Raw genomic sequence first — 46,609 nt, 5'->3', positions numbered from 1 at the left:
CCATTACTTAATGATCCTAAAACAGAATAATTAGTTCCAGCTCCACTTCTTACATTTAATGAATTACTTACTTTTACAGTACCTGTTTGTACAGTTTCTGTCGTTGTAGAATCTCCTGGCTTTTGTGTTCCTGAATTATTTAATATAACATTATTATTTAAATAATCCATTATTCCATTAACAATTCCTTCAGCAACCTTATCTTGATAACTACTAGAACTTAAATTTTGCGCTTCAGTAGGATTAGAGATAAATCCACATTCTACAAGACTTGAAGACATTGATGCAGTTTTAATAACCGCATAATTTGCTGTTTTTACCCCTCTATCAGTTGCATTTGTAGCTTGGATTAAATCATTTTGTATATCTGTAGCTAACTCCTTACTATCTTGTCTCGTTGAATAATAATAAGTTTCGATTCCTTTTGCGCTAGAATTTGTAGCAGAATTTTGATGTATAGAAACAAATACATCTGAACCTTCTTTGTTAGCCATATAAGTTCTATCAGTTAAAGATAAATATGTATCATCATACCTACTCATCTTAACTTCTACACCTTTAGCTTTTAACTTAGCTTCTATTTTTTTAGATATTTGCAAGTTAATTTCATCTTCAAGAACTCCATTTTGTACAGCTCCATTATCAACTCCACCATGTCCTGGATCAATAAATACCTTGTAGTAATCTCTATCTACATTTTTAACATTACTTCTAGCATAACTAGCTGTACTTATACCCTCTTCAGTTATACATACTTCTAGTATGTATACGGTATCCTCTGTTTGTTGAGATACAAAAGTACTACCTACTGATTTTCCAACAAGCTCACCATCTACTATTTCAGCCACATTTTCATTATATATAGTCCAGCCTTCATCTATTGGTAAATTAATAGCTTGTCCTACAGTTAAAACTAATCCATCTTCTAATACAATTTCTTCATCTTTATATTTTTCTAATAATTTAATTAGATCACTTTCAGATACATTATAAATTCCTTCTGCTTTTGCTATATGAGATGGAGTAATTAATATTCCCGAAAGTACTAATAAGCTTAATATCTTTAATTTATTAATGGTAACCACCTTGCTTTCTATTTACATATACATTTATTATACATATTTTTACGGCAAAATAAACCAACTTTTATTAATATTTTGCTATTATCCAATTTTTAATTGAAATTCTCTTATTTTTAATTTATAAATAATAAAAAATTACAATATATTTTTATCTATATTGTAATTTTATATAAAATATTATTTAATTTTTTCCCATGCTATCATCACAAACTCTTTACCTGTTTCAGACTTAATTAAATTTTCAGCTCTTTTAATTGCTTCAACTTCTTCTTTAGTTACATCTGCAACTTTATAATCCATAAACTCATCTCCTTTAAATGATATATTATAGTTTTTGAAATTTTAACTATAGGTATTCATTTAAATTTAAGAATTTATTTTTTACTACTTTATTACTTTTACTAACTCTTCCTCTATCCCAATCACAGTTTTATTATTTCTGATATATCCAAGCATGATTTCAACAGCTTCTTTTGATATTACTTCACCGCCACAAATTAATGGAATTCCTGGTGGATAAGGAATTAATGCTTCTTTTGAAATTTTCCCTATACTCTTCTTAATATCAACATACTCAAAATCTTTATCAAATACTTCATATGGCTCTAATACTTTTTCAGGAATTATACTATAATAATTTTGATATTGATTATCTACTATTAATGATAAATCTAATTTTTCAATTGAATTATAAATCTTTTCAAAATCTTTTTCTAAATTAAAAGGTGATAAAATTAATACTACTCCACATGCAAAACTCATTTCACATTGTATTTTCATCTTTCGTAAATAGTCTAACAATTTATGTCCACTATATCCTTTTGGCAAAGTTAATATATACCTACTTAAATCTAAATTATAACCCTGTGGTAAGTCTTCTTCTTTTAAAATACTTACTTTATTTAACGTATTAATTTTAATACTCCACTTATTTGCCAAACCTATTAATTTATCATAATCTTTTTCTCCATAATTATCTAAATAATATCTTGAATAATCTAATGATGACATTATTAAATATGATGGTGATGTTGTCATAAAAGCTTTTAAATAAAAACCAACATTCTTATCATTATTTACTAAAAGATATGAACCTTGAGTTAAGCTAGGCAAAGTCTTATGTGCACTTAAAACAATATAATCCGCATATGAAACTATAGATTTAGGCAACCTTTCACTTATTCCATAATGAGCTCCATGTGCTCCATCTATAATTATAGTCAATCCTCTTTCCTTCAAATCTTTTAATGTGTCAAAAATATCATATCCTATCCCAAAGTAATTAGGATAAGTTAATATTATTCCTCTTGCATTATTACATCTATCTAATGCTTTATATATTTCCTTTTCTGTTGGTGGTAAAAATAACCCTTTATCTTCATGAATTACAGGTTCTATATACTTTACCTTTAATTTTCTTAAAATAAGTCCGTTATAAACTGACTTATGACAATTTCTTTCTACTAAAACTTCATCCCCTTCATTAAAGGCATCAAAAATAGAAGCTAAATTTCCTGCTGTGCTGCCATTAACAACAAAATATGCTTTTTTAACCCCATATGTTTCTGCTAATAATTCTTGAGCTTCTTTTATTATCCCTTCTGGTGCATGAAGATTATCTAATGGATCAACTTCTGTAATATCCAAGAATCCCATATTTAATGCAAATTCTTTTCCTATATCATCTCTTAAAAATCCAATACCACTTTTATTTCCTGGCATTGAAAGAATAAGATTATTCTCTTTTTTATATTTTAATACTTCTTCTAATAAAGGTACTTTTTTACTCATATTTTCCTCTTCTTACTTAATTACTTGAACTGTCATATTATTCAATACTTTATTAGCTGTATCAATAATATAATCTATAGGCATCTTATCTAAATCTTCAGTTTCATCAATATATAACATACCATCTCCAAACATAGTATCATATGTTGATATTCCCATAGCTAATCTCACACTTTGCTCATTTGCAAATAATCTTTTTAGCCTAAAGCTCTTTATTAATTTCTCAATATCTTCTTTTTTTAATTTTTCTCTATAAGAATCAACATCTTTTATTAACTCTTTCACAATTTCTATTGATTTATCCACATTTTCATGTGCAGTACTATAAGTTATTTTATAAACTTTTATATATTCTTCGTTTGCTACTCTAGTTAATACATCATAAACTAATCCATGCTTTGTTCTTAATGTATCAAACAAAATTGAGTTTACACCTTCTCCAAAGTATTGATTAAAAACTCTTAATGCTTTTATTTCCCATTGATTTAATTCATTAATTGGAAATATAATTTGTACCTTTGCACTATTTATATCTTCCTTTTTATTTATAAATACTCCAGTCTTAGGATAATTAATTACTTCTTCATCTTCAGGAAGCTTTTCACTTCTCCAGTCAATAAAGCAATCTTCTACCATATCTCTAATATCTTCAAATTCTAAATCTGAAATAATAGTAATTGTTGCATTATTTGCACAATAATAATCATTAAAGAAGTCTATTGTATCATCTATTGTCATGTTATTTAATGATTCTTCAGTTCCTATAATAGGATACTTAAGTCTTCTATTATCCATACAATTATAATAAAGCTTATCCTCTGTGTATTGCTCTAAATCTTCATCCCATTCCTTAAGTTCTTGCTTTATTACTTCCATTTCTTCTTTAAAACCTTCTTCAGTAAATACTGGTTGTAAAAGAATATCTGAAAATAAATCTAATCCTTTTTTTAAATCTTCACTTAATAATGTTCCATAAAACACAACATAAGGATAATTAGTCATAGCATTTTGGAATCCAAATATATTGCTTAATTCTGTGTTTATTTGTTTTTCACTTCTTGTTTCTGTTCCTTTATAAACCATATGCTCAGTTACATGTGCTACTCCAAGCTTTTCACCATCTCTTGAAGCTCCTGCATCTAATGATATGCATATAGAACTTAACTCACTATTACTTTTTTTATAAATCAACTTTAATCCGTTATCAAAAATATACTCTTCCATTTATGTATCACCTCTTATTTTTTGCTTAAACACAAGCTATAAACTCTACGGCTTTATTCAATAATATTTATTAATATTATAAACCAATATATTTTAATAATAAACAATAAGGACAAGCAAATGCCTGTCCTTATTCGTTATCTTATTCAGCTTTAAGTGCTATTGCACATTCAATTCTCTTCTTTTGCATTTTACATCCTATTTCATAAGGAATATTCATATCTCCATTAAATGCAAAGTTATTTGATTGACATCCACCACTACAGTAGAATCTTGCCCAACATTCTCTACATTTTGGCTTGTTATAGATGTGAGCCTTCTTAAATTTCTTACCTAATTCAGCATCATAAGTATCATCATAAATGCTTCCTAGCTTAAATTCTTCCTTACCTACAAATTGGTGACATGGATAAACTTCTCCTTGTGGAGTTATTGCAACATATTCAAATCCTGCACCGCATCCTGAAATTCTTTTATAAACACATGGTCCACCATTTAAATCAATGTTAAAGTGATAGAAGTTGAATTCATCTCCTTCTTTCTTTCTTCTAGCCATTTCATTATATAGTTTATCATAGTTTTCAAATATTTCTGGTAAGTGCTCTTCTTTAAGCTCTAAGAAATGTCCTTTTTCTAAAACTACTGGTTCAATTGAAATTTCTCTAAATCCTTCATTTACCATAGCCTTAACATCTTCATAGAAGTCAGTATTAGCTCCTGTAAATGTTCCTCTTACATAGTAATGCTTAGATTTATCTCTCTTTTCAATCATTCTCTTAATATTTGGAAGTATATCATCATAAGAACCACTTCCATCAACTTTAATTCTTACATTATCATTAACTTCTTTTCTACCATCTAATGAAAGGATTATGTTACCCATTTCTTTATCCATGAAATCCATCATTTCTTCAGTTAAAAGAGTTGCATTTGTAGTCATAGTAAATCTGATATTCTTGTTCCAAGCCTTTTCATTTTCTCTAGCATAAGCTATTATTTCTTTAACTTTGTCCATGATCATTGTTGGTTCTCCACCAAATAAATCAATTTCAATGTTTCTTCTTGGACCACTTCTCTTTACTACGTAATCTATCGCCTTTTTTGCTGTTTCAACAGACATTACACCTTTATGTCCATTATACTCACCTTCATCAGCAAAACAATATTTACATCTTAAATTACATCCATGAATTATATTTAAACATACTGCTTTAATATAATCTCTATCATCCATTGATGAATGTGCTATATCTTCATATTGATCTCTTGAATATAATATATCTTCATCTATAAGCTCTAATAATTCTTCATAAGCTTCTGATATAGTTTCTTCACCATATTTAGCTCCAAATTCTTTTATAAGTTCTTCTTTATCTCTTAGTTTATTATCATCTACTAAATCGTAAACTAATTCGTCTACAATATGTACAGCCCCTGTATTAACGTCTAAAACAAAGAAGTTATCTCCTTGTTTAAATTTGTGTATTAAAGCCATTTCACAATTCCTCCTAGTATTCTTTTTTATTAATACGCTCTTTCTCGCGATTACAACCTAATAATTCATTTAATCCTAATATCAATTAGATAAACTCAACTTCCACATAATTATAATAAAACTCCTTATCCTCTTAACTAGATAAGTACATCTTGTGTAATTTCTACTAAACTAAATCACAGATTCCTTTTAAAAGAAACTCCTTCTCCCTCCAGTCGAATGAGTAAATTCGGTTAACTAAATCACAGATTCCAATTCAAAGGAAACTCCTGCTCCCTACGGTCGAATGAGTAAATTCGGTTAACTAAATCACAGATTTAGAACCTCATTTATAAAGTTAAGCAGTAACTAGTAAATAGTTACTGCTTGTCCTTAATTAGTTTTCACACTCTAAGTTAGCAACTGTGCAAGAAGTTTTGCAAGCTGATTGGCATGAGTTTGCACATTCTTTGCAACCTGGTTTGCAAAGACTGTTTTTGATGTTTGTCTTATTGATTGTTTTTATGTGTTTCATGTCGAATCCTCCAATAAAAAAATATACCGTTGTAATTATAGCACAATTTTCTATGGTAATAAAGCTATTATTTTCCCATTCAAAAATGCAACTATCTCACTTTCTTATTATAATATAGCAACTTTAAAAAAATACCAAATAATATTTTTTATTAAATTTAAATAATAAAAAAGCATTTACTATTAATTTACTTACATTATAATAAACAAAAGTAAATTAATAGTAAACACTCTTTTATTTTCTATAATGATGTTTCTTTTTTTATTTCTTCTATCATATCATCTTCTGACATAGTTTTATCATCATATGGATTATAAATATCATTTAAATATACTGTGTAATATACATTTTTACTTTTCTTTTCTTTCTTCTTTTCGCCTTGATTACTAGCTTTTTTATCAATATTATTTTTAACTAATACCCCAGCTGCAACTGATGCCACAACTGCTGATAGTGCTCCAAAAATAATCTTCTTATTGTTTCTTATACTCATACTCTCCACCTCACTATTATAAAAGATTATATCCATATTAATTATCCAAGTCAATTTATAAATTAGTTAATTTTTCGTTACATAATTAAAACTGCAAAAATACATTTTTTATCTAATATCTACTTATTATTTTGCCCAAACTTCTCTCTTTCTATATCTATATTATCCTTTAAATCATTAAAATTATTTTTATTATTAGACTTAACTATACTTTCAACATTTACAATGGAAGTATTGCTACTTTCACTTTCTACAAATATATCCTCTTCATTTAATTTATCCTTAAATCCATTCATGTTACCATCTCCTTTCCTTATAATAATTCTATATCACTATAAATATAACTTTGTTTCAATCCTTCTATCATATTCTGACCAACTTCCAGCTTCTGTTTTTTCCTTTATTTGTTCTATCTTATTCATAGTTGCATCAATAGAATCGGCAGAATTAAGAATAAAAGATTCCTCCATTCTCATTTCCCTAGGTGATCCATACTCAAGTTTTCCATGATGCTGTACTATACATCCTTTTATTCTTGTAATAAAATCCTCACTATAAAAACCAGGATTATCATTAAATGCTTTTTCTATCATCTGTATTCCTATTACTATATGACCTTCCATTTCACCTCTTAATGTATACTTAAATGGTCCATCATAATATAATTCATATATTTTCCCTATATCATGTAACTTTGCTGCCAAAATTGCAATTTCTTTATTTCTACAATTATACCTTTCACAAAGCATAATTGTTAAATACATTACTCCTAATGTATGCTCTGCTAATCCCCCTATATAGTTATGATGCATTGAAACTCCTCCAATGGCTCTTTTAAATTTTTCTAAGAAACTTTCATCTTTAAAGAAATAATCATTTAAAGCCTTTCCTTCTCTTGAAATTATATATTCATCTGTATACAATTCAATTTCAGTCATTATATCCTCTATATCCCTTTTTACTGTAGGCAAGTAATCTATAGCATTATACTCTTTTACCAATGCATATTTTTTAACTTCTAAGTTAACATCTCTCTTACCCTCTATTTCTATAACCTTTCCTTCAATAATATCTCCTGTTTTATTTGGTATAGTTGCTTTTATTTCACCTGTTTTATCTGCTAAAATACATACTACTTTACTTGTATCCCTAAATATTACCCTCATTACCATCAATGATATTTTTATTTCTGTACCATTTTTGATATCTTTCAAAAATACTTCCTTCTTCATTTGTTAATTCCTCCAAAGACTATACTCATCCTATAACTTAGTTTAACCTAAAAAATACTAAAATATTTTCCTAACTTATCATCTAATATTCATAAAGTTATTTTTTTATATAATAGAAACCCATATAGATTAGACACTCCTATTTGCCTAATCTATATGGGTAATTTTATTTTTATATTCATCTAAAGTAGTTATTTCATTCCAAGTAATATTCCTATATATCTTGTTCTTTTAATTATTTCATATAATCCAAATGTTATTAAAACCGATAACAAGTTTATTATAATTATAGAAAACCATTGTGGAAACATTAATGGTAATATAAAAAATGCTAATGTTAATAAAATAGTTTGATGCATAATATATACTGGAAATGAAGCTTTATTTAAATACCTTAATAATTTATTTTCTTTATTCATATATTTTATTCCATAACCAACTATAGTTATGATAGCCGTAATTATCATAGAACATTTAATTCCATTTTCAGCTATATTCTTTAAGATACCTATTTCCATGTTTCTTAAGCTTAAAAAATATCCAAGTCCTAATATAATAATAATTCCATTTGATATTGCAAATGTTCTTCTATATTTAAAAATAGCATTTATATAATCAATATCACTATAAGTAATATATCCAAATAAGAACATTAAAAGATTTAAAATTAATCCCTTTCCACCAACCCCTGGTACCATTTCTGCAATAAAAGTTAATGCAATAACTATAAATAAACCGTATTTACTTAAAATAACATTTTTAATTTTGTTCATTACTTTCTTTCCACCAATAAGCTTAAAGCATTTAATAATACTAACACCAATTAATGAAATCACAAATAAAAATAATATGAACCAAAGGTGTGCAGGTGTGAAACCTCCATCAAACCCCATGAAATCACTTACATTCGTAAAGAACATTTTCATATGACTAAAATAGTTTATATTACTTTCACCTCTCCAAAGTCTAGCTAAATAAGTTTGAGGAGGTACTATTACTATTATTCCAAATATAAATGGAAGTAATAGCTTTTTAGTTCTTTCTTTTATGTATTCAAATTCACTTCTTCTTTTAAGAGCAAAATATGTTGATGCCCCAGCTAAAAAGAATAATAAAGGCATATACCAAGAAAAAGTTAATAGTATAAATATGTTAGAAAAAATATTACTTTTTTCTGTTTTAATATAAAAATCTCCAAAGTCTGTAAATATTGCTGATGTATGATAAATAAACAACATTAATATGCATATGTTTCTTATCCAATCGATTTCTTTTCTTCTCATAAATTCTCCTTAATTTTATGAATATTTTGTAAACGTAATATATACTACTTTTATCATACTTTTTAACTATTTACTACTAATTTTTTTTGCTTACTTTGTACTTATATAATAATAGGCAATGTATTAAAATCAAATACATCGCCCATTATTATATAAAATACTTATTAACTTATTCTCCAATACCGCTCTTTTCAATACTTTCAGCAAATCCATGTAATAATTTATTAATTGGTTTCTTTAAGAATAATGAAATTAATATAAAGATTGCTCCAAATATTAACAGAACAACTATATCCTTAACCAATACACTTTGAACTACTCCACCTATAGATTCTCTTGCAAGTGAAATCGCATAAGTGAAAGGTAAAAATGGATTAATTGCTTGGAAGAACTTTGGTGTTAATTGAATTGGGAATGTTCCTCCTGAACCACCTATTTGTAAAACTAATAGTACAATTCCTAATACTTTACCTACATTTCCAAGCACTGAGCATAGTGAATATAATATAAATGTAAATATAATGCTAGTAAATACACTACTTAATACAAATAAAGCCGGATTTACACAATATATTTTTAAAACATATAAATCCCCTAATGATACTATTATCGCTTGAATTATTGCTATTGTCATAAATAACAACATTTTTCCAAAATATTGTGATGCTGCAGAGTATTCACCCTCTGCTTCAACAGTTAGCATAGATGCCAATAATAATAATCCTACCCATAATGATAATACTGTATAGAAAGGTGTCATTCCTGTTCCATAGTTACCCATTGGGAATAATTTATTTTCTATAATATTAACAGGATTTGATAAAAAGTCACTTCTTGTATCTACATCACTCTTTAAATAATTTATAAGCTCTTTAATATCTGTACTATCATTAACACTTCCTATTTTACTTATTAAATCATTAAGCAAATTTTCAGCTTCTGGAAGTTTTGATTTTACAAAATCAATCCCCTCGATACCCTTATCAGCACCTTCATAAACAGTATTCATAATATCTGTTACTTGTGGTAATTTATCTTGTGCTTCTTTTAATACTGATACTACATTATCTGCTACAGTATATGCATCATCAAAAATAGTATTAATTTTATTAGTAATATTTGAATCAAAGTTATTATATAAATCATTTGTAATATTACTTACATCATTAGTAAATGATATAACGTTATTTAATAAACTTAAATCTGGTGTTCCACCATTAGCTATACTATCTTTAACTGTATTTAACGCAGTAATTGATTTATTTATTGCTCCTTGAACGTTTGTTAAGGTATTAATAATATCATCAAATTTTCCTGGATTAAATTTATTCATAGTTTCTAATATTCCAATTAATGATTCAGCACTCTTATTTATGCTATTTAACTTTTCTAAAATACTATCAACTATTTCTGGTGCATATGCTGATCCTGAATTAATTGCATCAACTAATGCACTTGTATTTGTAGAAATTTCATTTGCAATTTCATTTAATATTTTTATATCATTCTTTATTACAGGTGCAATATTATTTAAATTACTTTTTGAAGTACTTAAAAATTCTTCTAAATTTGTACCTAACTTTTGTGAATTTTCTAATGTTTCAGTTATTAAAGGAATATCATTTTGAATATCTGAAATTAATGTTTTTAATTTATCAGCTCCATCTCCAGCTAAATTTACAACATCATTTATATTAGAAAACTGACTTTGAACCTCTAATAATTGATTATAAATATTATTTAATCTAGGAAGCTGATTTTCTAATTCAGTTCCTAAATCTTTTCCTACTCCAAAGATTGCATCACTTGCAGTTTCTACAACTGCTTTACTTACCTTTTCTTGTATAGCACTTGCTCCCTTATCTGTAAGCTTAGGCGCAATTGCATTTATCTTCTCATTTACTGTATATATTATATTTCCTTTTTCAATATCTTGTGTAATTATAGATGTAAGACTCTTTGAAAAATCCTCTGGAATTGTAATCATGGCATAATATTTGCCTTCTTCAACATTTTTAGTTGCTTCTTCTTCACTTACAAACTGCCATCCCATCTGCTTATTATTTTTCAATTCATCTACAACATCATTTCCCAAATTAACTTCTTTACCATTTAAAGTTGCCCCTAAATCTTTGTTTACAACTCCTATCTTAATTCCACTAGTAGCCGATTCAGCATATGGATCCCAAGATGCTTTGATATTAAACCAAGCATATAAAGATGGTAGTATACATAATGCTATAACAACAATTAGTGCACCATAATTTTTAAAGATATTTTTCATATCATTCTTATAAATTTTAAATGCATCCTTCATCTCTTTTTTCTCCTTTGTATTTGACTTTCACTTACTTTATTATTATATTATCACTTTGGTACTAAAATTCAAGTTTTAGTTTTCTAAATATATTAATACTGTTTTTTAATTAAAAATGGCTATATAGTTGTAAGTATACGTATACTCCCAAAAATCTTTTTAATTTTTTTAACAAAAATTAAACATTATCTTAACATTTTATTCATTTTTCCTCCATTTTTTACCTTGTTAATTTTAATATATTATTATTATGTACTAATTATTTAAAAATCATTTTATATTAAAAAAAATAAATTTCTATACTTAAATTATTTTTAGTGTATACTAAAATAGATAATTATTAATAACCGAGGAGAATAAAATGAATATGTCATTTAATGAACTTAATTTAAATACAAACATAATAGAAGGATTAAAGCTTCAAGGGATAACTTCACCTACAGAGGTTCAAAAGCTTACTATTCCAAAAGCTTTAGAAAATATAGATATAATAGCAGAATCTCATACTGGAAGTGGTAAGACATTAGCTTATTTATGCCCTATTTTTCAAAAAATAAATACTGATAAAAAAGAAATGCAAGCTATAGTTTTAGCTCCTACTCATGAATTAGTTATGCAAATAGATTCACAAATTAAATTACTTGCAAAAAACTCCAATATGAATATAACTTCATTAACAATAATGGGTGAATCAAATATTGAAAAACAAATAAAAAAACTTAAAGAAGTAAAGCCACATATAATAGTAGGTTCTGCAGGAAGAGTCTTAGACTTAATTAAAAAGAAAAAAATAACTGCACATACTATTAAAACTATAGTTATGGATGAAGCTGACAGTCTTTTAGCCAAAAATAAATCTACAATAATTAAAGATATTATTAAAGCTACTATGAGAGATAGACAACTTATGTTCTTCTCTGCAAGCATAAATCCTACATCTTTAGATATAGCTAAATCACTAGTTAAGGATGTTGAGATTGTTAAATCAGCAGGAACTTCTGTATTAAATCCTAATATTTCACATATGTATATAGCTTGTGAATTTAGGGATAGATTTGAAACACTAAGAAAATTCTTAGCTGCTGAAAACCCAGAAAGAGCTATAGTATTTGTAAATAATAGTACTGAACTTCAAAATATAAATGAAAAATTAGATTATCATAAGGTTAAATCTACTGGAATTTATGGAAATGCTTCTAAAGAAGAAAGACAAAGATCTATCGAAGCTTTTAGAAATGGTAAATTCAATGTTTTAGTTTCATCTGATGTATCAGCTCGTGGTCTTGATATTCCAGAGGTTACTCATATTATAAGCATGGATTTCCCTGCAAATCCAGATGAATATTTACATAGAGCTGGAAGAACTGCACGTGGTACACTTTCAGGAAATTCAGTATGTATTGGTACTAGACGTGACTTAGAAGCTATCAAAGCTTACCAAAAAGCCTTTAAAATAAAATTTAAAGAAATGAGACTATATGGTGGTAACTTAATTCCTGTAAAATAATACAAATTTATTTTTACTGTAATTAATATTACTTTCTTTAATCATAAAAAAATAGATATTATATTAAACAAAATATAATATCTATTTTTTTAATTTTTATTCCTTGTAAATAAATTTCATTTTAAAAATTACTGAATTTTCTCCACTTTCTATAGTATAATCAATATTTTCATGTTTATCTAAAATAGTTTTTACTATATAAAGCCCTAATCCAGTTCCACCAGTTTTTCTATTTCTAGATTTATCAACTCTATAAAATGCATTAAAAATTTCATTAATTTGATTCTTTGGTATTGAAACACCTGTATTTTCAACACTTAGTTCCTCTTTAGATAAATTTATTTTTATACATTCATTGGTTGGGGAGTATATTATTGCATTTTTAATAATATTCATTATTACCTTTTTAATAAGCTTTTCATCAGCAATTATAAAAATGTCTTCATCTATTTTAGTAATCAAGTTTAATTTCTTTTCATCAATAAAATATCTTAACTCTCTTAATATACTTTTGATAACATTACTTAAATTAACATTTGAAAAGTTATATTTAAATTCACCATTTTCCCTTTCACTTAAATGTAAAATTTCTTGAACTAATTCACTCATTTTTTGTGTAACTTCATATGATTCTTTTAAATATTTATCTCTATCTTTATATTTTCCAATATTATAAAGCATTCCTTCTAATTGCCCACTTATTATAGTTATAGGCGATTTTAACTCATGAGAAATAGTAGCAACGAATTCTCTTCTTTCTTTTTCTAGTTTTCTTTCTATCTCAATTTCCTCAGTAAGCTTAGAGTTCATTCTTTCTAACTCTTCAAAGGATTCTTTTAAATTCTTATTCATTAAATTTAAACTATTTGAAAGCTCTCCTATTTCATCCTCACCATTAACTTCTATAATATTATCAAAATCTAAATTAGCCATTTTTTTAGCAACTTTATTAATCTTTATCAAAGGTCTACTTATTAATATTGAATAAAAACTTGAAATAGTAAATGCTATGATCACTATTGCAAAAATAGCAAATGGTAAAAATAGCGCAATACTATCACTTGCTTCATTTTCTGGACTAACTGGGAAATGTACAATCATATGATATGCATTATTTAAACTTTTAACATAAACAATCTCATCAATATTCAAACTTTCATTCTTACTAATTAATCCATACACAAATTTATCTGTTGCAATACTACCACCCAAATTAATATCATTACTATATTTCTGAAAACTTTTAAATCGTTCATATTGTACATGACTATATAAAAATGGAATTTTATTGGGTTCATTTGCTCCTTCTCTAAATGATGAATAAATAATTTTATTTATTAAATTATTCTCATCTTTACTTACAAGCAAAATATCCAAATTATTTTTATAAGAAAACTCATCAAGAAGCTCATTAATATCTATATTTTCATCTTTTTCTAATTGAGATTTTAGTTCTCTTATTTTTTCATTTATATTATTTACTTTATAAACCTCATAAACTCTCGGCATAAAAAAATACATACATATGTATAGTAAAGTAAATGAAATTATTATAATAAGACTACTCCATAAAAATATCTTTTTCTTTATGCTTAAATTTCTCCATTTACTTTTCAAGAACATATCCTACACCCTTGATAGTTTTTATATAATCCTTCTTTATTTTCTTTCTAATATTTTTCATGTGAGCATCAATAACTCTAGTATCACCAAAATATTCATAACCCCATATTTTTTCAATTAATTTTTCTCTTGAAACTACCGTCGGATAACTATTTATCATTAGCTTTAATATATTAAACTCCTTTAAAGTAAGTTCAATTTCTTCATTATCAATATAAGATTTAAAAGTTTGTAAATCTAATTTTAATCCCTCGAACTCTAATATTGTATCCTCTTTTTCTTCTTTTTGTTTTCTTCGTAAAACAGCTTCTACTCTTTTAATCAATATATTAAATGAAAAAGGCTTGCTAATATAATCATCAGCTTTTAAATCAAATCCTTTTATCTCACTTTCTTCATCCCCTAATGCTGTTAAAAAAATTATTGATACTTCTTTATCTAAATTTCTTATCATTTTACATAATGCATGCCCATCAAGTCTTGGCATCATCACATCTAAAATTACTAAATCATATTTATTTTCTTTGAACTTTTCATAACCTTCAACACCATCATTTGCTACATCAACATCATAATCTTGTGAAGATAAAAACTCTACTATTAATTCCTGTATTTGATTATCGTCTTCTACAACTAATATTTTACAACTCATATTTTCCTCCATAATCTTTTTCACTTATTCTTTATAATTTTAGCATACTACCCTTAAAATCTTCTTAAATTCATTCAAATTTCAATTATTAATCCATATATTTCAGGTTATTTTAAGGTTCGAGATTTAATATAAATATATATAATAGCAATTAAGGAGATATCTATTTATGTTTCACAAAAGAAAACCTAAAAAAACATTTTTCATATTTAAATATAAATTTATATTATTAAGCATATTATTATCTTCTTTATGTTTTTTAAGCATTATTACAATAGAATTTGATTTTACTGATTTTGATAATGAAGAAACTACCTTTGCCTTGTCTACGTCAGAAAATTTAACTAAAAGTAACTCATACTCATTTTTAATACCTTCTGAATGTCTTGTTAGCTATTCATGATGTTGGAATAATCCTTAGTGATACCCCTTATATTTTAGTTATTTATACTAATGAACTTACTGACGCTGAGGAAAAAATAGCTCAAATTTCAAAAGCAATTTATTATAATTATAATTAGCTTTATTACAAAATAATAAAAGTAGCTTATACATAATAAAATTTCTCTGTTAATATAATTATCTTTATTATATAATTTTCCTATAAGTTAATTTCCAAATTTTGTTTTAAGTAAATTAACTTATTTCTATGAACGAAAGTGAATAGTGAGTTTCACTTAATATAAATATTTTAATTTTATGAGGTGATTATAAAATGAGTAATAAAAAGAAGGTTAAAATTAGCCCAGCTCAAAAGAGAGCAGATAAATTTTTATACTGGGGTACTATCATAGGTTTAATATTAGGAGTATTAATAGGTAGTATTATATTTTTCATAACAGATAACATGTTCTGGATTGCATTATGTCCTATAATATTTTTATTTTTAGGATTAGGCCTAGGCTCATTTCTTGGTAAAAATAAAAAAGCAATAAAAAAACACTCATAATTAGATATAATAAAAGGTGCTTACATAACTTACTTAAGCACCTTTTACTTATCATTTATTCGCTTCATTTTTATCTTCTATCTGTTTTTGTTCTTCATTGCTTGTATTACTTTTGTTTTTCTCATTATCATTAGCTTCACTTATTAAATTACCTGTAATATCTTTTATAGACTTAAACTTTTCCATAATTGTATCATATCCACCACATAATATTAACACTACTACCAATGCATTTATAAATAGCCTATAATAACATTCAACACTCATTTCTATACTTCCTGTAGTTGTTTTTACAATTACTAAATGAGCTACTGCTAATATAAATGTATACAGCTTAGTAGGCATCTTTTTTATTAATGGAAAATCTTTTGTGGTAAATACTATTAATTCAACTGCTACTAATGTTCCTGTAAAAGATGAAAGGAAATTCTGCGTCAAAAAATCAGTTATTTCCATACTAAATATACTCCTCTTGAATTATACTTTCTATATAATAGTAAAAGATAACTTTTAGGAATTATCTAATTTATTATTTATTTCCCTTGTGATATTAATTTTTTAATAACACTTTTAGGTCTAAAACCTGTTAATCGATGTATAAATTGTCCATCTTTTAATAATACTAATGTTGGAATTGACTTAATATCAAAATAATTAGCTAAAAACTGTGAATTATCCACATTAACCTTTACAATCTTTATATTTTCATCTTCACTATTAATTTCTTCTAATAATGGTGAAAGCATTTTACATGGTCCACACCAATCTGCATAAAAATCTACTAATACTAGTCCATCTTTAACCTCATTTGCAAACTCTGCTTCATTTATAACCTTCATTTAAACTCGCCCCTATTGCTATTTCATTATTTGTCTTTAATTAATTATATTCAAGTCACTAAATAATGTTAATTTTAATATACTAATTCTTTTATAATTTAAAGCTACTATCTAAAATATAAAAATATGCTATAATCATAATAATTATATACTTACTAAAGAAGAGGTGCTTATTAATGAAAGATTTAAAAATTTATTTTACATCTGACCTTCACGGATATGTTTATCCAACGGATTATGTAAATACAACCGAAAAAAATATTGGAATATTAAACATAATTAATTCTTTCGAAAAAGATGACAATACTTTAATAATTGATGGTGGCGATACTATTCAAGGTTCTCCATTCACTAACTATTTAAGCAATACTGATTTTGATGTACATCCTATTGCAACAATTTTTAATGAAGGACAATATGACTTTGTAACTTTAGGAAATCATGATTTTAATTATGGTAAAAAATATTTAAAAAAATATTTAGATAATTTAAATGCAAAATGCGTTTGTGCAAATGTTATAGATAATACTGGCGAACTACCTATCCAACCTTATCAAATAAAAACTATGGCAAATGGTTTAGAAGTTGGAATTTTAGGAATTACTACAGATTTTATAAATAGATGGGAACGTCCAGAAAACATTGAAAATATTAATATTACAGATACCTTTGATGCTGTAGCAAAATACTTTGATGAAGTAAAAACTAAGTGTGATTTAATTATTGGTGTTTACCATGGTGGCTTTGAAAATGATTTAGAATCTCATGAGTTATTAAGCACTACTAAAGAAAATATTGCATTTAAACTTTGTAAAGAATTTGATTTTGATATTTTACTTACAGGTCATCAACATATTCCAATAAGTAACAAAACTATTTTTGGTACTCATATAGTCCAAACTCCTCACAATGGAAGCAAGTTTGTAAAACTTAATCTTACAATTGATGATAATGGTTCAATAAATATTACATCTTCATTAGAGGAAATTAAGCTTAACCCAAATAAAGAAATGTTTAATAAATTCTTACCTTTAGAAAATAAGGTTCAAGAATGGTTAGATACACCTGTTGGTTTTTTAAGTACAGAACTTCAACCTGGTGATCGCCTTGAAATGGCATTAAATGGTTCACATTTAGCTAACTTTATAAATCAAATTCAACTAGAAACAAGTGATGCTGATATTTCTTGTACTGCTTTTGCCAATGTTATACATGGATTTAATAAAAATATATCAGTTAGAAACATTTTATCTACTTACCCATACCCTAACACATTAGTTGTTTTAGAGGTTAATAGAGAAATATTAAAATTAGCACTTGAAAGAAGTGCAAGCTATTTTAACAATGATAATGGCAACATTTCAATATCACAAAGTTTCTTAAAACCAAAACTAGAACATTATAATTATGACTATTTTGCTAATATTGAATATACTTTCGATTTAAATAAAGAAGTTGGAAATAGAGTTGTTTCTATAAAATATAAAGGTGAAGAACTTAACTATACTAAAAAATTAACTTTAGTTATGAATAACTATAGAGCAAGTGGTGCTGGTGGATATGAGTGCTACGACAAATGTAAAGTAGTGAAAGAAATAGTGCTTGAAATGCCTGAAATTATTATTAATTACTTTAAAAATAATCCTAATGTAACTGTTGATACTACTAAATATATCACTGTTAAATACTAATAATAAATTTTCTTAAATACAATAAAAACTACTACATATATATCTGTAGTAGTTTTTATTATATTCTTATAATGTTTTAATCCATTGACATGCCAAATTAAACCAACTTGCTATATGACTATTTATATGTTCACTTCTACCATTCATAGCTGTAATTTCTTCACAAAGACCTAACCCATGTACTCCACTTGGATAAATATGAAGTTCAAATTGAACTTTATTAGATGCTAAAGCATTTGAAAATAATAATGAGTTTTGAACTGGAACTGTTCCATCATCAAATGTATGCCATAAGAATGTTTTTGGAGTTTCAATAGATACTAACTTCTCTAAAGAAAGGTTTTCTCTACTTATTTCAGCTTCTTTTTCCCCTAATAAACTATCAAATGAACCCTTATGAGCAAATTCACCACTTGATATAACTGGATAACATAAGATCATTGCATTAGGTTTAACCTCTTCATTTTTTATATCTAAATATTTTTCAATAATTTCATTATTCCACAATACTCCTAAACTACCTGCTAAATGTCCTCCTGCCGAAAAACCACAAACTATAACTTTTTCAGTATCTACATTCCACTCTTTTTCTTTTTCACGCACATATCTAACTGTTTCTGCTAATTCTAATAATGCAGTAGGATATCTTACTGGTGCTATACTATATCTTATTACTACAGCATTGAAGCCTTGTGCTACAAATTTTAATGCAATTGGCTCTGCTTCTCTATCTGAAGTAAATTCATATCCCCCACCAGGACAAATTATAATTGTTTCCCTTTTTTTATTTATATTTATTTCTTCACTATTTTCAGGTATATATGCACTTATAATAGCTTCACTATTTTTTAATTTTCTACTAATATCCTTTATTCTTAACTTCTCATATATCATTTCTCTTCTCCTTAAAAATATAATTTCTCTATATTATTCTACTAGTAATAATTTACATATACAACATTCTATATTAGTGATAAAATACCTTTATTTATCTACTTACCTCTTCAATAATATAATAAAAAGGAATAGTATAATCACTATTCCTTTTTTATGTATTACCAATAAACAACTATATTTTTCCCTAAATTTTTTGCTTTATATAAAGACTTATCTGCTAGCGCTATATTTTCTTCTAAAGTCATGTTTTTAACATCAAACTTTGCAACCCCAATACTAACAGTTATATTAATGTATTCATCATTATTAATTTCAATACTCAACTGCTCTATTCCTCTTCTAATCCTTTCTAGAGTATCTTTGAAATTATTGTTTCTATTTTTAAGAATAATAATAAACTCTTCCCCTCCATATCTTCCAACAATATCTTCAGGTCCAATTAGATTTCTTATTAAACTTGCACTCTCAACTAAAACTTTATCTCCTATGATATGTCCATAAACATCATTTATCTTTTTAAAATTATCAATATCCATCATAGCAATGTAATAATTTTCACATTCATAATCTGATCTTTCTTTTAACTTATTTATATTTTCTATAATCTTACGTCTATTATAAATACCTGTTAGTGAATCATAATTTGCATTATAATGAACTTTCTTATATAAAGAAGAATTATCTAAAGCTATTGCAATATATGTAGATAATATTTTAAAAGTACTTAAGTCACTTAAATCAAATGCATTTTTTTCATACTTTTGAATACATAAATCACCAACAACTTTATCTTTTATTATCATTGGAACAAACATCAATGATTTTGTAAATTTTTCAGCTCTCCAATTAAATTTTTCTTTAAGATATTTGTCATGATCATCTATATATCTATAATATTGATTTTCTACATCATTAATAAGTATATCTTCTTTACGTTTAATACTATAACTTGCAAATCCACCATCACATATATCAACACTATTAAGGTTAATTATTTCATCTTCTTCTATTACTAATTGATATTGATATGTTTTTGTTTCTTCATTATAAACTATAATTTGAATAATATCATAATTTAAAATATTTTTTATTTCCTCGGCAATAACCTTAAATATATCTTTTTTATTAAGATTTGATATTATATTTTGTCCTATTTTATAAATAAGCTGATTTTGTTCATATAACATTTTATAATTTTTATCTAGCATATTTTTTTTCTGTTCATCTAAAACAGTAAAAATTGCTTTTTCTTGAATTTTCCTTAATTGCTTTTCAATTTCAATCCACTTTTCTAAATAGCAATATGCTTTTTCATATTCTTTTAATCCTTTATAAGCTAAATTATAAATATTATACATAATTTTAATATTAGTTAATTCTCTATCTTCTAATACCTTTGTTTCAATGTTATTTAATCTTTCTATTGCTGATTGATATTTTTCATTAATTACATCTATTTTGCTTAAATAAATTAATGATTCACTATCAAACTCAACATCTTCAATCTCTTGACGTTTTTTGCTAACCTCTAATAACATTTCTTCAGCTTTTTTAGTTAAACCCTTCTTTATGTAAATCTTAGCTTTTTCTAATAGCCAATTTAAACTATAATGAGGATGTTGTAATGCTAATTTTTCAATATGATCAATATAGTATAAGGCGTTGTCTAAATTATTGATACTTTGCTCACAAATTGCTCTATTTAAATATATGGCTACTTTATTTATATCAGTTCCAATCCATGGAAGCTGCTCTATTTGCTCTAAAATTTCAATTGCTTTTTCGTATTCTTCTATTACAATATATACACCTGCTAAATTACCTTTAATGGTAATTAATAATTCAATATTATTAGCTTCTTCAGCTAATTCCATTGCCTTAACTCCCCATTGTATTGCCTCTGCATATTTATGTTGCATACACTTACTACCTATGAATCCAGTAATTACTGATATCATTCCATTTATATTATTATTCTTCGCAAAAATTTCATATGCTTCATTAAATAACTCATCAGCATTTTGATATAAATCTTCTACAACATATATTTTTCCTAATTTATATAAAGTCCATGAATAAACATCTTCAAGATTGTTTTTTTTAGAAAATATAATTAATTCATTTAATACCTCTTTAGCTACTTTATTATTAAAAAAGTTTATCTTATTAATTATAACTTTTACATAACTCTGATCATTTCTTAACCTTTCAAACTCTTCCTTAGATACCCTATTATCAGTAATCATATACGTTAATACTCCCTTACTAGTTATTGATTTCTTGTAAGTTTATAATAATATTTATTTACTCCAATTAGTTATTCATCTTCTAATTATACTATAAATGGATTATTAAAAAAATATTTTACTAATACTAAATTAATTATTTGTATTTAAAACAATACTTAAATAAAAATATTAAATATAAAAAAACAACAATTATTGTATTTAATCAATAGTTGTTGTTTTCATTTGATACTATTTTTTATTAAATTGTAATTTATACACTATACTATTATCATAAAAAAATGTAAACCATAAATAATTTATAAATAAAATGAACCATAAATAATTATGTGTTACAAATCCTTTAAGACCTATTAAAGATAATAGCCCCAAAAATCCTAAATATTTATATTTTTCGTAACTCATGCTATACCCCCTAATATAATTTATTTAAATTATACCATATAATTACGGATATATTTAGCATTTATGAGTTATTTTTTTACAAAATACTTATATTCTGGTCTACCCACATTTCCAAAATTCATTTCTAAATCAACTTTCCCTATACTTTCTAAATAGTCCATATATTTTTTAATAGTTACATTACTAATTTTTATCTCATATGCAATTTCCCTTAATGTCCAAACCTCATTAGATTTTTCATTTAAAAAATCTATTATTCTATCTAATGTTCTTGCATTTAATCCTTTAGGTAACTTAACTTCATTTTCTGATGAATTATTCATTATCAAGCTATCTATATCACTTTGGCTCACTACCTCTTCATTAAGCAATACTTTCTTTCTAGCTTTATATTTATTTATAGCTTCCTTAAATCTCTCAAATTCAAATGGTTTAACTAAATAATCTACTACTCCATATGCAAATGCTCTTTTTATTTCATTTGTACTATTTGCAGCTGTTATCATTATTACATCTGTAAAAAAGTTTTTTTCTCTAATAGCCTTTAAAATATCTATTCCACTTTTTTCTGGTAAAAATACGTCCATTAATATCAAATCAATATCATTTTCTTTTAAACTTTTAATAATATCATTTTCATACATTACTGGACCAAATGTTTTTATATCTGTAATTTGCTCTAAGTATCGCTTATTTATTAAAGCCACCATTGGATCATCTTCAACTATTAATACATTCACTTTTATATACCACCTTTTAAAATTGTTACAACAAATATTTTTTCATCATCAAACTCTTCAATATCTATACTTCCATTATAAATTTCAACTCTATTTTTAACTAAGTATAAGCCTGTTCCTCTATCTTCTCCTTTTGATGATATACCTTCCGTAAACATTATATCTCTTATTTTATTATCAATACTTTTTCCATTATCTCTTACTTGCATTTCTATTACTAAATCATCTTCATATAATGATACCTCAACCTTCTTTTTTATATCACCACATAAAGCACATGCTTCAAATGCATTTTCAATTAAATTTCCTAGTATTGTTACTATATCATTTGAATCTATAATTCCATGTTCTTCTTCTAAAAACGATTCTTCTGTTAATAAAAACTCTATTTTTCTTTCTTTAGCAACTGACTCCCTACTAATTAATAATCCTCTAACATATTTATCTTCAATACTAACAAACTTACTTATTACTTCTTCATGAATCTCTTGTGTTTTTAAAATATATTTTTTTGCATCATCATAAGCCTTTATTTCAAGCAACCCTAAAATTACATATAAACTATTTTTAAATTCATGAACATTTGCTCTTAAATTTTTAATTATTTCATCTACACCAGTTATCTCTTTTGCTATTTTATTAATAGGATTTTTATCAACTAAAGTAATTATTGTTCTAAGACAATTATCACCTAATTTAATATTTTTAATTGTTACAAATATTTTTTTACCTTGAATTATAAATTCCTTCATTTCAAATTCTTCTCTATTATCTATGTAAACATTAAGCTTATCTAGTATGTCTTCTACTTCAAAATTTTCAAACAACTCATAACAACTTTTGTTTATTTCTATAATTTCTTTATTTTTATTTAATGATATTATTCCATCTTTAACACTATCTATAATTATATTTTTCTCTCTATATAAAGTTGCAATTTCAACTGGTTCCATATCCAATATTAATTTTTTTAAGTTATCTGCTAATATTTTTGCACCTATTATTGATAATATTATAGAAAAAAGAAACAATAAGGTATATGTAGTTTTAGTCTTTGAATTAATTACAGTAATATCTTTTTCATATTTACCTACCATAATAAACCCAACTTGTTTATTATTATAAAATATTGGTTCGAACCACCTCAATGTTGTTCCCATTGAACCTTCCATTATTGAATAATAACTTATTCCTTTTTGAAGAACATCTTTATTATCTTCATTTACATATATTTCTCCTATTTGTGATTCATCTAAATGTGAATATTTCTCACCTGTCATATCCCCAACAACTATAATATCAACATCATTAAAACTTTCTATAAATTCTTTTGTATATTCTTGAATACTTTTATCACTTTCTCTTTTGTAAAGCTTTTCTCTAACTAAATCACTTTGACTTATAACATTCCCTACATTCTTCAAGGTTACTTTTATACTATCCTCTGTATCTGATATCTTTGCTGTTATAAAAATAATATAAGATAACAGTAATGGAATAAATGTGATTGTAACAGCCCAAAGAATTATTTTATTTTTAAACTTCATCTTCATATTATATCACCAATATTGTTTTTTTCTTTATAAAGTATTTTAATACATAAAAATGGGGTGTTTATTAAACACCCCTATATAATATTAAATTTAATATTAACTATGCTATACTGTTCTTGCAAGTTCCTTCATTTAAGAAATCTCTTAAATTTTCATAAGAAAACTCTATCATGTTTATTAATGCTTCATCTGTGTAAGATCCTATATGAGGAGTTACTAATACTCTTGGATAAAGATCTACTAATCTTTGATGTAAATCATTTTCCAATTCTTTTTCTCTTAAATCTTTAAAGAATGTTACAGATTCCCCTTCTAAAACATCAGTACCAAATCCACCTAATTTACCACTTTCGATACCTCTTATTATAGCTTCAATATCTTGAACTTCACCTCTAGCAGTATTAACTAATATAGCTCCATCTTTCATTTTTGATATAAATTCATCGTTTATCATATGATAATTTACATCTTTTATATATGGCATATGTACTGATATTATATCTGCTTGTGCTAATACTTCATCTAATTCCATAAATTCAACTATTTCTTTAGCTGCATCACTTTGGAATACATCATAAGCTATTACTCTAGCCCCTAGTCCTTTGAATAACTTAGCTGTAGTTAATCCAATTTTACCTGCACCTAAAACTGCAACTGTACAATTTCTTACTTCTTTGCTGAACATAAATGGGTCAACAACAAAATTCTTTTCTCTTGTTCTATTTACAGTATAAGCAGTGTGTCTTAATAACATCATTGATAAAGAAAGTGCTAATTCACCTATTGCATTTGGAGAATATCCTGGAACTCTAGCACATTTTAAATCTAAATCTTTAACTGCTTGTAAATCAACGTGATCAAATCCAACTGTTCTAGTTAAAAGATATTTTAATCCATTAGCTTTTAATAGTTCTAAGTTTTGTCTATCAGCTTTACAGTTTCCTCTAACCATTACTGCTTCTGCTCCAATTGCTTCTTTTACATTTTCGTGATTAAGACCTAAAGTTACTAACTTAATATCATATCCAAATTTTTTATTTATTTCTTCAAAATATTTAACTTCTGTTTCTCTAACACCATAACAAACTAATTTTATCATAATTTTTATCTCCTCTAAATAACACTAAATAATATGATTAAGAACAATAACCACTCTATTTTTAGAATGGCTTGTCCTAATCTTTTGCTGTATTTATATTTTCTATTGATTATTCTATGCAAATAATCCTATGTTTCTTATTACTTCTAATATAACTATAAGTATTGGCATTGCTGCTACTGCTACAACTGTTGATAATAAAGAACAGTTTGATGTAAATAATGATTCTCTATCATAACTAATTGCATATGCTGCTGCAACTGTTGCTGTTGGTGCAGCCATCATTATTACTGTTGTTGCCATTCCTTCAAAAGAAACTGGTAATATTCCTAATTTACTAACAGCTAATAATAAAACAAAGTTTATAGCTGGAACACATAATACTTTAATTAAGCTATATCCCCAAGCATCTTTTTGTGATACTGCTTTTTTAAATGGAACTTCCGCTAATGTTGCACCAATTGAAATCCAAGCAAGTGGTGAAGCTAAACTACTTAAATAAGTAAGTGGTTTATAGAACCAAGGTAATGTTTGGTCAATTCTTAAAAATGCATAGTTAGTAGTACCATCTGCTGTAGCTACTGCTATTTGAGGTAATTTTTCTTGGAATAACCATATAAATAATCCTAAGAATGTGGCTATTATTATTGGATTTAAGAAAATTTCTTTCATATTCTTTTTAAAATTATCTTTATCCATTTTTGTGCCTGACATTTTTACAAAGGCATATGAATATAAAAATACTCTATATGCAATGTTAAATATGTTTGAGTACATAGTACCTACTGCACCATATACTGCAGTAACTATCGGTGTACCAAAGAATGTAGTTGAACCAAATATAGTAAGTACTCTATAAACATCTTGTTTATCGCCTTTTACTTTTGCATACATTATTTTAGTTATTGGTATTAATACAATATAAATTGCAAATCCCCAAACTAATATACTCATACCTTGTTTTAACTGCTCTCCGTTTATATCTTTCATAAATGATGTAAATGCTAATGCAGGTAATGAAATTGTAAGAACAAGCTTTGTTAACATTTTAGAAGCATTTGAATTTAAAATTTCCTTTTTTCTTAAATAAAATCCTAAAAGAATTATTGCTACTGATGAAAATATAGCTCCTAAAATCGCATTGTCTGTTAATGTGTTTTTAATTATTTCTAACATATAACTTTTCTCCTTGTATATTTTTTAACATTCATTTTTATGTTTAATCTCTTTCACAAGAATTATTGTACAAGCTTCGACTTTTTCCTACAATTTATTTAACTTTTTAAATAATTATTTAAGTTATTTAAGTTATAAATTTAACAATTAATTTATTTAAACATTAAAAAGTCCAGTTAATTATACATTTTTGTATAAATTAACTAGACTTTCACCTATAACTACTTACTTTATTTAATTTATTTAGCTTCAAATACTACAAAATAATTTTTATCAGTAATATCTTCATTAGTAAATGTATCTATTTTCAATGTGGCTTCATCATAAATATATTCTCTTATAGGATCTTCTAAATATGCTAGCTCTTGCAATCCAATCTCGTCTTTTGAATATAGATATAAATTATATTCTTTATTATTTTGAATATAATTAAACTGTTCTAATAAAGATAATACTACTTTGCCAATACTTTCATTGCTATCTATTAAAATAGTACTTCTTTGTTTCTCAATACTTGATTTGTTAAATATTTCTTTGTTTTTAAGAATTAAACTTAATAATTTTAAATCTATTTTATTTTCTTTTTTTAATTCAGCTACAATTAATACATTATTTAATTTATTAAATTCATCTCTTGTATATTTATCTGATAAATTTACATCACCAATTGCAACTATAATATTATATTTGCTTTTTATTTTTTTTATAATTTCTATATTTTTACCTTCAAAACTTTTTGCTACTATTAAAATTATATCTGAATTATTTTTCAAATTATATTTTTCAATATTTACATCCTTTTCTAGTAAATAAGAAATTTCAACTATATCTTGTTCGACTTTATAATATTTACTATTATTATCTACTATTTCGAATCCTAATGAAGAATTCTTAAAACTAATACTTTTTTCATCTTCTAGACTAATTATCTTAATTTTCATTACTAATACCCCAATTTTGATTTATATGTTAATTATATCACAAATAGGTATATCATTAGTAAATTTTTAATAAAGTAGTAGTTTACTTATTTTCACCTGGATCTGGTTCTTCAAATGCTGGTGCTTTTGGATCTTTTAAATCACCAAAATACTGACCTGGTGTAGATAAATTTAGATAAATCTTAGCATCTTTTGTATCTCCCCAATCCTTTAATGAACCTGTTCCAAGCATTTTATTAAATGCTTCTCTAAACATTGTGTTATGTGCTTCTTCACGTTGTAATAAATATTGAATAGTTTCTCTAACATACTTATCTTTTATTTGTCTATAAAGATTTTCATAAGTTGTTTTAGTTCTTTGCTCATTACCTATATTAGTCAATAAATCTGCTGCTAAGTCACCTGTTTCATTTACATATGCAGCTGTCCATAAATATCCTGAAGAATTAGCAAGCATTGGTGTTAATCTTGAAGTAGTAGTTGCTTCAACTGCTCCAACTTGTGCTGGTGGTGCTGTTACATCTTTACCATTTAATAAATTAATAGTTTCTGCTACCATTTCTGCATGACCAAATTCTTCAGCAGCAATATCTAAAAATAAATCCTTTATTTCTTTATTATCAACTCTAAAGCTTTGAATAAAATAAGTTAATGCTGCTGTTAACTCTCCATTAGCTCCACCTAATTGCTCCTACATTAAATTAGCATATGTTTAATTAGGCTTCTCAACCTTTACTTCACGTATTAAATGTTTCTCATGCTTAAACATATTCTCTCCTTCTTTCACTAATATTAAACTTATTTTAAATGTTCTTTATTAGTTTTTCTTAGTTCATTAATCTTATGCTAATTTATTAATTTTTTTATTCAAATACCTTAGGTATCATTTAATTAATTTATATTTTGTTATGTATACTCTTATTTCAATAAACTTTAATTTAAATCTATTTTTTCAATTCTTATATCATCTAAATTTACTTCGACTATTGCCATAGATAAAGGTAGTGAAAATCTTTTTCTTCCACATGAACCCGGATTTAGATATATAATATTATCAATCTTTTCATTGCTAAACTTATGTGAATGACCATAAATAACTAAATCTACTTCCCTTAAATCTTTTGGAATATCTGCTTTATCATGAACAAGATAAATTAATATTTCATCCATTTCTATTTCTCTATATTCTGGAAGAGTAAGACCCCACTCATCGTCATCATTATTTCCTCTTACAACAAAAGTTTTTGTTATACCCTCTAATTTATCGATTATATCCTTATTCCCTATATCTCCTGCATGAATTATGTAATCACATTCTTGAAGACGTTCAACTACTTCTTCTCTTAATACTCCATGTGTATCTGAAATAACTCCTAATTTCATATAACTTCTCCTCTCTATAATTAATTATTTATAATCTTATCTATTATTGCTCCAATTACAATTCCTACTGTATAACAAATTAAATCACTCCATAGGAATCCAAATCCTAATATTAGCCCACCTAAAGTTGTAGCTCTTATTGAATCAATCCAAGGTGCATGATAAAGCTGACTTATTTCTATTCCATAGGAAAATATTATTGATATTACTAAAATGAATATAGTAGATTTTTTGTTAAATAAAAAAGAAAATAAGAAAAATACCATAAGTGCCCATAAAGCATCTCCTGAATAAGATGATATTATTTGTGGTAATCCCTGAACCTTTCTTGATAACAAACCTAGTATTATTGTAATTATCGTTAAAATTAAATATAAAATTCTATTTCTTCTCATAATCTTTCCTCTCTTATACCAATATTATACTAAAATAAATAAGAGCTTAATAGAAATTTCTACCAAACTCTCACTTATTTAATCTATTTTATTAATTTTAAAATCATTTAGTATCTTTTCAACTACTTCAACATCTGCTGGTACCCATTTTTGTGTTGATAGTTCTTCTAAGGAAACCCATTTAGCATCATTATGGGCATTTAACACTAACTCTCCACCACATATTTCACAAATAAAACAATGCATTGTTAAGTGAAAGTTTGGATAATCGTAATCTACTGTTGTTAGATATTCTAAATTATTTATATCTAGTTCAAGTTCTTCTTTTACTTCTCGAATTAATGCCTCTTCTCTACTTTCTCCTAATTCTATTTTTCCACCTGGAAATTCCCACATATCTGCAAATTCTCCATAGCTTCTTCTTGTAATGAATATTTTATCTTGTTTTTTTATTATTGCTGCAACTACTTCTATTGTCTTCATATGTTTTTCTCCTAAATAATTATTGTCTTGTTTGCCTTATTAATCATACTTGGTGGAATTTCTTCATTAAGTTCCCATATAAAACTAATAGGTTTATTTCCACTATGACTTCTATACTCACAAGTTCCTAAATAAGTAAATGGTGATGTAAGTCCATCTCTAGTTTTATATTCTCTAACAAAAAGAGCAATCTTATTTCCTGTTTTTAAATGATTAATATATCTTTTCCCCGTTGCACTTTCTGTTGAAGTTTTACTTTGAGTTTGCCAGTGAAATAACCTTTCATTGATTGCATAATCTTCATATAAAGTTGATGGTGAAAAATCCTTATCACTTTTATTTAATGTAATAAAAAATATATCAATTCCTTTATCCTCAAAGTACTTAACTCCTTCCCTAAAGGCTGGTTTCTTTTCTTCATTATAATATCCAAAGGCAGCCATAATAACATCTGTTGAATAATCACAATGTAAATCTAAAGGGCAATCAAATCCTAAGTTTACTTTCTTATCTACAAAGTTAAGATGATCAAAGTTATATTTTAATATTTCACAAGCTTCATTCATCATTACTTTATTATTTAATAGCTTATTAATACCTTCTTTTATTGAAGTTAATCCTATCTTTTCTGGTGCATCATTATAGAATATATAATACATCATATTTAGCATTAAAGACTCTTCATTTGTAAATTCTACATTAGAAATATCATCATTATTTTTTATTAATCCTATAACAAATTCAATAAACCTTCTTGAATTTACAAACAACAAGTTGTATAACTTTTTAGTTATTTCTACTTCATTTTCTTCTGTAAAATCATCTCTTTGCTCTGCTATTACACACATTCTTGAAAAACTTCTATCTTTAGTTTTACCATAGAAATCTACTAATGATAAGTTATGATATTTTAAGAAATTTTCTAATGTTAACTCTAAATCTGTATCATTTTTAAAACTTCTTAACTTACTTAACAAATTTGCTTTTGTATTACTAGCTGATTTAATATTTCTTAATATATATTCCTTTGCTTCCTTTTCTAGTTGAATATAACATCCTTTTGGTAGTGTTAAAAATCCATTTTCAATATAATCTTTTACAGGCTTATTTGTTTTTCCTATTAACGCCCTAAACTTATCCTCAAAATTATAGTTTTTATGTGCTTGACCTACAAAATCAAGAACCGTTAAGCATTCTTTTTTATCATGTAATCTTAATCCTCTTCCTAATTGCTGCAAGAACACTGTTAAACTTTCAGTTGGTCTTAAAAATAATATTGTATTAATCTCAGGAATGTCCACACCCTCATTATAAATATCAACTACAAAAATAAACTTTATTTCTCCTTTAACAAGCCTTTCTTTAGCATTATCTCTTTCTTCCTTTTTACTTTCAGAAGTTAATGCTATTGATTCTATTCCTGCCTCATTAAATTTGTTTGCCATAAATTTAGCATGCTCTTTACTAACACAAAATCCTAAACCTACTACTTCATCTATATCAGTAACATATTTATTTAAAGCAACTAAAATATCACTAACTCTTTTATCATTACCAGTATAAACATTATTTAAGTCACTTATGCTATATCCTCTTCTTTGCCATTTTAGCTTTGATAAGTCAACTGTATCTGATACTGCAAAGTATTGGAATGGACTTAATAACTTTCTATCTATAGCTTCTGGTAATCTTATTTCTCCTGATATTCTATCTTCAAAAAATTTAAATATATCTTGATTATCATTTCTTTCTGGTGTTGCTGTTAATCCTAATAATACCTTAGGCTTATAATAACTTAATAACCTTTGATAAGATGGTGCCGCAGCATGGTGGAATTCATCTATTATTATGAAGTCATAATAATCTTCTGATGTTATTTCACATAAATCTTTACTATTTAAACTTTGAATAGAAACAAATAAATGATCTAAGCTTTCTGGTTTTCTTCCACCAACCATTAATTCTCCAAAGTTATTATTTTTTAATATCGCTCTAAATGTTGATCTAGCTTGCTTTAATATTTCTTCTCTATGAACCACAAATAAAAGTCTATTGGCTTTTCCCCTATTTTCTATACAAAAATCTCTATAATCAAATGCTGAAATAACTGTTTTACCTACACCAGTAGCTGCAACTACTAAATTTCTATATTTATTATGTATCTTTCTTTCAACTTTAAGAGTTTCTAATATTTCCTTTTGATATGCATAAGGTCTAATATCAAATCCAAATGACGTATCTTCATCATTATAATTTTTCTCTAATTTTAAAGAAATTCTTAATTGCTTTTTATCTTCTTCTGTTCCAGTATAAGATACAAATTCTGAATCATTCCAATAACTTTCAAAAGTAGCTTCAAACTTTTTAATAATATCAAATGAATCTTGCTCTGTAACCTTTAAGTTCCATTCTAACCCTGAAGTTAATGCTGCATTTGATAAATTTGATGATCCTATGTATGCAGTAGTAAATCCTGTATCTCTTTTAAACATATAAGCCTTTGCATGAAGTCTTGTCCTTTTTGTATCATATGAAATCTTTATTTCAGTGTTAGGCAACTTACTTAATTCTTGTATAGCCTTTTCATCCGTTGCTCCCATGTAAGATGTTGTAATTATTCTTAACTTTTTATTCTGCTCTCTAGTTGCTTCTGTAAGACTGTCCATTATACATCTAATACCACTCCATTTTACGAATGAAACTAGCAAATCAATTGAATCACATGATAGTATTTCCTTATTTAATTCACCTAACATATTGGGTTCTTGACCTGAACCTGTAAATAGCGAACTTTGTGATAATGGAGTTATTGGTCTTATTGCTGCTTTGTTATTAATTGCTCTTTTATTATTTATTTTTGAGTATAGAGCATTAAGCATTTCTCCATTTTTATCTATTTCATATTTTTTAATATCTTCTTCATTTGACACTTGGCTTAATATGTTAATTATGTCATTACAGGCTTGTATTTGTTTTATTAATTTTTCGCTATCTTCTTTTTCTTTGTCTCTAATGTAGTTAAGGGATTTTCTTATTACTTGTGATATGTATTGTGAAAGTATTGCTTTAGCTTCTTCTTTATCTATTTTATCTTTATCTATAATGAAGTTTTCTTGTTCTATGTTTTCTAATTGTTGTAGTATTTCTTTGTTTATTACTTGCTCATAGAGTCCTTCTTTCAATATTGCTCCCTCCAATATAATGAAAATTAGTTTATTATTTAATTTTAGCATATTTGAATATAATAAAAAGCTACAGTTTTATGTAGCTTTTTATTTATTTGATAAAATCGAAGCTTCACCTTTGCAGTACACTATATTTTATCAACCATTATTATCTTATCACTCCTTTGAGAGTAAAAATCGTTGTTCTTCCCCTTAGCTCTAGTCTACCAGCATAATTTACCACACGATGGTATGGATATTTCCCATAAAATTATGCATGGATTTTAATCTACCGTCTTTGTAAGGTATCTTCTATTAATTACTTATACAACTTTAGTAAAGTTAACATTTACTTATGATACGGTTCTCCGTATCAGTATTAAGTGAGGTTTATTTTTTTAATAATTTTCAAAATTCTTTCAATCATATATTAATGCTAATCTTCTTAAACTCGTCTCTACAGTTATCTCTCCATTATCCTTTATTTGCTTTATTTCATCTAGTAGATACTCTTTAATTTTTTTCAAAACCTATAGTATCAAAATTATAAGCTACTAACGAATATTCTTTATATTTAGTAAAGTTTTCATTTTTTATTTCCTCTAGACTACTATATTATGATTTATACTGTAAAGCTTCAATCTGTGTAATTAAATTAGCTTGCTTTTTCAATCTTTCTCTTAACTTAGTTTTTTCTTTTATTAGCTCTATTAATTCTAGTTCTGTTACATCAAGACTTCTTGGAATGTATGTTTCATCACCTCTCTAGTGGCCTTGTAGACACAGAACCTTACTTCATCTCTCTTTAGCTCCTTGATATAAATTTTCTCTATTGAGTATTTTAATTACATTGGTATATTCTGGTATTAAACCTGTAATTTATCTTGTTTCATTATTTCGATATCTACGATATTTTCTGCTATAACTACATATCCACCTAAATCTTGCTCTACATCCCTAATACCATAATTTTTCTCTAGTATATTAACAGTATCATGTATACTTTTAATAACTTCAATTTTATACTTTTTTAATTGCTTTAATTGTTCTTTTAAATAAATTTTTCCATTTTAAACTCCTCTTCTCAAAAAAGTGTGCTACACATTGGAAAATATGTAAAAACTCTTATTTTATATATAATATATATTTATAATTAGCTTTAATTCAGATAAAACTATAATTCTATTTTCCAACATACTTCCTTATACTAAATGATTATAATTTTAACAACTCTATACATATCTTTTGTTTTATTTACTAAATATAGTGTTATCGTTATAAATTATCTTTATCGTATATTTAATAGATTTTTTATTTCTACTCACCATTAAAGAATCTTTTTAGAATCACAAATCTAACATGTATTATTCAAAATATAATAAAATACAACGGAAAAATCTTTGCATTTCAAGACTTTACCATTGTATTTCACCTTGTTTATTATTTTTAATTTTAATTTTTATACTAAATTTGTAGATATATTTTAACTCTTTCTCCTTGAATATCTCTCTAAATAGTTATACTTTTATTTTTTTTAGATAAAACTAATGTTAATATAAATGTAACCACAAAAGCTATTCCAAGCGAGATAAAGAAGTTTACTATATTTTGAGGTCTTATTGTTACAAAACCTATAATCCCTGTTGGCCCTGGAGATACATTTAATACATTTGTAAATACCGAATATGCAGAACCCAAAGCACTACCTATCATAGCAGAATAGAAGGGTGTTTTTAACTTTAAATTAACACCAAACATAGCTGGTTCAGTAATCCCTAATAATGCTGATATACCTGATGTTAATGCTATGCTTCTTAATTTTTTATTTTTTGATGTAATAATTGATGCTAATGACGCTGCACCTTGTGCTACATTGTTACAAGATGCAATTGCTAAGAAAAATGAACCTCCAGTTACTGCTATATTAGCGAATAATTGCATTTCTACTGGAAGTATACTATGATGCATTCCAGTCATTGTAAGAGGTGCATATATAAATCCTAATACTGCTCCTCCAAGGAATCCCAAAGTATTATAAAGCCACATAAGAGCATTTGTTATGATTTCACCAGCGCCTCGCATTATTGGTCCTACTACCATAAATGTTGCAAGTCCTGTAATAAATACTGTAAATAACGGAGTTAATAAGTTATCTAAGAATTCTGGAATTACCTTTCTTAAAAGCTTTTCAATCTTAGCTAAAATATACGAAGATGCAATTACAGGTAATACTGTACCTTGATAACCTACACTTTCTATACTTAATCCAAATATATTCCAAGTTGGAATTGTTCCATCAACAACTGCAGCCCCATAACTATATCCATTTAATAAATCTGGATGAACCATTATCATTCCAATAACTGCTCCTAAATACGGATTTCCTCCAAATAACTTAGTAGCTGAAAATGCTATTAATATTGGTAAAAATACATATGCTGCATTTGCAAAAGTATTTATTAGCCTAGCTAAATCTGCAATTTGAGGATATGCTTCTACTATAGATTTACCTTGAATAAACAAATCTTGCGATGTTAGCACATTATTTATTCCCATTAATAAACCACTAGCAATTAATGCTGGTAATATTGGAACGAATAAATTAGATAATGTCTTAACTAATGCTTGAAGAGGATTCAATTTCTCATCTGCTTTCTTTTTAATCTCCTCTTTGCTAGATTCTGTTATTCCTGCTAAAGCAATTATTTCTTTATATACTTCATCAACAGTTCCACTACCAATTATTATCTGAAATTGACCTGAATTTGAAAAATAACCTTTTACTATTTCAACATCTGATAACCTATCTAAATCAACTATACTTTCATCTTTTAAAACTAATCTTAATCTGGTTGCACAGTGAGCTGCACTTATAATATTATCCTTTCCACCAATTATGTCTAAAATTTCTTTTGAGCTAGTTTTTATTTTTTGCTCTGTAGCCATATTTTTCTCTCCACCTTTCTTAAAAATCGTTTTCATTAATTATATAAATTTATTTTATAGATTGGCTTTGATAATAAATCTTTAATTGATGTATTATCAATAGCCGCTCCAAAATTATTTTTTAAACTTATAAACTATTGTTTCATATGGTCTTAAACTTATAACATTGCTAAACTTTGCACTATCAGTATAATTTGTTAATAAAGTTTCATAGGAATACTCACTATATTCATTTGGTAATTCAATTTCTATATTATTACTATAGAAATTGCATATTACTAAAAGTTCTATATTTTTATACTTCCTTATATATGCAAATACCTCTTTATGATTATCTAAAATCAATTCAAAAGTCCCATATTTAATTACATCATTCTCTCTTCTTAGTTTTATTAGTTTCTTATAATAATTTAATATTGAATTTTCATCATTAATTGAATCTTCTACATTTATATAACGATAATTATCATTTATATGTAACCATGCTTTTCCTTCTGTAAAACCTGCATTTTTTTCTTTGCTCCATTGCATTGGAGTTCTTCCATTATCTCTACTCTTTGCATAAATAGAATTCATAACATCTTGCTCGCTATATCCTAAAGCTCTTCGCGCTTTATAAACATTTAAAGTTTCTATATCATTGTAATCTTTTATAGAATTAAGTCTTATATTAGTCATTCCTATTTCTTCACCTTGATAAATGTAAGGCGTCCCCTTTTGCATATGCAACATAGTAGCTAACATTTTTGCACTTTCAACTCTAAATTCTTTATCATTTCCCCACCTTGAAACCATTCTTGGAAGATCATGATTATTTCCAAATAAACTATTCCAACCTTCTTCGTATAATTCTACTTGCCATTTCTTAAAAGTTTCTTTAAACTTTATGAAATCTAAAGGTGCTAAATCCCATCTACTTTTACCTTCTTGTTTATCTAATGAAATAACTTCAAACTGGAATACCATACTTAATTCTTTTCTATTTGGTGAACTATATAACTTAGCTATTTCTGGTGTTGCTCCCCATGTTTCTCCAACAGTTAATGAGTCATATCCTCCAAAAGTTCTTTTATTCATCTCTTGTAAATATTCATGTAACTTAGGTCCATTTTTAGTTATTAGTTTATCTACATCTTTACCTATTAAATCTATAACATCTAATCTAAATCCACCTACTCCAAGTTCTAACCAAAAATTAATCATTTCATATATTTTTTCTCTTACTAAGGGATTTTCCCAATTTAAGTCTGGTTGTCTCTTATCATGTAAATGGAAATAATATTGACCCGATGCCTCATCATAAGTCCATGCTGGTCCTCCAAAATTTGATTGAAGTTCATTTGGAACACCCCCATCTACTGGGTCTCTCCAAATATAAAAATCTCTATAAGGATTATCCTTTCCTTTTATTGCCTCAATGAACCACTTATGTTTATCAGATGTATGATTAACAACTAAATCCATAAGAATTTTAATATTAAATTCTTTAGCCTTATTAATTAATTCCTTCATATCATCCATTGTTCCAAATTCATCCATTATGTCATAGTAATCGCTTATGTCATAACCATTATCTACATTAGGAGATTTATATACTGGACTAAGCCAAATTACATCTATACCTAAATCTCTTAAATAACCTAACTTTGATATTATTCCTCTCAAATCTCCAATTCCATCATTATTACTATCCATATAACTACGTGGATAAATTTGATATACTATTGAGTCATGCCACCACTTGCGCTCCATAAAATCACCTACCTATTTATAACTTTTTCTTTTATGCTAAAAATATATATTGATTTTCATTTATATCAATCTATAATTGTATTATACATACTATTTTTTTTTTAAACTTGCTCTATTTTATCCTAAAATAACATTATTTTGACTTTTTTAAGGAGGTTTATTTTTATGGCAAATATAAACTTAAAAGAAAAATCCAATCATGGAACTGCTATGTTTCCTTTTCACATATACAGTCACTTAGATTCAATAGGAAATTATTCTGTCCCTTTTCACTGGCACAATGAAATTGAAATTATATATATAGAAAAGGGTGAATTAAAAATTGATATTGATATGGTTACTATAATTGCAAAACCTGGAGATTATTTCTTTATAAATTCAGAACAATTACATCTTATTAATTCAGTAGATAATAAAGCATCTTTACATCATGCTATTGTTTTTTCACCCCAAATATTAAGTAGTTCATATTTCGACTATTGTGAAATAAATTATATTATACCTATATTAAATAATATAATTAGTTTTCCAACATCACTTCCGAAAAACAGTAAAGTTAAAAAAAAAATACTTAAAGAGATTTTAGATATGATAAATATATATAAAACTTCTAATAATGGATGGCAGTTAAATATCAAATCATCTTTATACAAGATAATTTCACTATTAATTTCTGAAGATATGTTATTAAATAAGAAAAATATTAAATCTATAAAAAAAGATTATAAGATAGATTTAATAAAAAAAATACTTAACTATATTCATGAAAATTACAATGATAAAATATATATTGAAGATTTAGCTTTAGAAGCAAATATGAATGTTCAATATTTTTGTAGGTTTTTTAAAAGTGTAATTGGAAAAACACCTGTAGAATATATTAATAGTTATAGAATCGAAAAAGCTACAGAACTTCTGCAAACTGAAACACTCTCAATTTCTAATATTGCATTAAGTGTTGGAATAGATAACTTTAGTTATTTTGTAAAGCAATTCAAAAAGTATAAAAACTGTACACCTTCCCAATACAGAAAATCTTTATAACAATAATATATTTATACTACAAATTAAAAAATCCACTAAAACATTTCTTATATTTTAGTGGATTTTATTGTTGATGCGAATCATAAATAAGCTCTCACCTATATTAATAATCCAATTTCAGTAAAAACCTCACTTATTTATGATACGGTTCATTATTACCAATTCTAAATCATTATATAATACACTGAAATTATTTTCATTGGTTTAATGGTGTAGTCAATGCGTTCCTTACCCCTATCCCTTATTTCATTATACATTCTCAAAATATTTTCTATCCAAACTTATAATTTAATTATATCTATTATATCCTGTCCATATTTTTCAATTTTAACTGGTCCAAAACCTCTAATAGCAATAAGTTCTTCCTCATTTTTAGGTTTCATCTTAATTATTTCTTCCATCATTTCATTATTATAAACAAAATACGGTTTCACTTTTTCTTCCTTTGCTTTATTTAACCTATACTGCTTTAATTCATCAACCAATTCTTCATATGATTTTTCTTTTTTAACTCCCACTTCTATTTTAGCTTCTACTACTTTCTCAATAACACTTTCCACAATCTCCTCTTTAACACTTTCCTTAAATGTTTCTTCAACACCTTGTTTAATAAAATCCTCTTCTGTTAAAGAATACTTTTTATTATAATCAAATGTTATTGATTTATTATTTTTAATGAAAAACTCACCTATATTCTTCATTATATCCTCAAATATATTATAATCCTTCTTATAATAATTAATTTTATTACTTATTACATCAGTCAATTGATCATATCTAAAGATTTCATACTTAATTTTACTTGGAGCCTTCGATTTATTAACTATACTCTTTGGATTAGCTATAACTACACCAGATATAACAGGTAAATTCTTAATAATGCCATTTTTAATAAGCATATTCTTCACTATTCTTACATGCCTACCATTTTGCGCTATAGGACTATAAATTCCTTCTTTCTTAATAACTTCTCCATTTCTATTTTTTATGTATCTAATAAAGTCTCCTGATTGATTTACGTATATATCACCATTAAGCTTTTTAGTTTCTAAAATCATAATAAACTGTGCTGTTATTAGTATAAAATCTAATTGCGCAACATAATCTCCATCTTGTATCCTTATATCATGTAGACATATCATAGGAATAAAGGAATTCTTAATCTCAAAATATACATTCCTTTCTCCCTGAATTCCTGCTTTTAAAAATGTTATATCCCTTTCTATATATTCTTTTTTATTTGATTTAACTTTATCCCTTAACTCTATTAAATCAAATAATTGTCTATTTTCTTCTTTAAATTCTTTATAAAATATAGGAGATTTAATTTCCCTTATTCCTAGTAAATTTTTAAATATCGCCATACCTAACTCCTAATAATCCCACTGATTTTTCTTCATATCAACATGATTCTCATCCTTAAAAGATACACCTTCTCCTAATAGTAAAAATCGTTGTTCCTTCCACCCCGGGGCTAGTCTGCCAGCATAATTTACCACACGATGGCATGGATATTTCCCATAAAATTCTGCCTGGCTAAGAACCTTCCCAACAAGACGTGCATTTTTGTCTCTGCCAATAAGTTTAGCAATTTGTCCATATGTAGCTACTTTCCCTTCAGGGATTTCTTCTACAACAGAAAGTATTTCATAAATTAATTGTTCATTAATAACCTTTTTCATATATTCACCTATGATACAACTCCTTACTTTAAGATATTATTATATTTTGCACTGTTTTTTAATAATTACTTCTTCTATCATTTCATTATTATAAATAAAGCATCACTCCACCATGTTCACTTACTGGTAACTCTTTTACCATGTTATATTCTCTAAGTATATCCTATTCCATTGTAAAGACTTTGAAGTATGTTTTAATCCTATAAAAATAGATAATATTAATAACTAATTTAATTTTTATAATGTAAAATAAAAGAGCAACTACTTTGTGATATGCTCCCTCTATAGTTACAGTTTTATTATTTAAACTGTCTACTATAAAGAGATCATATCAACTTGGTTGCTCTTTTTATTGTATTAAATTTACTTATAACATTATCTATTAATTCTTAATTAAAATAAACATCCTTTAATAAAAGCAATTATAAAATTATTTCCATACATCTCTTAATTTCCATACTTCTATGCATTTAATTTTTGCTCCATTACCATTTGAGTAAATTTCAAGTTCATCAAATTTATTCTTAGGATAAATTCTACTTGTCATTGTAGCCTCTCCATTATTAACAAATACTTCAACTGATGATCTATCTATAAATATTCTTAATGAAAATTCTTCTTGCTTATTTAAAATAGCCTTTCTAGCCCCATCCTTATTTTTACCACATTTAGAGCATTCAAGAATTAACTCTGAAATATCTTTATTATAATTTAAACTTAATTCTTCTTCCTCACTTCCTTTTATCTTAACTCCAACTTTATCTGCATCAAATTCAGATAAATCAAATGTAATGTTAAGTTCCATCATTCTTTCATTTGTTTTTAATTCATAACTCTTATTTTCATATACATCTATATTTTCTTCTTGTAAAATACACTCTTCTCTTAGTGTTTTTAATTCCTCAACTGGATTCATCATTATCTTATTATCAGAGCTTAATGTTAATTCACGTGGAAGGGTTAATGCTCCACACCATCCATCTTTTTTAGTAGGCATATCAGATTCCCACATATCCATCCATCCTATTGCAATTCTGCGTCCTTTATCATCTAAAAATGTTTGAACAGCATAAAAATCATGTCCATTATCAAATTCATTAAATGTTCCATGTTCAAATTTATTATTAGAATAATCATAATCTCCAACTATATATCCAGTTTGAAATAAATTAGGATATTTGCCATCTTTCTTTTCAATTCCTTGTGGTGAAAAACTCAATACATACTTATCTCCCAGCTTAAAGAAATCAGGACACTCCCACATATACCCTAGCTCACCTTTGCTTGTTGCAAGTGTTCCAACATAATCCCATTTATATAAATCTGAAGAAGTATATAATATTACTCTTCCTATATTATCCTTTGTAGAATTTCCAACAACCATGTACCACTTGTCCTCATGTTTCCAAACTTTAGGATCCCTAAAGTGATGTATACTATCTACAGGTGGTTTAGCTATAACAGGATTGTTTTCATATTTTTCAAAAGTAATTCCACCATCTTTACTTACTGCAATATTTTGATTTTCGAAAAATATATCTTTTTCTTTATCTATATAATTATGTCCTGTATAAATTAAAACAAGATTTCCATCATCCTCTACTGCACTTCCTGAAAAACACCCTCCCTTATCAAATTCATCTCCTGGTGCTAATGCAACAGGGCAATGTTCCCAATTTACTAAATCCTTACTTTTAACATGTCCCCAATGCATAGGCCCCCAGTTTTCATCATAAGGATGATGTTGATAAAACGCATGATATTCTCCTTTATATTGAATAAGTCCATTAGGATCATTAATCCAATTAGCTGGTGCCATAATATGATATCCAAGTCTATATTCCTTATTTACATTTTCTTTTTCCTTTTTTAAAACTTCTTCTGCTTTTAAAATTCTTTTATCTAACATTATTATTTTCCCTCCACTTTATAAACTATTTACGTTTCCTACTTTTGTCGTATCTAGATTTTCTTTTTTTGTACTAGCTAAAGTAAACATTGATATTATTGTAAATACTAAAACTATACATCCCATTATAATATAAGTACTGCTGAAACCTACAGTATCATAAAATCTACCTATTACTGGTGATAATACTGTTGCACCTACTTGAGAAGCAAACTGATAACCAACTAAATATAGTATTGAAGATAAACGAGTATCAAAATTAGCTGCTAAATATTTAAATACTGCAATGAGCATTATTGGTAATTCAACTGAATGTAGTAATTTCATGCATGATATTAATATTGGCTCTGTTGCTAATCCTGAACCTATAATTCTAAAGCTCATTAACAATCCTGCAAGAATTAATCCCTTTTTAGCACCAATTTTATTTACTATAAATGGTGCCATGAACATCATTCCTGCTTCTAAAAATACTTGCAATGAATTCAAGTAACCAAATATCTGATTACCTATTTCTTTTGAACTAAACATAGATGAATAATATAACGGAAATTGTTGATCATAAACATTATAGAAACAAGTTACACCGATTACATAAAGTATAAAAAGCCAAAACTCTTTTAATTTGAAAAGCAAACACACATCTTTTATTTTGACAGATTGAGCTTTTTCTAAATCTTCATCACTCATTTCTATTGATATAGATAAGATTATAAAGAATAATATGATAGCTGAAATAGATGCAATCCAAAAATTAATATTAGGATTGATATTGAATAACTGTCCAGCAAAAAAAGTAGCAGCAGCCCATCCTAATGACCCCCACATTCTAGAACGTCCATATTCAAAATTATACTTACGCCCTATTTTTTCTACATAAGATTCAATTGCTCCAACACCAGCTAAAAATGCTGTTCCTAAATAAATTCCACCAACTACTGCACCTAAAATTGTATTGTATTTTAATAAAGGTCCATAAACATATATATAAAATGGTCCCACAAAAATTAATAATACACTTATAAATGTAAGTATACTTTTTCTTAATCCTATCTTATCAGAAATATAACCATATAAAGGTTGCATGCATAAAGCAAAGATAGCGTTTACAGAAAATACAATACCAGTATCTGCTCCACTTAAATTTATTTCTTGTCCAAGCCAAATAGAGAATAATGAATAACTTGCTGACCAAGTTACAAAGAAGAAAAAGAAATAAGCACTCAATTTTAAATACACTACTTTTGATTTTGACATTTTTAAAATCCCCCTCTTTTTGTAAACATTTTTATTTGTTAAATAAATTATATGTCAACCGCTTTTATATGTCAACCGGTTTCATATATTTTTTTGTAAAAAAATAACATACTAAAACCTATTAATATCTTTTAGTATGTTATCCATAAATATAAATTTTTTATAATTTTATGTGGTTTTACCCTTTAAAAGTGATACTGGAAGTGCTATCTGAGACTTTTTACAGGAGAAATCTCCTTCAATTTCCTTTATCAATACATCAATTGATGTTTTTGCTATGAGCTCTATTGGTTGTTTTATAGTTGTTAAATCTGGCAACAAGCTTCTACTTGTCTCAGTTCCATCATACCCCACCACTTTTATATCTTCTGGTATTTTTCTGCCACGCTTTCTAGCTTCATTTATAAAGGCTGCTGCAAATAAATCATTTGTTGCAAAAATTCCATCTACTTCTGGATGTTCATTTAAGATTTGCTTTGCAATCTCAATTTGATTTTTACTATCAAATGCCCCCATAACTTCATAAGTTATAGGTAATTGATTACTTGCCCTCATTACATCTTCATATGCAATTTTTCTTAATCTTGCTTGTGTTCTTAAATTAACTTCTCCATCTATATTAATTATATTCCTACATCCTTTATCTAATAAAAGTTCTGTTGCTATCTTTCCTCCATTATAATTATCCGATCCTATGATTGGTATATTTTCTGATAAATATGTATCAATAGATACAACAGCTAAATTATCATTTTTATAATCTAATATCCCCTGATTATGTGTTCCAACTATAATTCCATCAACTTGGTTTCTCATAAGCATTTCTAAATATTTTTTTTCATTTTCAATATTATTAAGACTGTTACAAATCAAAACTTTATATCCAATAGAATTACAAATAGTCTCTATATAAAAAGTGAGTTCTCCGAAAAAAGGATTACTTACAGTAGGTATAATTAATCCTATTAAATTAGTTCTTTTATTAAATAATGAACGTGCAACATCATTTGGAACATAATTAAGTTCCTTCATTGCTCTATTAACCTTTTCCCTTGTTTCCTCACTTATATATCCTCTATTATTAAGAACCCTTGATACAGTAGTTGGTGAAACCCCTGCCTTTTTAGCTACATCTTGTATTTTAACTTTCATATACTTTCCCTTCTTAATTACTAACATTAAATAAATTATATCACATATACAGATTCTTTTATCATTTATAATTCTCTTATTTTCTCTTATTCAAAACCTGCTTTATAATATTTTTAAATATTTTCTTACATAATATTGGGTATAAAATGAAGTTGTGAAAGTAATATATTTTAACAATTAAAAAATACACGATATTTCTATCGTAAATTTTATGGTGAAGATAATTCTCAAAACACATACCAACATAGTATAAAAATACCTTATTAAGATATTTGACTTGATATATATGAGTTTACTTCATTAGGAGAAATATTTAAAATAACTGCAAACTCTTCATTTAATAATCTTTCTGCTTCTTTTATAATCTCCTTGTCAGCCTTATTTAATTTTTTACTAATAGATTTTGAATACCTTTTATTAAATATTAATTTAATTAAATCCTCACATTTACCACTTTTAAGCATTGTTTTGAATTGCTTATTTCTTGTTTTTTCATCATCTATCCATAACGTCTCCATATTAGTCATATCATTTATTAATGAAGTCATATATCCTTTAGAAATTATCTTTCGCATTGGAATTTAAAAATTTCTCATTAGTTATATCTATAACTTTACATACCCCTGTCATACCGTACATTATATAATCATCAATCTTAAACATGAAAAATCATCCTCCTCAATAATATTAAAAAGTGTAGATTTTCCTACACTTTTTAATGTTATATATAATTTATATTAGTGTTCAGGTATAGATTTAAAAATCTATCCTTAATAAAATCTTCTTTTTAATTACTAGCATTAGATGTATCACATTTTCTTTACTTATAAAAAAAGGTGGCTTTCGCCACTCCCATCTAATGGTAATATCTTCTCATTCGATATGGTTTAAATCGTTATCATTAATTAATTTAAGTATTCAAAAGTTTTATATTTATATTTATAAACACATATTAGTATTTACATAGTAATGATACTTATTCAGAAGTTACTATATGTGTCATCAAAGTCATACCTATAATTTATAATATTATGAAGCTATTTTAAAAAAAGTTTCTTTAGTTATTTTATATTCAATTTCTCTTTCTAACTCTTTAACTTCCATAAATCCAATTCCTTTAAATAAATTTCTTGATCTTTTATTTGTCTTTTTTATTTTTGCAACTACCTTCTCTGTTCTCATATCAAAAAAAGCTTTTTTTAAGGCTTCTAGCACAGCTTTATGCCCTATACCTTTCCCCCACAACTCTTTTTCTCCAACAGCAATTACTATCTCAACTCCATCATTCTTTGGTATTAACCTTAAAAAAACTATTGTTTCATATGCGCTTTTAATAGTAAAAAAACTACAATTATTATTAAATAAATGAGTTAATATAGGCATATCTATTCTATTTATAATATTGATTAGATTTTCCTTTGCATTTACTCCTTCATTTAAATTACTTGATATTTCTTTATCGCTAAGCCAATCAGCCATTTTTTCTGCATCTGATTTATATACTTCTCGGCTTAGTTTTATACCAATAGTTTCCACTAGTTACACTCCTTAACTTTTATTGTTAATTTTAAAATTTAAAAATTATTTTTTGACTAGTCTTGCTATAAATATTACTACTAATGTGAATATAAGTAAAAAGCTATATCTTTAATTATTTAAGTTTAACTTATCTTTTAAGTGTTTATCTTAACTT

Annotated in this window: 42 protein-coding genes and 1 pseudogene; 5 read left to right on the top strand and 38 right to left on the bottom strand. The window is 26.2% G+C overall.

The features are described from left to right. The 11 genes from TY07_RS17390 to TY07_RS12210 all read right to left on the bottom strand — a co-directional run. A partial coding sequence (locus TY07_RS17390) for an N-acetylmuramoyl-L-alanine amidase (RefSeq protein ID WP_198133998.1) occupies nt 1-1,085 on the bottom strand: 1,085 nt, incomplete at its 3' end. A gap of 174 nt (nt 1,086-1,259) precedes the next feature. Further along, nucleotides 1,260-1,382, bottom strand: coding sequence for a hypothetical protein (locus TY07_RS18755; RefSeq protein WP_260457808.1), 123 nt, complete (start codon nt 1,380-1,382; stop codon nt 1,260-1,262). A gap of 84 nt (nt 1,383-1,466) precedes the next feature. After that, entirely contained in the window at nt 1,467-2,873 is a 1,407-nt protein-coding gene (locus tag TY07_RS12240) for an aminotransferase class I/II-fold pyridoxal phosphate-dependent enzyme (protein ID WP_042400263.1), read from the bottom strand. Nucleotides 2,874-2,885: 12 nt separating this feature from the next. Further along, nucleotides 2,886-4,097: a M16 family metallopeptidase gene (locus TY07_RS12235; protein WP_042400259.1), complete on the bottom strand. Its 1,212-nt coding sequence runs from the start codon at nt 4,095-4,097 to the stop codon at nt 2,886-2,888. A gap of 142 nt (nt 4,098-4,239) precedes the next feature. After that, nucleotides 4,240-5,592 carry a thioether cross-link-forming SCIFF peptide maturase gene (scfB, locus tag TY07_RS12230; RefSeq protein ID WP_042400256.1) on the bottom strand — a complete coding sequence of 451 codons (1,353 nt, stop codon included), beginning with the start codon at nt 5,590-5,592 and terminating at the stop codon, nt 4,240-4,242. Nucleotides 5,593-5,968: 376 nt separating this feature from the next. Beyond that, entirely contained in the window at nt 5,969-6,106 is a 138-nt protein-coding gene (scfA, locus tag TY07_RS17695; RefSeq protein ID WP_003371542.1) for a six-cysteine ranthipeptide SCIFF, read from the bottom strand. Nucleotides 6,107-6,347: 241 nt separating this feature from the next. Further along, a complete protein-coding gene (locus TY07_RS12225) occupies nt 6,348-6,599 on the bottom strand; it encodes a hypothetical protein (protein WP_042400252.1) in 252 nt (83 codons plus the stop codon). A 119-nt stretch (nt 6,600-6,718) separates the two neighbouring features. Then, complete coding sequence (locus tag TY07_RS18105; protein ID WP_156327403.1) at nt 6,719-6,895, bottom strand: hypothetical protein; 177 nt, start codon at nt 6,893-6,895, stop codon at nt 6,719-6,721. Between the two features lie 36 nt (nt 6,896-6,931). Continuing rightward, complete coding sequence (locus TY07_RS12220) at nt 6,932-7,831, bottom strand: 3'-5' exoribonuclease YhaM family protein (RefSeq protein WP_042400250.1); 900 nt, start codon at nt 7,829-7,831, stop codon at nt 6,932-6,934. Nucleotides 7,832-8,022: 191 nt separating this feature from the next. Next, nucleotides 8,023-9,114 carry an acyltransferase family protein gene (locus TY07_RS17385; protein WP_052330718.1) on the bottom strand — a complete coding sequence of 364 codons (1,092 nt, stop codon included), beginning with the start codon at nt 9,112-9,114 and terminating at the stop codon, nt 8,023-8,025. 169 nt (nt 9,115-9,283) lie between these two features. Then, nucleotides 9,284-11,431 carry a YhgE/Pip domain-containing protein gene (locus tag TY07_RS12210; RefSeq protein WP_042400247.1) on the bottom strand — a complete coding sequence of 716 codons (2,148 nt, stop codon included), beginning with the start codon at nt 11,429-11,431 and terminating at the stop codon, nt 9,284-9,286. Between the two features lie 361 nt (nt 11,432-11,792). Here TY07_RS12210 and TY07_RS12205 point away from each other — a divergent pair, with 361 nt between their 5' ends. Beyond that, nucleotides 11,793-12,938, top strand: coding sequence for a DEAD/DEAH box helicase (locus TY07_RS12205; RefSeq protein ID WP_042400244.1), 1,146 nt, complete (start codon nt 11,793-11,795; stop codon nt 12,936-12,938). Between the two features lie 96 nt (nt 12,939-13,034). Here TY07_RS12205 and TY07_RS17380 read toward each other — a convergent pair whose 3' ends face one another. Next, the gene (locus tag TY07_RS17380; protein ID WP_172684723.1) at nt 13,035-14,447 is read right to left on the bottom strand and encodes a sensor histidine kinase; all 1,413 of its coding nucleotides are present in this window, start codon (nt 14,445-14,447) and stop codon (nt 13,035-13,037) included. 97 nt (nt 14,448-14,544) lie between these two features. Continuing rightward, nucleotides 14,545-15,213 carry a response regulator transcription factor gene (locus TY07_RS12195; protein WP_074431759.1) on the bottom strand — a complete coding sequence of 223 codons (669 nt, stop codon included), beginning with the start codon at nt 15,211-15,213 and terminating at the stop codon, nt 14,545-14,547. Nucleotides 15,214-15,382: 169 nt separating this feature from the next. On the opposite strand from TY07_RS12195, the gene TY07_RS12190 reads away from it, so the two are divergent. Together TY07_RS12190 and TY07_RS12185 are read left to right on the top strand one after the other, a co-directional pair. After that, complete coding sequence (locus TY07_RS12190) at nt 15,383-15,616, top strand: hypothetical protein (RefSeq protein WP_042400240.1); 234 nt, start codon at nt 15,383-15,385, stop codon at nt 15,614-15,616. A gap of 312 nt (nt 15,617-15,928) precedes the next feature. Further along, nucleotides 15,929-16,162 carry a hypothetical protein gene (locus TY07_RS12185; protein ID WP_042400237.1) on the top strand — a complete coding sequence of 78 codons (234 nt, stop codon included), beginning with the start codon at nt 15,929-15,931 and terminating at the stop codon, nt 16,160-16,162. Between the two features lie 51 nt (nt 16,163-16,213). On the opposite strand, the gene TY07_RS12180 is transcribed toward TY07_RS12185, so the two are convergent. Both TY07_RS12180 and trxA read right to left on the bottom strand, forming a co-directional pair. Further along, on the bottom strand, nt 16,214-16,618 hold the full coding sequence (locus TY07_RS12180) for a hypothetical protein (protein WP_042400236.1): 405 nt from the start codon (nt 16,616-16,618) through the stop codon (nt 16,214-16,216). Between the two features lie 77 nt (nt 16,619-16,695). Then, on the bottom strand, nt 16,696-17,001 hold the full coding sequence (gene trxA / locus TY07_RS12175) for a thioredoxin (protein WP_042400232.1): 306 nt from the start codon (nt 16,999-17,001) through the stop codon (nt 16,696-16,698). A 176-nt stretch (nt 17,002-17,177) separates the two neighbouring features. Here trxA and TY07_RS12170 point away from each other — a divergent pair, with 176 nt between their 5' ends. Then, nucleotides 17,178-18,692, top strand: coding sequence for a bifunctional metallophosphatase/5'-nucleotidase (locus tag TY07_RS12170; protein ID WP_042400231.1), 1,515 nt, complete (start codon nt 17,178-17,180; stop codon nt 18,690-18,692). 66 nt (nt 18,693-18,758) lie between these two features. Here the strand turns inward: TY07_RS12170 and TY07_RS12165 are convergent, their stop codons facing one another. The 15 genes and pseudogenes from TY07_RS12165 to TY07_RS12100 all read right to left on the bottom strand — a co-directional run bounded on the left by TY07_RS12165 (nt 18,759) and on the right by TY07_RS12100 (nt 37,872). Further along, nucleotides 18,759-19,586 carry an alpha/beta hydrolase gene (locus TY07_RS12165; RefSeq protein WP_078061362.1) on the bottom strand — a complete coding sequence of 276 codons (828 nt, stop codon included), beginning with the start codon at nt 19,584-19,586 and terminating at the stop codon, nt 18,759-18,761. Between the two features lie 161 nt (nt 19,587-19,747). After that, nucleotides 19,748-21,835 carry a sensor domain-containing diguanylate cyclase gene (locus tag TY07_RS17375; protein ID WP_052330716.1) on the bottom strand — a complete coding sequence of 696 codons (2,088 nt, stop codon included), beginning with the start codon at nt 21,833-21,835 and terminating at the stop codon, nt 19,748-19,750. A gap of 231 nt (nt 21,836-22,066) precedes the next feature. Beyond that, nucleotides 22,067-22,240, bottom strand: a complete 174-nt coding sequence (locus tag TY07_RS18100) for a hypothetical protein (RefSeq protein WP_144266752.1) — start codon at nt 22,238-22,240, stop codon at nt 22,067-22,069. A 68-nt stretch (nt 22,241-22,308) separates the two neighbouring features. Continuing rightward, a complete protein-coding gene (locus TY07_RS12155) occupies nt 22,309-22,980 on the bottom strand; it encodes a response regulator (RefSeq protein WP_242833261.1) in 672 nt (223 codons plus the stop codon). A gap of 2 nt (nt 22,981-22,982) precedes the next feature. Beyond that, the gene (locus TY07_RS12150) at nt 22,983-24,533 is read right to left on the bottom strand and encodes an ATP-binding protein (RefSeq protein WP_042400229.1); all 1,551 of its coding nucleotides are present in this window, start codon (nt 24,531-24,533) and stop codon (nt 22,983-22,985) included. A 100-nt stretch (nt 24,534-24,633) separates the two neighbouring features. Continuing rightward, on the bottom strand, nt 24,634-25,632 hold the full coding sequence (locus tag TY07_RS12145; RefSeq protein ID WP_042400226.1) for a 2-hydroxyacid dehydrogenase: 999 nt from the start codon (nt 25,630-25,632) through the stop codon (nt 24,634-24,636). 114 nt (nt 25,633-25,746) lie between these two features. Next, nucleotides 25,747-26,808, bottom strand: a complete 1,062-nt coding sequence (locus TY07_RS12140; RefSeq protein ID WP_042400224.1) for an AEC family transporter — start codon at nt 26,806-26,808, stop codon at nt 25,747-25,749. Between the two features lie 239 nt (nt 26,809-27,047). Continuing rightward, on the bottom strand, nt 27,048-27,749 hold the full coding sequence (locus TY07_RS12135; protein ID WP_042400222.1) for a hypothetical protein: 702 nt from the start codon (nt 27,747-27,749) through the stop codon (nt 27,048-27,050). Between the two features lie 82 nt (nt 27,750-27,831). Continuing rightward, a pseudogene (locus TY07_RS12130) lies at nt 27,832-28,518 on the bottom strand (manganese catalase family protein). A gap of 164 nt (nt 28,519-28,682) precedes the next feature. After that, nucleotides 28,683-29,132: a metallophosphoesterase family protein gene (locus TY07_RS12125; RefSeq protein WP_042400220.1), complete on the bottom strand. Its 450-nt coding sequence runs from the start codon at nt 29,130-29,132 to the stop codon at nt 28,683-28,685. Between the two features lie 20 nt (nt 29,133-29,152). Further along, the gene (locus TY07_RS12120; RefSeq protein WP_042400217.1) at nt 29,153-29,527 is read right to left on the bottom strand and encodes a ribosomal maturation YjgA family protein; all 375 of its coding nucleotides are present in this window, start codon (nt 29,525-29,527) and stop codon (nt 29,153-29,155) included. A gap of 78 nt (nt 29,528-29,605) precedes the next feature. After that, nucleotides 29,606-30,010 (bottom strand): 8-oxo-dGTP diphosphatase MutT, encoded by a 405-nt coding sequence (mutT, locus tag TY07_RS12115; RefSeq protein WP_042400213.1) that lies wholly within the window; start codon nt 30,008-30,010, stop codon nt 29,606-29,608. Nucleotides 30,011-30,021: 11 nt separating this feature from the next. Beyond that, nucleotides 30,022-33,192 carry a DEAD/DEAH box helicase gene (locus tag TY07_RS12110; protein ID WP_042400210.1) on the bottom strand — a complete coding sequence of 1,057 codons (3,171 nt, stop codon included), beginning with the start codon at nt 33,190-33,192 and terminating at the stop codon, nt 30,022-30,024. A gap of 1,491 nt (nt 33,193-34,683) precedes the next feature. Then, the gene (locus TY07_RS12105) at nt 34,684-36,120 is read right to left on the bottom strand and encodes a sucrose-specific PTS transporter subunit IIBC (RefSeq protein ID WP_042400207.1); all 1,437 of its coding nucleotides are present in this window, start codon (nt 36,118-36,120) and stop codon (nt 34,684-34,686) included. A 114-nt stretch (nt 36,121-36,234) separates the two neighbouring features. Then, a complete protein-coding gene (locus TY07_RS12100) occupies nt 36,235-37,872 on the bottom strand; it encodes a glycoside hydrolase family 13 protein (RefSeq protein WP_042400203.1) in 1,638 nt (545 codons plus the stop codon). A 165-nt stretch (nt 37,873-38,037) separates the two neighbouring features. Here TY07_RS12100 and TY07_RS12095 point away from each other — a divergent pair, with 165 nt between their 5' ends. Then, nucleotides 38,038-38,916 (top strand): AraC family transcriptional regulator, encoded by an 879-nt coding sequence (locus TY07_RS12095; protein ID WP_052330715.1) that lies wholly within the window; start codon nt 38,038-38,040, stop codon nt 38,914-38,916. 281 nt (nt 38,917-39,197) lie between these two features. Here the strand turns inward: TY07_RS12095 and TY07_RS12090 are convergent, their stop codons facing one another. The 8 genes from TY07_RS12090 to TY07_RS12060 form a co-directional block, all read right to left on the bottom strand. After that, the gene (locus tag TY07_RS12090) at nt 39,198-40,280 is read right to left on the bottom strand and encodes an HRDC domain-containing protein (protein WP_042400200.1); all 1,083 of its coding nucleotides are present in this window, start codon (nt 40,278-40,280) and stop codon (nt 39,198-39,200) included. 9 nt (nt 40,281-40,289) lie between these two features. Beyond that, entirely contained in the window at nt 40,290-40,598 is a 309-nt protein-coding gene (locus tag TY07_RS12085) for an MGMT family protein (RefSeq protein WP_042400197.1), read from the bottom strand. Between the two features lie 430 nt (nt 40,599-41,028). Beyond that, nucleotides 41,029-42,507, bottom strand: a complete 1,479-nt coding sequence (locus TY07_RS12080; protein ID WP_042400194.1) for a glycoside hydrolase family 32 protein — start codon at nt 42,505-42,507, stop codon at nt 41,029-41,031. A gap of 18 nt (nt 42,508-42,525) precedes the next feature. Beyond that, nucleotides 42,526-43,764 carry an MFS transporter gene (locus tag TY07_RS12075; RefSeq protein WP_042400191.1) on the bottom strand — a complete coding sequence of 413 codons (1,239 nt, stop codon included), beginning with the start codon at nt 43,762-43,764 and terminating at the stop codon, nt 42,526-42,528. 168 nt (nt 43,765-43,932) lie between these two features. After that, on the bottom strand, nt 43,933-44,916 hold the full coding sequence (locus TY07_RS12070) for a LacI family DNA-binding transcriptional regulator (protein ID WP_042400188.1): 984 nt from the start codon (nt 44,914-44,916) through the stop codon (nt 43,933-43,935). Between the two features lie 263 nt (nt 44,917-45,179). Then, nucleotides 45,180-45,491, bottom strand: coding sequence for a hypothetical protein (locus TY07_RS12065; RefSeq protein WP_242833260.1), 312 nt, complete (start codon nt 45,489-45,491; stop codon nt 45,180-45,182). After that, nucleotides 45,472-45,579 (bottom strand): CarD family transcriptional regulator, encoded by a 108-nt coding sequence (locus tag TY07_RS18845; protein ID WP_341349578.1) that lies wholly within the window; start codon nt 45,577-45,579, stop codon nt 45,472-45,474. Before TY07_RS18845 ends, TY07_RS12065 begins: the two co-directional genes overlap by 20 nt. 366 nt (nt 45,580-45,945) lie before the next feature. Further along, nucleotides 45,946-46,452, bottom strand: a complete 507-nt coding sequence (locus tag TY07_RS12060; RefSeq protein WP_042400186.1) for a GNAT family N-acetyltransferase — start codon at nt 46,450-46,452, stop codon at nt 45,946-45,948. Between the last annotated feature and the right edge of the window lie 157 nt (nt 46,453-46,609).

This window comes from Clostridium saudiense (assembly GCF_000577815.1).
Classification (GTDB): Bacteria; Bacillota; Clostridia; order Clostridiales; family Clostridiaceae; genus Clostridium; species Clostridium saudiense.
The sequence above is the reverse complement of the archived record's forward strand: the minus strand, read 5'-3'. Positions and strand labels throughout refer to the sequence as shown.

Excerpts from the sequence above, each read along its gene's own strand:
- TY07_RS18755 (WP_260457808.1), bottom strand. The coding sequence starts at position 1,382 with ATGGATTATAAAGTTGCAGATGTAACTAAAGAAGAAGTTGAAGCAATT.
- TY07_RS12240 (WP_042400263.1), bottom strand. The coding sequence starts at position 2,873 with ATGAGTAAAAAAGTACCTTTATTAGAAGAAGTATTAAAATATAAAAAA.
- TY07_RS12235 (WP_042400259.1), bottom strand. The coding sequence starts at position 4,097 with ATGGAAGAGTATATTTTTGATAACGGATTAAAGTTGATTTATAAAAAA.
- scfB (WP_042400256.1), bottom strand. The coding sequence starts at position 5,592 with ATGGCTTTAATACACAAATTTAAACAAGGAGATAACTTCTTTGTTTTA.
- scfA (WP_003371542.1), bottom strand. The coding sequence starts at position 6,106 with ATGAAACACATAAAAACAATCAATAAGACAAACATCAAAAACAGTCTT.
- TY07_RS12225 (WP_042400252.1), bottom strand. The coding sequence starts at position 6,599 with ATGAGTATAAGAAACAATAAGAAGATTATTTTTGGAGCACTATCAGCA.
- TY07_RS18105 (WP_156327403.1), bottom strand. The coding sequence starts at position 6,895 with ATGAATGGATTTAAGGATAAATTAAATGAAGAGGATATATTTGTAGAA.
- TY07_RS12220 (WP_042400250.1), bottom strand. The coding sequence starts at position 7,831 with ATGAAGAAGGAAGTATTTTTGAAAGATATCAAAAATGGTACAGAAATA.
- TY07_RS17385 (WP_052330718.1), bottom strand. The coding sequence starts at position 9,114 with ATGAGAAGAAAAGAAATCGATTGGATAAGAAACATATGCATATTAATG.
- TY07_RS12210 (WP_042400247.1), bottom strand. The coding sequence starts at position 11,431 with ATGAAGGATGCATTTAAAATTTATAAGAATGATATGAAAAATATCTTT.
- TY07_RS12205 (WP_042400244.1), top strand. The coding sequence starts at position 11,793 with ATGAATATGTCATTTAATGAACTTAATTTAAATACAAACATAATAGAA.
- TY07_RS17380 (WP_172684723.1), bottom strand. The coding sequence starts at position 14,447 with ATGCCGAGAGTTTATGAGGTTTATAAAGTAAATAATATAAATGAAAAA.
- TY07_RS12195 (WP_074431759.1), bottom strand. The coding sequence starts at position 15,213 with ATGAGTTGTAAAATATTAGTTGTAGAAGACGATAATCAAATACAGGAA.
- TY07_RS12190 (WP_042400240.1), top strand. The coding sequence starts at position 15,383 with ATGTTTCACAAAAGAAAACCTAAAAAAACATTTTTCATATTTAAATAT.
- TY07_RS12185 (WP_042400237.1), top strand. The coding sequence starts at position 15,929 with ATGAGTAATAAAAAGAAGGTTAAAATTAGCCCAGCTCAAAAGAGAGCA.
- TY07_RS12180 (WP_042400236.1), bottom strand. The coding sequence starts at position 16,618 with ATGGAAATAACTGATTTTTTGACGCAGAATTTCCTTTCATCTTTTACA.
- trxA (WP_042400232.1), bottom strand. The coding sequence starts at position 17,001 with ATGAAGGTTATAAATGAAGCAGAGTTTGCAAATGAGGTTAAAGATGGA.
- TY07_RS12170 (WP_042400231.1), top strand. The coding sequence starts at position 17,178 with ATGAAAGATTTAAAAATTTATTTTACATCTGACCTTCACGGATATGTT.
- TY07_RS12165 (WP_078061362.1), bottom strand. The coding sequence starts at position 19,586 with ATGATATATGAGAAGTTAAGAATAAAGGATATTAGTAGAAAATTAAAA.
- TY07_RS17375 (WP_052330716.1), bottom strand. The coding sequence starts at position 21,835 with ATGATTACTGATAATAGGGTATCTAAGGAAGAGTTTGAAAGGTTAAGA.
- TY07_RS18100 (WP_144266752.1), bottom strand. The coding sequence starts at position 22,240 with ATGAGTTACGAAAAATATAAATATTTAGGATTTTTGGGGCTATTATCT.
- TY07_RS12150 (WP_042400229.1), bottom strand. The coding sequence starts at position 24,533 with ATGAAGATGAAGTTTAAAAATAAAATAATTCTTTGGGCTGTTACAATC.
- TY07_RS12145 (WP_042400226.1), bottom strand. The coding sequence starts at position 25,632 with ATGATAAAATTAGTTTGTTATGGTGTTAGAGAAACAGAAGTTAAATAT.
- TY07_RS12140 (WP_042400224.1), bottom strand. The coding sequence starts at position 26,808 with ATGTTAGAAATAATTAAAAACACATTAACAGACAATGCGATTTTAGGA.
- TY07_RS12135 (WP_042400222.1), bottom strand. The coding sequence starts at position 27,749 with ATGAAAATTAAGATAATTAGTCTAGAAGATGAAAAAAGTATTAGTTTT.
- TY07_RS12125 (WP_042400220.1), bottom strand. The coding sequence starts at position 29,132 with ATGAAATTAGGAGTTATTTCAGATACACATGGAGTATTAAGAGAAGAA.
- TY07_RS12120 (WP_042400217.1), bottom strand. The coding sequence starts at position 29,527 with ATGAGAAGAAATAGAATTTTATATTTAATTTTAACGATAATTACAATA.
- mutT (WP_042400213.1), bottom strand. The coding sequence starts at position 30,010 with ATGAAGACAATAGAAGTAGTTGCAGCAATAATAAAAAAACAAGATAAA.
- TY07_RS12105 (WP_042400207.1), bottom strand. The coding sequence starts at position 36,120 with ATGGCTACAGAGCAAAAAATAAAAACTAGCTCAAAAGAAATTTTAGAC.
- TY07_RS12100 (WP_042400203.1), bottom strand. The coding sequence starts at position 37,872 with ATGGAGCGCAAGTGGTGGCATGACTCAATAGTATATCAAATTTATCCA.
- TY07_RS12095 (WP_052330715.1), top strand. The coding sequence starts at position 38,038 with ATGGCAAATATAAACTTAAAAGAAAAATCCAATCATGGAACTGCTATG.
- TY07_RS12090 (WP_042400200.1), bottom strand. The coding sequence starts at position 40,280 with ATGGCGATATTTAAAAATTTACTAGGAATAAGGGAAATTAAATCTCCT.
- TY07_RS12085 (WP_042400197.1), bottom strand. The coding sequence starts at position 40,598 with ATGAAAAAGGTTATTAATGAACAATTAATTTATGAAATACTTTCTGTT.
- TY07_RS12080 (WP_042400194.1), bottom strand. The coding sequence starts at position 42,507 with ATGTTAGATAAAAGAATTTTAAAAGCAGAAGAAGTTTTAAAAAAGGAA.
- TY07_RS12075 (WP_042400191.1), bottom strand. The coding sequence starts at position 43,764 with ATGTCAAAATCAAAAGTAGTGTATTTAAAATTGAGTGCTTATTTCTTT.
- TY07_RS12070 (WP_042400188.1), bottom strand. The coding sequence starts at position 44,916 with ATGAAAGTTAAAATACAAGATGTAGCTAAAAAGGCAGGGGTTTCACCA.
- TY07_RS12065 (WP_242833260.1), bottom strand. The coding sequence starts at position 45,491 with ATGCGAAAGATAATTTCTAAAGGATATATGACTTCATTAATAAATGAT.
- TY07_RS18845 (WP_341349578.1), bottom strand. The coding sequence starts at position 45,579 with ATGTTTAAGATTGATGATTATATAATGTACGGTATGACAGGGGTATGT.